This is a genomic window from Gluconobacter sp. Gdi (assembly GCF_014132155.1).
Classification (GTDB): Bacteria; Pseudomonadota; Alphaproteobacteria; order Acetobacterales; family Acetobacteraceae; genus Gluconobacter.
The window spans coordinates 1-57,671 of the sequence record NZ_BLJQ01000005.1 but is presented as its reverse complement, the minus strand read 5'-3'; the positions used below and the strand labels follow the sequence as shown (position 1 = coordinate 57,671).

Genomic DNA, 57,671 nt, shown 5'->3' with positions numbered 1-57,671 from the left:
CCTGGCGAGTAATTCATTGCTCGAAGCCTTCGTAACCGGGAAATGGGTCGCAGAAAGCATCGACAGCAGCATGCTTCCAAAGGTGCCGTTCGGGACGATTGTGCCGCGCGAAGTCAGCAATGCTCCTGCTGTGCATGATTTGGCCTCACTCATGAGCCAGTATGCCGGACTGCTCAGGGACGAGCGTGGATTGCAGGCCCTTTTTGAAACAATTCTTCCTGATATCCACGTTAGTAATGAAGCGCTCATTGCCGCGTTCGTTGCATCGTCTGCCCTGAAACGTAAGGAGAGCCGTGGAAGCCACTGGCGCACGGACTTTCCAAGTCAAACGATGCCTAACCGAACTGTGCTGACCATAACTGATCTTCCTTCGCCATAAGGACACATTGCATGACCTTTCAGACCTTTCTGCCTGATCTTCTCTGGGAACCTGTAGTTCGTGCCGCGCTTGTTGAAGACCTGGGAACGGGCGGAGATCTGACGACACAGGCTCTTCTTGATCCTGAACAGCCCCTTCAGGCAGTTTTTCGTGCAAGACAAAACGGCGTTCTGGCTGGGTTGCAGGGGGCCCACCTTGCATTCAGTCTTCTTGACCGCAAGGCTGAGTTTATTTCTCACAGACAGGATGGCGACAGGATTGGGGCCGGGGATGTCCTGGCCGTCATTGACGGGTCTGCGAGTACGGTTCTGGCAGGCGAACGCACGGCGTTAAATCTACTCTCGCACCTGAGCGGTATCGCTACAGCGACGCGGGCGATCGTGGATGCCGTTCATGGCACGGAGGCTCGGATCTGCTGTACACGCAAAACGCTTCCTGGCCTTAAAGCGGTTCAGAAATATGCGGTACGTGCAGGTGGTGGTGCCAGTCATAGATATCGGCTTGATGACGCCATCCTGATCAAGGACAATCATCTGGCTTTATGCGGGGGCGTCTCAGCAGCTTTGAAGGCGGCGCGTCAGCGGGCGGGGCATCTGATGAAGATTGAGCTGGAGGTCGATACGCTCGATCAGCTCGAAGAAGCCCTCGCGGCTGGCGGAGCAGATGCTTACCTTCTCGATAATATGGGTGTGGAAACACTTCGTAGAGCTGTCAGACTTATCGATGGTCGCGCTATTGCTGAGGCATCCGGTGGAATTACACCGGAGACGGCACGCCCGATTGCAGAGACCGGGGTGGACGTTTTGTCGTTGGGCTGGCTTACACATACGGTCAAAGCGCTGGATATCGGCCTTGATATAAGCGGCTAAGCTGGTTTTTCCGGCAAGAGCATTCCAAAGTATGCTCTTGCCGAGAGTATGACTGTGTCCGTCAGGCCAGGACGTTGCCCATGGCAGGGTCTGTGATGCTCGTTTGTCCGGTTTCTACATGCCCGGCAAATCGAGCTTGATTGCCCGGTTCATCGGAGCAGGAGAGAACAAGATCATACCAGTGATGACTGGCATCGAGATCAACGGAGACGGATGCCGACTGATTTCCTTCAAGGGTAAGAAAACGGTCTTCCGCACCATAAGCGTTATCCTGGATCCTGACCTTCTTTTCTGTGGACGCAGTATTCTTGAGGTTTAGGACCAGATTGCCGGTTCGAGCGTCTCCCCGCGCTTGAACGTGGATATCCATAGGTTTCGCGTTCTGGAAGTAACGCGCAAAACCATTTGGCCCGAGAATGGTAAAGTCGTGCTGTCCTGCGCTCTTTATTTTCCAAATGTCAGTGATGGCTTTTCCCGGCTCCAGAGTATGCCGGCGAGGGGTCTCCTCGGTTCCGTCACGATAAACGTAAAAACACGCCCCGGATGTGCCGTCATTGCGGATTTCGAAAGTCACGCTGTCTGCACTGGTCTCCAGGAGGTCTGCAGAGAGTTTGTATGGCAGTGGTCTTGCCAAGCGTGCCCCTCGTTCCTGGTTGCCGATATCGTCGAGGGTGCTCTGATGAGGAATAACGGGCGAGGGAAGCTTGCAGGATGCGTCAGCAATTTTCCTGTAGGCGGCCGTGTCCGGAAGCGGCGGCTTAACCGTAGTTTTGCGCGAAAAATCGAACGCACTGGTTAAGTCGCCGCAGACTGCGCGGCGCCATGGCGTAATATTGGTTTCTTTGACGCCAAAACGGGCTTCGATGAAGCGTAGCACAGAGGTGTGGTCAAACACTTCGGAGCAGACAAAGCCCCCTGTGCTCCAGGGAGAGATAACGAAAGCGGGTACACGCGGCCCCAGGCCATAAGGAAGATCGTCTGCCTTGTAGCGGTCTGGCCTGAAGCTCTGGAGATGATTGTGAATTTCGTCTCTGGTCGTCACCGTGCTCTGACCTGGGAGAATTGGTGTGGGAGGCTGTGGGGGCGGCATATGGTCAAAATACCCGTCGTTCTCATCATACATCACGAGAAAAACGGTTTTGGCCCAGACATCCGGATTTGCCGTCAGGGCATCGAGCGCGTGAGCAATAAAGGTTGCACCGTAGCCGGGCGTCCACCGGGGGTGTTCAGAATATGCCGCCGGAGGCAGGATCCATGACACCTGTGGCAGCCGATCCGCCAGAACATCCTGTTTCAAGTGATCAAGGGTTCGCGCAGTCATGGCGCGCTCATGCAGGGCTGATCCCGGCTTGGCGTCAGCGAAATTCTTGAAACACATCAAAACGTTTGTGCCGAAATTACCATTCTCAACATCGGCGCCAGACAGGCCCTGCTGGTAAACCTGCCATGACACACCGGCCTCCTGAAGGCGCTCAGGGTAGGTCGTCCAGGTGAAAGGCTCAGGCACTTTGGGATAAAAATCTCTGTCTACCCAATCCACATTGTCGAGGATCGGGCCACCGCCTGTCGCATTGGGATCAACGGTGCCAGACATGAGGTAAAAACGGTTGGGGTGTGTCTGGGTCGGTGTGGAGCAGAAATAGTGATCGCAGACCGTGAACGCGTCAGCCAAAGCGTAATGAAAGGGAATATCTTCCCGTGTGTAATAGCCCATCGTCATATCTTTCTTGTGACGAGGCCATTGGTTGTTCCAGCCTTTGTTGATCGCTGCGTGAGTAGGAGCCCAACTGTGGTCCAGATCAATCACGCATTCTGCACTGGTAGTTTGTGTCGGGAGATGGAACGGCGTGATCCAGCCATTTTCGGCTTTCTGCCGTTGCTGCCACCAGATCGGTTCGCGGTTTGGACCACGCACGACATGCCGGTCTCCATACCCTCGAACGCCTGACAGATGACCAAGATAGTGATCGAAAGATCGGTTTTCCTGCATCAGTACAACAATATGCTGGACGTCTTCGATCGTTCCTGTGTCCCGACGGGCAGGGATGGCACGGGCACGCTGAATGGATGGAAGAAGCGCACTCAGGGAAAAACCTGCTCCCAGACCCAGCACGCCGCGACGGTTCAGTTTTGTTGCCACCGTTGATCTCTTCCATACACTCGATTGTGATAAGACGCTTATCAGCCTCCGGAGATGAAATCATCAAGGAAATTCAGGATGTTTCATGTCACTTTTGTGAACGGGCATGGCGTTGAAGAGCGGACGTCGGCACCCGCAGGTGAATGCGCGGAAACAGGCCGCCGTTTGGTTCAGAGTGTGTTTGAGATTGACTTCGCCTATAGGGGCTTGAATGATTTGTGCTGGTTATTTGAGTAGGACACCATGACACAGGATGATGCACCTCCTTCCTCATCCCAACAGGGATTGGAAGAGGAAAACCACCCTCGCCGACGCGATGTGCTCGCGACAGTTACGCTGGGGATGGGCTGTGCAGGGGCCTGCGCGCTGGCATATCCGTTTCTCAACAGTTTGAATGGTACGCAGAGCAGTCGCATTGGCGAAGATGATACTGTTGAGGTTGATTGCTCGAAGCTGGCGCCGGGGCAGCAGCTTGTGGTGACGTGGCGTGGATGGCCGGTGTTCGTTCAGCGGCGCACACCAGAAATGCTGGCTTCGCTCCGTGTTCCTGAACTAGCGCATCGGCTGCGTGACCCAGAGTCCAAAATGCACCAGCAACCTCAGGATGCGATCAACTGGCATCGCTCTGTTGTGCCTGAGATTGGCGTTCTGATCGGGATCTGTACGCATCTGGGGTGTGTGCCATCTTTTGACGCGCCATCGTCAGGCGATCGATCCGGGAAATATGCCTGTCCCTGCCATGGGTCCCAATTCGATATCGCAGGGCGGGCGTATAAGGATGCGCCAGCGCCCTATAATCTTCCTGTTCCGCCCGTGACGATAATTTCTGATCAGCACCTTCTCATTGGGAAGAGTAAAGGCGATCCAGATTTTGATATCGCGACTATCCAGCAGATCTGATTGTCCTCATGACCGATAAATCTCAAGATCTCTCCCGGTGGGTAGAGAAACGTCTCCCGATTGTTTCTTCTTTTCGGCGTGAATACGTTGATTTCGCAATGCCGAAAAATCTCAATTATCTATGGAATTTCGGTGCTTTTGCCACGGTTTCGCTCGGGATGCTTTTGCTGAGCGGGATCTTTCTTGCTCTCAATTATACTCCGACAGTGTCAGATGCATTTTCCAGCATTGAGACCATAGATCGGCAGGTAGCATCGGGCTGGCTGGTTCGATCCATTCATATGGGCGGCGTTTCCATGCTGTTTGCCGCTCTCTACGTTCATGTCGCAAGAGGGCTCTATTACGGATCTTACAAAGCGCCTCGTGAACTGATCTGGCTCACTGGGCTCGGACTGCTTTTAATGGTCATGATAACGGCTTTTGCGGGATATATTCTCCCGTGGGGGCAGATGTCCTATTGGGGCGCAACAGTTGTCGTGAATGCGCTCAATACTGTGCCATTGATCGGCAAAGCCCTGACGTCCTGGCTAATGGGAGGGGAGGGCCTTGGTAATGTTGCTTTACACAGAATTTACGTTCTTCATTTCCTGACAGCATTTTCTATTATTGGCGTCGTGGCGCTTCATATTGCAACATTGCATGTTGCGGGATCAAATAACCCGACAGGAATAGATCCTGAATACTCTGATGAAACAGTCCCATTTCATCCCTATTATACGTCCAAGGATGGGTTGGGGCTTTGTTTGTTTCTTATCGTCTATGCAGTAGTTGTTTTCTTCGCTCCGGATTTTCTGACTCTTGCAGAGAATTACGTACAGGCAAACCCGCTTGTGACGCCTCAGGACATTACGCCGGAATGGTATTTTGCACCGTTTTATGCGATTTTAAGGGCGGTTCCTTCCAAACTTGGAGGCCTCATCCTCGCGACAGGAAGTATAGGCGTATTATTTGCGGTGCCATGGCTGGATAAGTCCCCTGTCAGATCTGCACGGTATCGACCTCTCCTTCGACCTGCGCTTTTATTGCTTTTCTTCTCGTTTGTTGCTCTAGGTTTTGCGGGAATGCATCCACCAGCAGGGGGATGGCTATGGCTCAGCCGTGTGGCTGTTTGCTACTGGTATTTATATTTTTTGGTACTTCTGCCGTTTCAGTCGCGACGTGAAACATCACCATCCCCGACCGTCCAGCACGAGGGCTCGGAATGAAATATCTTTTCGTGGCTTTGCTTGCTCTTTCGCCTTTACAGGCCATGGCTTCTACGCCTGAACAACGTGGGTTTCAGGTATTCAGGCAGGTCTGTAGTAGCTGCCATAGCCTGAATTATGTCGCTTACTCGGATCTGTCAGAACTCGGCCTGTCTGTCTCGGCTATCAAGGACTATGCGGCACAGCATCAGGTTGCTGATGGTCTGGATGACGATGGAGACCTCAAAACGCGTCCAGCCCACCCATCCGATAAAATTGGGTCACCCTATCCGAGTGAAAATCTGGCCCGTATGGCCAATCATGGCGGCTTGCCACCGGATTTTTCACGGCTTGCCCTCACGCAGAAGGGCGGAACGGCCCGTATTATCCAGATTTTGGAATCTTACGCCTCGGCACCGGAAGGAGCGGTGCTCCCCCAAGGGTCTTATTACAATCTGGCCATGAAGCATCGTCATATTGCAATGCCTCAACCTCTGCATGCTGGTCAGGTCAAGTACTCAGACGGGACGTCGGCAACCATTTCCCAGATGGCACAGGATGTAGGCACATTCCTGGAATGGACAGCTCGTCCACACCTTCAAACCCGGCATAGAATAGGCATTTATACGTTAATTTATCTTATTGTGATGAGTATGTTGGTATTCGTTCTCAAAAATAGAATATGGAAAAAGGTGAAGGAATAGGCTGTGACTTCCAATATAGTTTTTAAAGGGAAGTCACAGGAAAATAAATTTCGTTTTCAGAAAATGAATTCCTCTTACGGCAGCGGATGAAGAGCGTTCAGCGCTGCTCGTTCCGACACAATTTCTTTCGCTTTTTTGGGAGTAGCGCGAGCAGCCTTGATTTCATCATCAGAAAAGACCGGGGCCTTACCAGACGTATTCAGCGACGAGACATACGTAAGAACAGCAGCAATCTGGCTATCTGTAAGCGCTTTGAAAGAAGGCATAAAGCCCATGTATGTCTCGTCGGAAACGTCAATCGCACCATGCAGCCCATTTAGAAGAACATCTGTAAGATAAGCCTTTCCCTCAGGAGAAGAGGCGATTTTACCAACTCTTCCGCTTAAGGGGGGAAACTGCCCCGGCGATCCAATTCCAGCGGCCTGATGGCACACGCTGCACTTGCTGCTGTAGAGTGCCTGGCCATCTTCTGCATGAGCTATGGGCGCGGTTCCGAATAGAAATCCCATAACAAGAACTGTGCGTTTGATCATGGATGGCTCCCGACAGATCATCTGAGTGAAACAAAAACAAATTGATGTAACAGTATCAAAGCCTCGTACCAAGTCATTGGCCCAGCTCCAGGGAAACGCCCGGTCGATTTTACCTTCATCGTGCAAGTTAGCCGCATCATCAGGCCTCGATCACAGTGTGCTCAGGGGGCATTTTTCAGATGGCAAGCCTAGCTTGGCGTCGGAGAGGAAATCCTGATCCGTCATCAGCCTGAGGAATGCGGTGAGATCTGTCAGTTCGGCTTGTGACAGTATTTGGCCTTTTGGGTGGGCCAGAATGGCGTCCTTGAGCGTAGAAGCAGAACCGTCATGCAAATAAGGTGCGGTTACCTCGACATTTCGTAGAGAAGGGGTCCGGATAGGTTCGGAATAAGATATCGACAGTGCATGGAATTTTTGGTCAGTGAATAGAGGTGGTTGGTGGCATGAGCTACACTGTCCCTTACCAAGAAATATCTCTTTTCCGTTTATTCGTGAGCGTGTCGCGTCAGATAATCCCAAGTCCCACGGCGACTTATAGGAAGTTAGCTCTCGCTCGAATGCTGACACCGCCTCGGCAACAGAGCGGGCATCAATCGGAGTGTGTTTTTCAGGAAAAGCTTTCGAAAACAAAAGGCGATAGCAAAGGTTTCGGGAAAGCCGACGAGAGAGTTCTGACATGTTGGTCATACCCATTTCCACAGGGTGATGGCCACTCAGCGGAATAAAAAACTGATCTTCCAGTGTTATGACATGTTGGTTGATCCAAGTGAGCGTATGAAATTGCCCGACATTCGCGAGTGGTGGAACATTCCGGATTCCGTCCTCATCTGTTACGCCGGGATGGGTCGGATTTCCATCTGAGAAGGCATGACGCTGCTCATGGCAGGTTGCACAGGACATACTGCCGTCAAGAGAGAGGTCTGCGTCGTAGAAGAGTCTGTGCCCTAACTCGATTTTTGCATCGAGTGGGGAAATATCCGTGGCAACCGCTGGTAATGCTATCCCGGTTATAAGAAGCCCTAGAGATAGCAGTAGCTGATGGAGCATCAGGGAAGCGCAGAGACCATGACAGGCATGTCTTGCAGGCCGCTTCCCGCAAGTTGAACTGTATATTTTCCCGCCGAAAGCTGAAAGTCCACCATTTTGCGGATGCCAGAGCAGTCGGGACCATGCTGATGATGTGTTGAAGTAGCTGGGCCACCCTGTCCAAGAACATCGATCCACGTTTTATTTGGCAGCATGATACGATAGGTCCCACCCTTGGGAGCCTCGAAAGCAATCATCCCTCCGTAACTGACACTTCCGCCCGGTTCAGCGGGCCTCTGCAGAAAATGAACGTCAGGAGTGTGGTCCAGATGAACGGTGGCCGCGTGATTAAGCGTCAGGTAACCGTTAGAAAGACCGGCTTGATTTGTGGCGGCCGTCAAGGGAGTGGGATGGCTCCAGCCCTCATACCCAGCAGGCAGAGAGGTTGTTCCAGGTTTGCAAGCTGCGGGGTCAGCCAACGCTGTACCGGCACTAAAAAGCATGGCTAAGGAGAGGATACCGGGCAGGGCACGCTTCATGGTTATGTTTTCCAGCAAAGCTTTCAGGTGCGTCTATTGAAGCACCTGAATATGGAAGTTTGCCAGAGGTATGACGGCATCGAAACGTGTCAGATGGCCAGCCCATAAAAGCGCGGGCATGGTTGGGAACGCCATACCCGCAATACCAGAGAAGGTCAGAGAGCAGGGGCGTTGAACGTGTCGCAGCGTTTGATATCGCCGCTTTCCAGCCCGCGCTTGAACCACGCTACTCTCTGCGCAGATGTTCCATGCGTGAAGCTATCCGGGACAACGTATCCCTGGGCTTGCCGTTCCAGGCGATCGTCACCAACCGCTGAGGCTGCGTTCATACCTTCTTCGATATCTCCCGTCTCAAGGAAATGGCGGGTATCATTCGCGCGCTTGGCCCAGACACCAGCGAAACAGTCTGCCTGTAGCTCAACGCGCACGGAAAGGCCGTTAGCCCCTTTCTGGGCGGCGCTCCCTTGCTGATTGACCTGCTGCATAATGCCCAGTTCATTTTGAACGTGATGCCCGACCTCGTGAGCAACTACATAGGCCCTCGCGAAGTCTCCGCTCGCTCCCAGACGACTCTGCAATTCCTGAAAGAACTGCAGGTCGAGATAAACCTTACGGTCGGCGGGGCAATAGAACGGGCCTACAGACGTTTGAGCATAGCCACAGCCAGACTGGGTGCCGCCTGAAAAAAGCACCAGACCGGGATCATGATACGTTCGCCCCATCTGTTGAAAGGTGCTGCTCCAGACATCTTCGGTAGATCCGAGAATACGGGCGATGAATTTTCTTCCCGGGTCGTCTTTTGCTGCCTGCGGCTGGCTGGTCGCCGGTGTATTTGCTGCCGGACCATTCTCGAGAAGGTTCAGAACCACTCGGGGATCAACGCCGAAGTACAGTGCGCCAATGACAAGGATGACACCACCAATCCCTCCGATCCTCAAAGGGCCGCGTCCTCCGCCTCCGGAACCGCGTCGATCATCAATGTTGGTGCTTTCCCGTTGGTCGTCGAGACGCATGTGTGTTTTGCCCTGTTGCCGTTTCCCGGATGGGAAAATTGTTAAATTATCCTTTATCAGATTTCGTGAGCGCAAGGCACCGTTTGGACACCAGGCTTCGAAGAAGTGTGAAGACATCCTCTACGACCTCGTGTCACAGTCACGACAGTTGCAACAGGAGTTATCATGATGCTGTCGAAATCCGGTTTTCTGTTGGCCTTGTCATGTTTGACAGCCACGCCAGCATTGGCTGGCCCAAGTTTGGATCAAGCTCTCAAACTTTCAGAGCGAACGCCGGCTTTCGTCGCCCGTGACAGTGTTCGGCACCCGCTGGAAGAGCTGCAGTTTTTCGGGATATCTCCGACGTCCAATGTCATAGAGATCTGGCCTGCTGGAGGGTATTGGACCCAAATTCTCGCGCCGTATCTTCATGACCAAGGCACTTATACGGTTGCTCTCGGGCCCGCAGATATCAAAAAGCAGAGTATTGCCAAGCTTCAGGCTACGCATCCGGATATCTACGGAGCCGTCAAAACCACTCGTTTTGATGCAGAGAATTTGAATTTCGCACCGGCAGACAGTGCGGATCTCGTCATGACATTCAGGAATATGCACAACTGGATGGAAGCTGGAAATGCCCCGCAGATGCTGGAGGCAATCCACAAAGTGCTGAAGCCAGGCGGTATTCTGGGTATTGAAGACCATCGCGGAAACACCAGCGCTCCGCAGGACCCGCAGGCAAAAGATGGGTATGTGAGACAGGCATACGCCATCCAGATGATTGAGAAAGCGGGTTTCAAGCTTGTTGGGAGCTCCGAAATCAACGCCAATCCCCGGGATACGGCACAGTGGCCCAAAGGGATCTGGACCCTTCCTCCAACATACGCTCTGGGCCAAGTTGATCGCGCCAAATATGCCGCCATCGGGGAAGGGGACAATTTTGTTCTGAAATTCCAGAAGGTTGGAAATTAACTCCTAAATCAATTTTCTTTCTGTGAGGTGTGATTTTTCAGTCATTTAGGTCGTTGATAGCCATTGCAAGAGCCGTGGAGATCGTCTAGACCCACCTCACAGTCTGCGGGCATGGTGGAATTGGTAGACACGCCAGATTTAGGTTCTGGTGGCGCAAGCTGTGGGGGTTCAAGTCCCTCTGCCCGTACCAGTCATTTTCAATATCCTCGTTGTTCCGGCAGACAAGATTGTCTGGCTTTAGGTCTGTGAGGGGCGTTGAAATATCTTCCGCTTGGTTTCGTCGGGTTTCTGGTTATCGCATGTCCCGCACATGCGGCTTCGTGCCCGGCCTTATTTGCCAAAGGTGTTCCCCCCGCACTTTTGTCAGAGACCGCGCGATCAGGCACTGTTCAGCTGTGTAATGACCATTATGCCGTTCTGGCTTCAGAAGCGACAAAGGGTCCGCTCTGGTCTGCTGAAGACCTGACCGAAGAAAATCTTGAAATTGCTGATGACACGAACCGACAAGGAAAATTCTTTCCCGATATGAGGCTACCGGCCTCCATGCGCGCGTCGCTGACGGACTACAGAGCCTCAGGCTACGACCGGGGACATATGACACCAAGCGGCAATGAGCCGGGTCTTGCGTCTCAGCAGCAGTCTTTCCTGCTGTCCAATATTGTTCCCCAAACGGGTGAGTTGAACCGTGGCCCGTGGGAAGGTGTTGAAAGCGCTGTCAGAGGGTGGGCACGTCAGGAAGGCGAAATTTTCGTTGTTACTGGACCCGGATACGATCCAGATCACAGCGTGAGAATTGGAAGAGGGCGTATCCCGGTTCCGGCTGTGACATGGAAGGCCATTTACGATCCGGCCGCCAATGGTACTGGTGCCTATGTGTGCCTGAATACACGCAAGCCAACCTGCAAGATCATAGCCGTTGCGCTTCTGATGCAGCTCGTGAACGTGGATCCGTTTCCCGCACTTCCGCAGTCCATGAAGGAACAGGTTGTAGGCATGCCGCCGATCAGGGAAAGCCCTTATGCACTCTCCAAGCGTCCGCGTAGCAACAGGCTCCTCAAGGAGTGGGGGTCCAAAGCGGCACAGAAGGCGATCAAGGCTCTCGTCAAGGCGCTTGTTCAATAAGCGCCTTGGTCGGCCGCCTTCTCGCTCAGGGCGTGAAAACAATCGTCTTGTTTCCATTTAGAATGGCCCGTCGTTCAATGTGATACCGTACGGCGCGAGCAAGTACGCGACGCTCGATATCACGTCCCTTACGGATCAGGTCTTCCGGGTCGTCAGCGTGAGAGATCCGCTCTACGTCCTGCTCTATGATCGGTCCTTCATCCAGATCGCTGGTGACATAATGGGCCGTCGCACCAATAAGCTTTACGCCACGGCTGAACGCCTGATGATAGGGGCGAGCGCCTTTAAAGCCTGGTAGAAAGGAATGGTGAATGTTGATGCAACGTCCAGAAAGGCGAGTGGCCATTTCGTTGGAAAGGACCTGCATATATCGCGCCAGAACAGCCAGTTCAGCCCCGCTCTCCTGAAAAACAGTCCAGATGCGTTGTTCCTGTTCCGCCTTGGTATCTTTGGTAATGGGAAGATGGTGAAATGGAACGCCATGGAAATCCAGATCAGCATAGGTTTCCCGCGCATGATTGGAGATGATTCCCACCGGATCTATCTGTAGTTCACCGATACGCCAGCGATAGAGAAGGTCCACAAGGCAATGATCGAAGCGGGACACAAAAAGGAGAACTTTCTGGCGCTTTGAGATGTCACTGATTTGCCAGTCCATCGAGAAATTTTCAGCCAGACGGGAAAATTCTGTTTTCAACTGGGTTTCGGACAATGCCTCCTTTGCCACATCGAAAACAATTCGCATGAAAAACTGGGTACTGTCAGTATCGTCGAACTGCTGTGCTTCCGTGATATTCGCACCAAGCTCATAAAGACGCTGGCTGATGGCAGCTACAATGCCAGGGCGGTTAGGGCAGCTTAAGGTGACTACGAAAGTTGTAAGCGTAGATGACTGACGAATCATGAAAGGCGGGGTCCAGCGTTGAATTGCCACTTGGCATGGTGACGGATCGGTCCCTACCTATACGCCCAGATGGTAGACAGGCAAAACACCGGGCAGAGGACTTTATGACGATACGGGATTATCTGTTTGCAGGATCTTGCCTGCTAATCGTTGTTCTGTTCGGGCATGCAGATGCATCAGCACGGCAAGAAAGTATTCCGTCACCGGCAGAGCAAAAACTCATTTCGCGTCAGATCGCGTCTATTCGTGACCCACGGGAGAGGAACGCTGTGGCGACGCAAGGAACAGCCTGGCTTATGACAACCTATCTCTGCCAGCCTGCCGCGCGGCACGAACTCGTTAAGCGAGGAAGTTCAAACAATCGTTTTTTTCTTCAGGATGACAGGCCAGAAAGCCAGGTGGTCGTAAACGCGTCTCTGATACGAGGGCGGGGACAGTATCAAAGGAAAGCATCCCCTATCGAGTGGGTCTCATTTACATGGGAGTGTCATCTTGATCCAAGCACAGGAAAAGTACTTGGATTTGACGTGAGGACGAATACGCACGAGAAGTGAAACCATGACTTACACGCCAGAAAATCCTCAGAAGGGCTTCTAATGGATTTCACCGTTTTCTACGGCTGAGCAAAACATCTTCCAGTCTTTATGGGTTTGATCTGCATACGTCTCAGAGAAGTCTGATATGGCTGAGGCGAAAGAAGCGCCTTTACCCAGATAGCCAGAAATCATGCTCACATTGCCAGAACGTGCATGTGCCCGCGCCAAAGTCCGTCCGCACAATTTTGCATAATCAGCCAAACCATCCTGAGCCACATCTGAGCCGACAGCGGCCAATCGGCTATCCTTGACGCGCCGCACATAAAACTGGCGCCCGCTTCCCGAGAGATCAGGTGTATCGCTAGAGATTGAGGCATTACTGTGCGTCCACCCCAAAAATGTGTCAGACACAGCCTGCATGATCCGCTGCCCCGTTACGACGCGCTCTCCTTGATTGGCGAAGGGTGAAGTCAGCGTATCAGTCTGCAGAACGGACATCTGGGCTTCCTTGATCTGCAGAAGCATGGTCTCTCCATCGGCAGTTGAGAACAGTCCAATTGCACAGAACGTTCCGACACTCCCAATCCCGACAACCTTAAAAATAACGTCTTTAAGAGTGTACCGGCGCAACAGAATGGCCCGCTCTAACGGCTGTGTTTCAACATATCGACTAAAAGCAAGCCGGATGGTCTCTTCCTGTTCGGGTAACCGCATGACCAGCGGAGGCTTTTCCTTGAACGCTGGATTTTTTCCATCACTTGCAATCAGGCCGAAATGCCCTTTTGCTGCTTCTATCCGCTCAGAAAGAAGCTTTTCTGCGCGAGTACGGACTTTTGGGTCCTCAAAACCGGCAATTGCAGCTGTGAGGTCAATGCGCTCTGACCAGATCTGAAGAGGGGTCATCGCGGCCAGCCGCGTCATTTGCTCGCAATAAGAAAGAGACATGCTTGTCGCAAGGTCTTTGGTAGCCTTGCTGGATAGCCCGCTTTCCTGACCGGCAAGCACCAGCGAAGTCCCCAAGCGCTTAACATCCCATTCAAAGGGTGCCTTCAGGGTCTCATCAAAGTCATTGATATCAAAAACCGGAACGCCTTCCGGAGACGAATAGCTTCCGAAGTTGGCAAGATGGCAATCTCCACAAGACTGAACATTGATGCCCGATGCCGGGGTGGAAGCAAGATCTTTGGCCATGACAAGCGCAGACCCACGAAGGAACGTGAAAGGTGAGACTTTCATTCGCTGATAGCGCACCGGAAGAAGAGACGAAATGCGACCTTTTCCCTGTTCGAATAAAAGATTTACAGGGTTTTGACGTACGTCTGAGGCGCTCCATTCAGCATGGGCTCCACGGGGCGTCTGCTTTCTAAGCTTGGCTCCCTGACAATGACTTTCTTTTCTTGTCAAAAGAACAGATTTGTGGGTAGCAATTTCTCTGGGATCGTTCTTCATGACCAGTATTCTCCTCTATAAATTCATCCTTAATGACAATATTTGGTAATTATATTTGCTATTTTCTGTTATTTCGAAGAAATTTTTGAAAACCCCGGTTTCCCAAGAAAGTCAGTAAAGGCATGCTGAGGCGCAGGAGAGACGGCATTAGTAAGCATAAACCACCAAAAATTCCGTCGATTTTAGGAAAAAATCTCTCAAGTTTTGGCTTTTGAATAAGCTTCAGGATTTCAGAGGCAATAACTTCTGGTGTTGCGGGGGTGCCAACAAAATTTAGAACCGAACCACCAGTCTCCATCTCCTGACGTAGCATCTCCGTTTCCACAGCTCCCGGAAAAATGGATGAAACGGCAATGCCTTTAGGGCTTATTTCCTGAGCCAACGATAGGGCAAAGTTTCGCAGTCCTGCTTTGGTCGCACCATAAACACTACTCCCAGCTAAAGGAATCGTCGCGGCCATGGAGTTTACTATTATGATACGGCCTCCAGCCGGAATTTTTGGTAATAATAAAGACGTAAGTGCAATCGGTGCTGTCAGATTAATCGAAATTTGCCGTATTACATCTGCCGGTTGAGTATCTTCGACCATGCCCGGGCTTATAATTGCCGCACAATGAATCAAGATATCGACACCAGGAATTTGTTTTAAAAGGACTTCATTTACTCGGCTGATGTCGTGCAGGTTAGAGGCATCGTAATAGATATGCGTCAGTGCTTCATGGGCAATATCTGGAGCAGTGCGAGACAACGCAACTACTCTATGGCCTTGATCTAAAAGCTTTCGGGTGACAATCGTTCCGATGCCTCCAGAAGCCCCCGTAAGAACGACGGTTTGAAAAGCGGAAACTGGCCTAAGGGGCGACTTAAGAGGCATCTAGAAAACAATCACTGTGAGCATGATGAGAGCGTTATGAAAGAAAAAATTTTGAAGCGACGATGCTCATCTTCCTATTTCCACTGAATTAAATCTAGAGGCTTTAGGCACGCTTTGAAATAAATTATTTTATCCTCCTTGGACTTCCAACACTCGTTAATTGATAAATAATTATTTTAAATTACTTTTGGAGATCTGAGTTTGATGATTTAATTGATAATTTTTTCACTTATAATTGCTTCCGTACCCAATTTCTTGCAATTAAAAAAGGATCAATAAGCGCGTCCATCATAAGTTTACAAATATATCAATTATATATAATAAATCAAGAAAATAGAAATAATGTAAGTATATATTTATATTATAATATTAAAAATTATTTTCATGCGAGTTTAATCCTGAAACCGACCATCTATTCTGCATCCATTAACATGATTTCCTGCGACCTAACTTATAACCTACTTTTGAAGAAATAGATTGCTCAGGCGGTTCAACCAGCTGTCGAGCACCACCGCCTTTCTGTTCTCCCAGAATGTTTCATGGAGTATCCGAACAAAATTTAGGTCAATAAAACCAGTAATGTTTGTATTAAAATAGCATATTATTTATATAATTATCCTTAGATATACGAATAAATTAAACTCCTCGCACTGTTCTACCCTTGAACTCAGTTCAATCACAAGACAGGCATAAGACTAACAAATCGATCAGAAATGATATTTTACGATTTTAAAATAGTATATTATTTCAGATATAATAGACTTTTTGAAACAAATTATTGTATAATATCCAATCCTTTTGTTCCGGCACCCCGCTGGAACCTTTCCGTGTGTAGGAAACGTTACTTCATGTCGTCCAGTCAGGCACCTGCGCCTCTCAGTTCTTCCCAACTTCGTATTCTAGCTTTGGCTTCACTGGGAGGAGCGCTGGAGTTCTATGATTTTGTTATTTTTGCATTTCTCGCAAAACTGATTGCCGCTCATTTCTTCCCGGACAGCCAAGCTGAATGGCTGCGACAGGCCGAGGCTTTTGGTCTGTTTGGTGCTGGCTATCTGGCTCGCCCAGTAGGTGGCCTCATCATGGCCCATTTTGGAGATATTGCGGGCAGAAAGAAGGTCTTTACGCTTAGTGTACTGCTTATGGCACTCCCAACGCTGTTAATGGGGCTTCTGCCCGGCTATCAGACACTTGGAGTTATCGCTCCACTCATTTTGCTTGTTCTGCGCATCATGCAAGGCGCTGCTATCGGTGGTGAAGCACCTGGAGGATGGGTTTTTGTCTCTGAGCATGCTTCCCGCCACCGTGTTGGCCTTGCAACAGGCCTTCTCACTGGTGGACTTACGGGCGGTATTCTCCTTGGATCCGTTGTTATTCTCTTGCTACACGCCGTATTTCCACCTGATGTGGTGTCCACTTGGGGCTGGCGCATTCCCTTCGTTCTAGGTGGTATTTTCGGTTTTGGGGCAATGTTTCTTCGACGATGGCTGGAAGAAACCCCGGTATTCCGGGAAATGCATGCGACCGCTAAAACGGCTGAAGCCATGCCGGTAAAACTTCTGCTACGTGACCATCGCCGCGCTATTTTATGCTCAATGATGACAACGTGGACGCTGACAGCAGCCATCGTGGTGCTTGTTCTCATGATGCCGCCTCTGATGCAGACCCTTCATCATGTGTCACCTTCTCAAACCATGCTGGCAAGCCTTGCTGCCACACTCTGCCTGACAATTTCTGTAGTTCTGGTCAGTGCGCTGACAGACATCGTGCCCCTCAAACTACTTAGTCTCATTTGCGGTCTGATGCTGGCTTTGGGAGGCTTCGGGCTCTACGCGTTCTTTCCGCTGCTCTCCGGAGCCCTTGCTCCCTGGGCGGCATTTAGCGGCCTGTGCTGTGGATTTGTAGGCCTCGTTCCGGTCGGAATGCTTCGCGCATTCCCCGCTCAGGTCCGCTTTTCTGGGCTCTCACTGTCCTATAATATTTCATACGCGATCTTTGGAGGCCTTACCCCCGCTATTATTTCTGCCTTGACACCACATACACCGCTCGCCCCGGCCATCTATGTTGCATTTACTGCACTGATCGGCGGTATTGGTCTCTGGTATTCACCCCAAAAGGGATAATAAGGAAAAATGTCTGTTATCGTTTCAACTCCTGGTATCGGGCCAGTATTGCCCAAACCAGAGCAACGATAACAGATGCCATTGAAAAGGCTGCCACCCAAAGGAAGATAGCGGTGATCGGTTCAAGCCAAAAGGCGATAACAAGGCCCAGAAGCGGAAACACGACCCGTCCGATCCTTACTGGTCTAGGTAAGATATCCTCAGGCAAGCGCGCAAATCGTAGCATTTTAGGTTCGCATGCTGCCTGTAAGCCAAGCCCCAGCAGCCAGAACACCATGCAAAGAGCAAGACTCACAAACGACGCACCATCTCAAGAGTGACCAACCCCAAAAAGAGGGCGCACAGATCCGTAGCCGCAAAAACTGTTGGCGCATGAAAAATGGACGCGCCCGGACGTGTAAAAAAGTCCAACGGTGTCAGGCAAATACTGAGGAAGGCCAGTGCACTTAATTGCATCCTCCACCCTCGTCGTGAGTGATGGAGTAGGGACCAGATCAGACCAGTCACAGTGCATAGGGCCCAAATGGTAAAGAAACAGTGGACCTCTGCCAGATGACGTTCAGGCAAAGATACCGGCAAAAGCCTGTTGGCCCAGAAAAAGGCAAGTGTTGCCAGAATAAATCCGGGAATAAAGCCAATCGTAAGCCCTTCGGCGACCCGGAAAATGACACGAAGGCCGGACATCTTCCGGCGCTTCATTAGAAAAATAATTGACCCACTTGCGAACATCACGGCGCCCATGATGCCGGATAGGAAATACAGCCACCGTAATCCCGGCCCCGTCCAACGGGCATAGTGAATGCCTTCCATGAGTTGCTGCGTTTTGGTGACTGGCGTTGAAAGCAGAACATGACGTAAAAAATGTCCATCAAACGGGCTAAAATCTACATGTTCTCCCTTCAGTCGGGGGACAGACATGTCCAATCGACTGAAGAGAAGGCTTTGGGGCAGGAATAGAATAAAACTCGTTTGGTCTTTACCGAGTGTCTTTTCAGCTTCCTGGAGAAGAGGAGGGAGAGAAGGACTGCCCGGAAACTCTCGTTTTTTCTTCGGTGGCACCAACACGGTTGAATGCGGTGAAACAATATTATGAATAGAATTGATGTACGATACAGGCGGAAAGAGCGTTCGTGCGCGAATGAACGTGCCCGTATAGGCCATCATGATAACGAACGGGATGAAAGGGACGCTAGCGAGGACATGTGCGTCCAACCATGCACGCAGTCTTGATGCGAAAGGCCTTACCAGAAGCAGATCCGAAACCAGTCCTCGCAAATGAATGATAATTCCTGACCCAACTGTTACAAGAAGGGCCAGACCCGCCGCAGCAATAAGTGTTGCTCCGTAGATGCCAGTCCTCAGCGTATAATGCAGATCATAGAAAAATTTCCCGCCAGCAGTATCGCGGGCCTGAAGCCGCTCTCCAGTCTGCGGATTATAGGGGACCGTCAGGAATTCATATCCATCATGGTGCTGCACTCGCAAGAAGGGATCCCGCTGTGACGGGAGCGTGATGAACGGCTTTTCTCCTTGCAGAAGCAACTCATGGACAACTGGAAGGGTGTGATCCAGTGATTGAGGGGAAAAAGCTGGTGCTTCTGGAGGTATTTCGGGCTGGAGCCAGCGCGTCAGCTCAGTATCAAAGACTGCAAGACTTCCCGTGACGAATACGCAAAAAAGAAGCAACCCGGCGATGAAGCCAACCCAGGCATGAAGCCAGCCCATGCGCGTACGAAGATTATCCTGCATCAAGAGTAAAACAGCAACGCAAGTGCGGCACAGATGCAGGCCGCGCCTGCGATAATCCCTCCAGACAAGGGTTTTTGTGTGCCAAAAGAGATGAGAAGAAGCACAGGAAACAGAGCGACTGCAATCATCTGGCCAAACACGAGTGAGTCATGTGGGGTACTCAGGCCCCATTGTGGAGATCCGACAGTTACGAGGTGTGCGAAAGTCCATGCAAGAACAAGGGCTAACAGGCCTCTCCACATCCACCATGATACAGGAGAGGATTTTCGTAAGCGTGAATGAGGTTTCTGCACTGTCATCGGGTGTAGTGTGTTCGCGACACTATGAGGTCTCTTGGTCTGTTAGTCGAGCAAATGCTCTCGGTATTCGGGAACTCTCTATAGCCGATTAGGAGACATTTGTTGACGTAACAAAGTATAAATCTTGTTTCTCCGACCTGAGTGCGAAATTCCTGTCTTTCTGAATGATGCATTCACGATTAATGAATGAGAGAGGCGTAGGAATCACGTCGACCTAGCAAAATTTCATGGCGGACTTATTCTTCTGTTCTAATGCGTATCGAGCCCATGACAATGAGCTCGAGGAGACTGTCAGCGAATATACCCGACTGCTTATAACGAATTTTCCTGTTGATGCAGATGGTGAGCACAGGCCAAGTCAGCTTTAGTAAAAAACATCTGATGCAAACCAATCATGTGTTTGCTATGAACATGCCATGAAACGGCGCTCTATCCGCAAAAAAACTCCTGCCAGAAAAGCCTCTGCGTCTCCGCGGCAGGATAGAAAAGCGCTCGTCCTGATTGTTAGTATTACATTTGCGCTGCTGATCGGCGCTGCCGGGTTTCGGACCTTCCTGACGTCACATCATCATGCAGCCATTGGCGGCCCTTATGCATTAACCGACGGGCAGGGGCACCCTGTCAGCCAGTCCGACTTTCAGGGACGCTATACGCTGATTTATTTTGGCTACACTCACTGCGTAGACGTCTGCCCCCTAACGCTTGAAACAGTTTCGTCAGCTCTAGATGAGCTCAAGACCAAAGGTAACTCTGTCACACCTATTTTCATCTCCGTTGATCCGATACGCGATACCCCTCAGGTTGTGAAGGAATATGTGGAGAATTTTTCGCCCAAAATCATCGGGCTAACAGGCACGTCTGAGCAGCTTCAGCCCGTTATGGAAGCCTTCCATGTTAAGATGCAGCATCATTCTGGTATGGGGTCCGACGATCTGATTGATCACAGTTCTCTGCTGTACCTGATGGACGGTGAGAACCAATTAGTCGGAATGATACCCGTTGATTCCAGTGCGCATCAGATAGCGACAGATTTAAAGCGTTTATTGCTGACCCATTCCTGACTCCCGATAACGCCAGAGCCTCCCCGCTACAGCCAAACAGATCATGGATATTCCCAGTTCTGGCAACAGAATAGCCAGAACACAAAGGACGCCTACCATAGCAAAGCCCATTCGTGATGATGGTAAGGAGGGCGGTACTCCGAATTCTCCCTCCGGCCTGCGTTTGAGCCAGAGAACTGTTGCTGCACAACTCATCAGCAGAAGCCCGAGGGCAACCAGAAGATTGAGCAGCTGATTTGCCCATCCAAACAGGTGTCCCTCATGCGCTGCAACACCATATCCTATGATCCGGTCAATTGCTGCCTTTTGGGAAAAATGCTCTCTCGCGATGATATGCCCATCTCCCGTGACCTTCACACTCTCCCTGAGAGGCCGGTTCTGGGCATCGGATCTGATGGTCCAAACACCATCAGGCCCATTTGGGGGCGTGATAAGAACAGGAGCAGCAAGTGATAGCGTTTCTGCTGTCCGGGCCACATTGTTCAGGCCGTTCAAGTTCACCTGCGACGGCATATCCTCGGACATATCCATGCCAGGCATGTCTTCATGGTGTGACACCATCGGGTGGCCAGCTATTGTCTCCTGAACGGGTACCGCACCAATTTCCCAGTCTTTCACTGATGTGATGCGGCCTACAGTCTTCTCGGCAGAAAGAAGGGCGTGCCCCCAGACATATGACCAAGGGAGGCCAGACACGAGAAACAGTGTCAGAACGATAGAAACCCAAACACCCGTAACGGCATGGAGATCTCTCCATCGTGCCCGTCCAGTCTGGTTAAGGCGCGGGTACAGCACACCAGCCAGCCCCCGTTGGTTTCGCGGCCACCATAGACAGAGACCCGAGAGGATAAGGACGATTGTCCATGACGCGACCATCTCCATGATGATCGAGCCCAGATTGCCCAGTAGAAGCTGGCCATGCAGCTTAAAAACCAGTCGTTCAAAGCGATGCTCTTCAATCACGGTCTTCAGAACGATATGGCGGTTTCGATCCACATAAACTCGTACTGCCTCACCATCCTCGCGATTAACGAGAATACGTGCAGCGCTGCGTGGGGAGGTCGGAACTTCGTACGCAAGAAAGCTGCCATCAGGCACTGCTTTCAGAGCAGCATTGACGTCCTCCTGCGGCAACGAGACGATTACCGCGGGAAGGTGATCGTATTTCCAATCGATCCACCCATCGATCTGTGGCTTGAACAGGTAAACGCTGCCCGTGAGAGACAAGAGGGCAACAAAGGGGAGGCAAAAGAGCCCCGAAAAGAAATGCCATCGCCAAACTGTAAGGCGATCGGGGGCCCAGGACGCCAAATCATCTTTCATACTCATGCGCATCACAATTTTATCCGTACGCCGCCGAAATATGCCCGGGGAGAGCCGGCATAAATCGATCCAGTGCTATTCATCAGCGTTGCTGCCGTTGCTTCTTGCCCGTTTGCTTGCAACTGATCGCTGATATTTGTCGCGCCAGAGACATAAGTCTGGTTGGTGACGTTTTGCACCTCGAAATACCAGTGCAGACGGTGAGCCCAACCCATCCGAGCTGGGGGATCGTAGTGCATTTCCAGATTCAGAAGGGTATATCCGGGCGCTTTCAGGCGGTTCGCATTATCCAGCCAGTAGGCATCTCGCCAGGTCACTTCTGCATATCCACCAACTCCCTCTAAGAAGCCAGAAGGCTGATCGTAAAGAAAACGGGCATTCAGGAAGTTGGGAATAACGCCGGGGATGTATTTCCCATTCCGGCTGAAACGCTTTGATGCGGTACTATTGGAAAGAACTTCCGTGTAGTTTGTGTAGAGTTGATTATCGTAGGTGTAGCTGAGCGAAATCCGTCCACCGGGAAGGGCATGGGCAAGCGGCTTCCAGTCAGCTCCCAAGACAATGCCACGATGCTGTGAGGCAGGGGCGTTGAATGTATAGGCCCCCACGGCGTTCACACCGGCGGACTGGTTAACGAGTTCATTGCTGTAAAACTCGTAAAATCCTGTGAGCTGAATATGTGTGGTCTCTGTTGGATGCCAGTCTGCTCCGAGGTCAACTCCAAGGCTCGTTTGGCTCTTTAGCTGTGTATTGTTCCCGTATTGCCCTTGGGGCGTGATGAAGAAATTCGAAGACGACGGCGTGCCATAAGCTGTTCCAACCCGTGTGTGGAACGTCCAGTGTTCGCTCGGATCATAAATCAGAGCACCTTCAGGCGCGAGATTGAAGTAGAAGCGGTTTGCCGTGACGTACTGGCTATGCACCCCGGAGGCTGAATATCCATATAGCGTCTCAGTGGCGCCAATATCGGAATACGTACCTCCTAGTCCGACAACAACATGCCAATCGGGTGCAAAGTGCCAGTCTTCCTGAAAGCGCGCGCCAAGGTTCCACTGATGTCCGTAGGAAGCAGAACTCATGGCGCCTCGGGTGGCACCGCCTGCCGGCATGATGTTGTACGTCTGATACCCATAGTCGAGGTAATCAAAACTCAGCCCGCCGAATGTATCGAGAGACGTTGTTCCGATCCGAGCATGGTTTGTCACGTCGCTGCTGACGTTATAGGAGTTGTAGGGGCCTACGAAAGACGTTGGTGAGGTGGGTTGGTCTACGTGGCGTTGATCGTATGTGAACTGGTTACGCCAGGTCGTCTGCTCGTTAAAATCATGCTCCCACCGTAGTCCTGTAACGGTACGACGATCAAAACGACCTAGACCAGCAGCCTCGGGACTCATGGCGACTTTGGTGCCGTACCGGCCATTAGCCAGCAGATTGACGGAAGCGCACCCAGCACGGGAAGTGGACGTGTTATAACATCCATTCTGATAAGGATTTGCGTGATACTGGTTCAAAGACAGGCGAACAGGTAAGGACGCGTCCGTCACATTGTTGACGAACTTCAGGATGAGACGGTCTGAAGACGTCAGATTGACGCGAAGCCGGACGTTTTCTGTTGAAGTATTATAACGACTATTGGCGATAAACCCATTTCCACGGACGTCGCTCGCGAACACCATAAGATCGTAACGCTGGTTACCAAGTCCGAGCGTTGCGTAGTTGTTGAACATACCGAAGCTGCCGAAATCCGATCCTAATTCCAGCCCGTGAATATCAGCCCCCTTGCGGGTTCGGAAATTGATTGCGCCATTGATCGCATAATTGCCGTAAACGGTAGATGCTGGTCCTTCGAAGACATCCACCCCCTGGTAAGCATGAGGGTCGATCAGATCGGCTCTTGCCGTTCCGTCGGGCTGCGTCATGGGGAAACCGTCTTCCAACACCTGCAAGTTCTTAAGCCCGTAAGACTGCCGATCCCCCGATCCGCGGACAGACACGACGGTATCGCGCGGACCATTGCCCTGAGTGAAACTGACCCCGGGGAGAGTGACAATCATGTCGGCGACGCTTTGGCCAATCTGATTCCCAAAACTACTTCGGTCTGAGCTGTAAGTCGTTTGCCCGGCCGGGCGGATAGGCGCGGGAGCATGCTTGGCGGCCGTGACGGTAATGACTTCCCTTTTAGGCTGCTTGGGGACAGCCGGAGCTTTACGTCGGCTAGCCTTGAGAGGCGTGCCTATCTCCTGGCGAGATGTTGCCAATGAGGCGGAAGAGAAGAAAAGGACGGCACAGGTCGTCACGCCCGCAAGCAGACGGGAAGATCGATACATAGAATGAAGCATTGGTCTGAACCTGGATAGACAGCACGAAAACCCGCGTGCGCTTGCAGGCGGGTGGCTTTTGCAGTTCAGATCAGGCGGGAGGGCCTTGGGGGCACTGAGAGGGGCGTTCGGGAGTGGGTGGCCCGCGGATTGGGGCAAACATCCAGACGCGATGAACAAACGCAATACTCAGCGCTATCAGTGCGCAGAAAGCGATTGTTAGCTGGAAAAGATCCAAAGCATCAGAGAGCAGGAAGGCATCATCCTGCTGATCGTTCTGATGGTGGTGTTTGTCTGGAGCAGAATAAGCCTCCTGTGGATCACAGAAGACGCTTAGTTTCGTCAATTCTTTCAGTGAATCGTCAAACACAGACGAAGCCGTCACGACGCCACCAAAAGTCAGGCGTGCCAGCAGGGCAAGCAGCACTAGGGGCCAAAAGCCCAATAGATATGCTGAGTTCCTGATCCGGCGATCCATACCGGATGTGCTACTCCACCTTTGGGGTTCTGACCAGATGGCGCCGTGATATTTGGTGAGCGAGGCAGAGGGCGAGGTGGTGACATTGCGTTCAAATGCTGTCTGGAAGCGCAGTAGACTGTCGCGGCGCCTTTGCCAGGGCTTTTCTGGTCGTCAGAACAGAGAGCACAAGCCCCAGAATAGATGACGCCACCATGCCTGAAGCAGCGCCCATAGTGCCAAAGTAGGGCAGCAGCACCGCAAGTGTCACAAATAGGACGCTCGTCCTGGCGATGCGAACCTGAAGGGCTCGGCCTGCATGACCCGTTGCAATAAGAGCGGGTTCGAAGCTGACCCCAATAAGGTCCAGAGAGGCGGCAATACCGAGGGTCACTAGCAAAGGAAATGCTGCTAAATAAGCATGTCCCGCCACTAACTGAAGGACAGGGCGACCTCCAGCCACAAGAGCTACGGCAATGACTAGTGTAACGATGATTGCAAGGCCAGTCGACCGGCGAAGCAATACCCTGATGTTGCGGGATTCCTGACTGGCATGAGCTCGAGCGAGCTCTGGCAATACAGCTCGAGAAAACATTTCTGATATACGGACGAGCGCCTGACTAAGCTGATAGGCCAAGCGATAATGGCCTGCGTCAGTTGCACCTGTAAAAATACCGACAAGCAGTAATACGATGTTATTGCAGCCCGTCCCGATAATTGAATTCAGATTTGTAAGCCATGTGAAACGCCATATTCCCGGGTTCTCGTGCGGAGCCCGCCATCCTTGCCTTAGCTCACTAACGCGAAGAGAGCGAGGCATGGTACGCAGGACGCACACCCAGTAGGCCAAGGCCGTAATAATGTCGGCAATGGCCCAGGCGACAAGAAAACCTGTAACTGTTGGGTGCCACAGGGTCGCGGCAATTGCCCCAATAAATCGCACGATTGGCGTTACAGCATCAGCCATTGCGCCTATACCGAAACGATCATGCAGCCGAAGTAACCCCACAGCCGTAGACCGGACAGACAATAGGATTACAAAACAGAAGGCCAACGCAGCGTGGGAAAGAGCGTGCGACCATCCGAGCAATGGACCAAGAAGAGTGACTCCGCCCCACGAAATCAGACACCCGGCTATGCCTCCAGACACGTCAAGAGCGATACAGAACCCCGTAAGACGTGACAGTGCGGCTTCGTCCCGTGCTGTCACGTGACGTACGCCATACCGAATAATGATTTGCCACGTCTGAAAACTGACGAACGCAGCAATAGCCTGAGCGGTACTGAAAACGAGCGTGAACTGGCCAAACCCTTCGCTTTTCAGCGTGCGAACGGCCAATCCCAGATAAATCAGACTCAGGACAGCCCCCACACCTTTGCCTGCCAGAAGCCATGCAAGATTTGATAACGTACGTTTCAGTAATCCGTTTTCTCGAGACATGGTATTCAATGACGCTTGCTTACCAAATGAGAGAAAACTATATATTCAGGCATGAAGAACGTTGCATTTCTGTACATTGCTGAATCTTATCAGTGTTATCACGCTGCGGCAATTGCGCTGGAATTAGCTCAGTCTGACAAAATCAATATTACAAACTTTTACAACGACCCGGAAACGCCTTACCACCTGGAGAGAGTTCGTTACGCTGCGGGGGCTCCTGAAATGAAGTATCAGCCACTCCGTCGATCGTTCCCTACCGCTGCCATGCAGTCCATCCGTATCCTGGGAATGTTCAAGGATATGGTCCTTCGCGATAATGCTGCAGAACTAGATCGATACGATGCGATTGTAACAGTTGAGGATACGGTTGCGTCCGCAAGGCGTTTCGGCATTTCGTCACCCCGCCTGATTTATATCCCACATGGATGCGGTGATCGAGCACGAGGCTTCACTAGTGAAGTCAAAGCGTTCGACCATGTTCTATTGTCGGGTCAAAAATCGGCTCAGAGAATGTTGGATAACGCTCTGATCAAGCCTGAAAATCATTCAGTGATTGGGTCAGTCAAGCTCGAAACCTGCAAACTTTTTCCAGACGCAACACAGTTCTTTTCTACTCAACGCCCCACAGTGCTTTACAATGCTCATAAGGCGAGGGGCCTCTCATCCTGGAAGCAGTTTATCGAGCCTATGCTCGAGCAGTTTTCCGCGCAGTCCGATTTTAACTTAATAGTAGCGCCACATACAAAAATGTTTAGACGGCGACGACAATCAATTCGGGACAGTTGGAACGGTAGGAGCAGTTCTCAAATTCTGATCGATACTGGATCTGAGCGTTGTGTTGATATGACTTATACCTCTTCGGCTGATATTTACGTTGGAGATGTCAGTAGTCAGGTCTATGAATTCCTGGAAACGCCTAGGCCCTGCGTCTTTCTGAACGCTCATCAGATTGATTGGCGAAATAACCCTGATTTTGCGCACTGGCACTTCGGAGACGTCGTCGAGAACCCCCGCGATCTACTTGATACTATCCGTAAGGCCCCGGCACGCCACGCGCTATATCGCGACCGGCAGAAAGAAATGGCGGACAGGTCGTTGGGTGATCGCTCTCCCGGAGCGGCACGTCGCGGAGCAAACGTTATTCAGAGTCTTTTGAACACCTAATAACGATTTGGGGCTAGGCGGTGTTTAATCCAGCCTCACCGAAGGGCGTACAAAACCTTCCACCCAATCAGAGTAACAAGAAATCAAACCGCGATAGAGGCCAAAGATTTCCATCTGGTGCTTTCTGTAAAGCATCAGATGCCCGAGTCTGGCGGACAAGCCATGCGACAGACCTCCTCCCCAAACGGTGCCGCCGGGAAGGGCTGCCCAGCCATTGTATTTTCCCAACGCGACGATCGCGCCCTTATTATGGAAAATACACGCTGGTACCTTCTGACCTTTTTCGATCCAGGCGGGAAGGTAACGCGCAAGATGCCGAGCCTGCTGCCTGGCGACCTGCGCAGTTGCGGGGAGGGGATCATTCTCAATGAAAGAACAGTCTCCCATGGCGAAGATCCTGTCATCTGCGATCGAAGACAGATTTGGATTGACCAAAATCTGTCCGGTTTTGTTCAAAGCAAGACCACCATAGGTTGTTGTGACTTCGGGTGCCTTGACACCGGCAGCCCAGACCCGAAGCTTTGCCGATACCTGTGTCCCATCCTTCAGAATAAACCCTGTTGAATTTGCTCCCGCAACGCGAGCTGACGTCCGCACCGTTACCCCAATTCGTTCCAACTCCTGCTGGGCCGCCGCGGAGACTGATTCAGGAAAGGCTGGGAGAATACGTGGCCCAGACTGAAGAAGGGTGACCCTGAGCTTCGGTGGGGGCTTACCAAAGGCGTGAAGGTTATATGGCCCGACGATCTCCAATGCCTTGTGTAATTCTGCAGCTAATTGGGTGCCTGTTGCTCCGCCGCCAACAATTGCAATGTCAAGCTCTGAATTATTCGCGAATGATCGTAGAAGCTCCATCCGAAATTTTTCATTGAAAGCGTTTGCTTCGACCAGATTATCAATGGAGAGACAGTGTTCTTTAACGCCTGGCGTCCCGAAATCATTGGCGCAACTGCCAATAGCGATGACTATGGTGTCATATTTAATGGTTCGGCTTTCCAGAACCACCGTACCATCTGAAGCATGAAGAGGACTGAGGACAACCTCATGTTTCTCTCGATCAAGTGACACAACTTCTCCCGGCCAAAACTCGAAATGATGACCGCTTGCCTGAGTGATAAAATTGATGCGGTCGTTTTCATTTCCCACCGTGCCTGACGCAAAACAGTGGAGCATTGGCTTCCAGACATGTGAGAAGCTTTTGTCGATCAGAGTGATGCGGGCTTTCCCAGGCTTGCCCATCGTTTTTCCAAGTCGCGTCGCGAGTGCAAGACCTGCAACGCCACCACCAACAATAAGAATTTCAGATTTAGACGCCATCGAATTTCTCGCCCCTTCATTAGGAGTCAGGCACTAGGAAGTGATACAGATCGTTTCCGACGGAGTTGGTAACCGAATGATCTGGTCACGAATGTTGTGGTGGACATTAAGGTTTTTTGAAATGTGAGAAAGTAATATTCTAGTGATTTCATAAGATTTTCACGAATAATATTACATATATGTTATAGTTTATTTGAATATATTGAAAATAAAACCTTATATTAATTGTAAAATGTCCGTTACAATCATGTATATTGTATAATTATGAGCGAAAATATCTATATTTATTTTAGATATTTTGAGGAAAGGGCACTGTAATAACGACAGAAGACGCAAGGTTTGTCGATTTTTGACTGTGTAAACTAGAGCATTTTTAATCTCGAAAGGGAGATATGACACGTGCATGATTTTTCAATTCAAAATCATGCATCTTCGTTTTAGCGCAGACCTGGATCTCCTTAGGATCGCCTCTCGGACAGCCCCCACGCTTTGCAAATGCCAGGTGGGAAGTGACCAGAGACGATCGTGATTCTGCTTCTAGAGCATTCAGTGACGCAAACGGTTTGAGGTGTCTGACAAGAGAGACGACCTTCCGCCATGAAAAGTGGCCGCTTTAGAGCTCCATTTTCCGTGATCAATTAAGTTTTTCAACTAAACAATCCAGCGAGGGTTAATACCGCCTGAAAATCTATTGACAGCAATTTAATTCCCACTCCGTAATAAGAGACCAGAAAGTCCCTTAGGCAGGAGCAAAGAAACATGACGTCAGATGCGTGACTTTGCGCCGGATTAGGATCAAGCGGTCGCGTTCCTAGAGCTATGGGTCGACCGGCCGCGGGAACGCAGTTTCTACCTCTCCTAGCCATCGCGTCGTGGCCTTTCGTCATCAATCGCTTTGCCAATCCACCAAAAATTTTCTCTCCACTTTGCAGGAAGACAGTTTGTGAAAAAAGGCCTTCACCGCGTTTTGGCGCTCTCTGGGATTTTACTCAGTAGTGTCTGTGCCTTCCCCTTTTCTCAAGCGCACGCGCAATCTCAGGACGTATTGTCTTCCGGACCGGTTCTGCTGCCAGCTCCCACTCATATTTCCTTGAGTGGTCAATCCATCCGCCTTGAGGGAATCAAGATCGTTTGGGACGGAAAGGCTACACCTCTCGAGAAAAAAGCGGCGACACGTTTTCTGGGTCGCCTGGAACAATTGCATGGTGCCGCAACGGATACGGGCCCCAAGACGGTTTTGCATATCCGAACAGGGCAAGACCCTTCATATCTGACGGTAAATGAACGAGAGGGATATCGTCTGTCCGTAAAGGGTCAGAATATTCAACTTGAGGCTGATGGGCCGGCAGGCGTGATCCACGGCTTTGCAACCATTCTGCAGCTTGTACATACCGGGCCATCAGGTCGACAGATTACGGAAGCCGACATACAGGACGCCCCAAGGTTCTCGTGGCGTGGTCTCATGATTGATGTGTCGCGACATTTCATGTCGGTTGAAACCATGGAGCGCCAACTCGATGCGATGGAGCTTACCAAGCTGAATGTCCTGCACTGGCATCTAAGTGATGGAACAGGTTTTCGCATTGAAAGTCTGCGCTATCCGAAACTTCAGCAAGCGGGAGCGCATCATCAATATTATACGCAGTCCCAAGTCCGAAGCATTGTTCAATATGCTGCCGATCGCGGGATCCGGGTTGTTCCGGAAATAGACATCCCGGGGCACACACTGTCCCTCCTGCAGGCCTACCCCGAACTGGCAGCACAACAGCCCGTATTGGTGACGGACGCTGCAGGTAGAGCCTGTACGACGAGTTCAGCGGATGGTCAGACGACTACACATTGTAACCGCAGACCCAATCTGAACAACGCCGCGCTGAATCCGGTCAGCCCTCAGGTCATTGATTTTGCAGCAAATCTTTATGCCGAAATTGGAAAGCTTTTCCCGGATCGCTATATTCATTCAGGTGGGGATGAAGTTCAGGATCAGCAGTGGCTGGATAACCCAGCAATCGTCTCTTACATGAAAGCTAACGGATACAAGGACGTCCCGGCACTTCAGGCAGCATTTACAGCCAAAATTGAAAAGGCTCTGGCGGCTCAGGGCAAGATCATGATGGGCTGGGATGAGGTTAGCGAAGCTCCAATTCCTAAAGATGTTGTGGTCGAAGTCTGGCGAAACGCAAAGTGGACCGGATCGGCCACAAAGGCTGGTCATCCGGTCGTCGTATCTGCGGGATACTATCTGGATCTATTGTACTCCTCCGCCAACCATTATGCTGTGGATCCTGATGCAACCCGTCCTGCCACTCTAAGCGCCGCAGACACTGATCGTTTACGCCATCAAACACTGGGGCGCCTTGAAAGCGCTTTTGCTCCAGACCCAGATATGGCGCCTTTGGATGAGGCCCAACGCAAACTGGTCCTTGGCGGAGAGGCCCCCTTATGGGCAGAAATTGTCTCTGACGAAATGTTGGATGCGAGGCTTTGGCCGCGTTCGGCAGCAATTGCCGAGCGCTTTTGGTCTCCGGCTACGGTTCAGGATGTTGATGGTCTGTATCGCAGACTACCTGTCATCATGAATGAACTGGAAGAAACGGGCTTACTTGCCCGGGAGCACACGGACCGCATGATCGCTGAGCTCACGCCCAGCAATATCACACCGTTGACCATACTAACGTCTGTCACTGTCCCGGTGCAGAATTATGCCATGAACCATCTTGCTGCTCCTGCAGGAGACGCGATGCTAAAGAGCCCAGCCGCCATCGCATCTCCCGATAGCTTCAGCGCCATCGAATTCAATGCACTCGCGAAGCGCTATGCGGCAGGGGATCGCAGCGTCGTTGAGCAGCTTCGCAAATCATTGAACATCTGGGCAGCCAATGATGCAGCTTATGTTCAGGTTGCGACGTCGCCTCAACTCCAACTGGCAGAGCCTGTTTCCCAACAGTTATCTCAATTGGCGGTTCTTGGTCTGGAAGCGCTCGAACCCGGCGGTCATAATCGCGCCTGGCGCAAAAAGGCACATCAGCTTTTGGCTGCACAGGATCTTACCTTGATTGATCCCACCAGTTTCGCCGGTAAGGACCGCGTGATCCCACCGAGTGGGCTGCTAATTGCTATTGTTCCAGGCATTCACACACTGGTTCAAAGCACCCGATAACAGCCCTTCTACCCAGCGCAGCAGGAACATGTCCTGCAAAGCGCCGGGTAGAACCATATGTATTATGGCTCTTGTCGATTACCCAGAAAACCAGCCGGCTTCATAACTTAGCAGTCTACGACTGGACTGTGCGGGTGCTACAGGCGGGCCCGAAGCTGCGTTGCTCCAAATGTAATGCCCTAAACCTATTTTCTTACCATCTTTCGGCATGACGAGAGACCGGCTCGAAACTTCGAAGGAAGACAACGTGCAAGGGTAGGCCCTTAAAAGCCTACCCGGTTCGTCATTATCATCAGTCCATCAGAGCAATCAGCTCAGGATCGTGCTTTAACTGCCAATCTATTGCCGTGCGACCCATAAGAGCGGATGCCGCTTCTTCATCCAAAACCACCAGACAGGACGGATGATATTGCAACGCGGATCCCGGCACAGCGGCGGTAACAGGCCCTTCAATTGTTTGTGCAGCAATGTGTGCTTTCGCTTGGCCGGTTACCACCAGCAAGGCCATGCTCGATTCAAGGATAGTTGCCGTTCCCATGGTAATGGCGCGGGAAGGGACGTTGTCTGGATTGCCATCGAACATCTCTGCATTCTGCTCAAGAGTGGTCTGAGCAAGGGTGACGGCGCGTGTTCGGCAATTCAACGAAGAAAGAGGCTCATTAAAACCAATATGTCCATTTTGGCCTAGGCCAAGGAGTTGAAGATCAATGCCTCCAGCCTCAACAATAGTGGCTTCGTAATTTATGGATTCTAAATTGACATCGTCGGCTGCACCATTTGGAACGTGAGTACGTTCCGGAGAAATATTAACCTTCGAGAACAAATGTTCCTGCATATAATATCGATAGGATTGCTCGTCAGCGCCATCAAGGCCGATATATTCATCCAAATTGAACGTTGTTACAGAAGAAAAATCCAAACCATGTTTGCAATGTTCTGCCACAAGAAGTTTATAGATTGCTTCCATCGTCCGGCCGGTTGCGAGCCCAAGGACGGATGACGGTTTCCTAAGTATCTGGCGCTTCAGGATATTGGCAGCAACGGTTCGAGCGGATGCCGCATCTGGGCAGATCAAAATTTTCATGCCTCGGAGGCTCCTGCAGGCGTTTTCGTGAGGTGAAGGTGAGTCGTTTTCATAAAAATAGCAGTCATCCAAAGCCCTATGAAGAGGTAGGACGGGATTACAAGCCCCATGAAAGCGAATGTTGTGCCAAGCCATGGGGTCAGATGAACAAAAATCTGGGGTAACACCGCGCCGCCAGAAAAAGCCATCACCAGAAAAGCCGTTGCCTTGGCCCCATCAGTCCCGGCCTCCGCCAAGACAATGGGGAAGAGAGCCGGTAAGATCATGGCGTTAGTAAACCCAAGCAACGCGACACACAGGACTGGGACCACTCCTTGTGCGGTCAATGACAGCAGACAGACGAAAACACCCAGAATGCAAGACAGGATCATATAGCGTTCCTGGCTGATAAACCGAGGAACCACAACCATTCCGACAAGGTATCCCGCCATCATAGAGGCGAGTGTCATGGCTGTCAGATACTTGGTTACGTCCAGCGACAGACCGTAAGAGCGACCGAAGAGTCCAATAGCATCGCCCGCCAGAACTTCAATTCCCACGTACAGGAACATTGCCAGCACACCCGAGGCCAATTTTAAAGGATTTCCCTGGCGTACCGGATCTTGCGTCGTCACTCCTTGTTCTATCGTGATTTCCGGGAGAGAAGATCGCGCAACAAGTATGGCCAACAATACAAGTAAACCGGCCATAACTCGGTATGGGGTATGTACGGCAGTAGTAAATTTTATAAGAATAGCATCACGTTCTGGTCCGATAGGTGCATTATGGATGCTCGCTGCCACTTCGCCGACATGTGGCATGACAATAATGGCGAACAACGCAGGAGCCACAATACCAGCAAACTTGTTCGCAACCCCCATGATGGCAATGCGCTGAGCTGCACGATCATGATCACCAAGGAAGCTCACGTAAGGATTAATTGTGATCTGAAGCAACGAAAGACCTGCCCCAATCACCGTCAGTCCACTAAGCGCGCCCGCATACCATCTTGCGTTGACACACTCCCCGAACAGGCCCGTGCCGACGGCCATAATGGCCAGCGATACAACGAGGCCATGTCTCAAGCCAATCCGCTTGGATAGCAAGGTCGCGGGAAGGGGAAAGACAAAATATGCAAGATAAAAACACACGGGAACAAGAAAGGACGCCACGTCACTAAGGTTGAAAGCAACCTGCACAAAAGTGATAAGGGGCCCATTCAGCCAGGTGACAAACCCTATGCTGAAAAAAAGGGCGGCCATGATAAGAACAGGCCGCCATCCATAAGCCCCCGCGGGGCTCGATATGGGAAACTTGAACAAAAGATTGCCCTCTCAATAGGCTGCTGACCAATATTGATGTGATCAGCAGCCTGTCGTGGGAATTAGAAGCCTGTGGAAAGCGAGACCATCGCCGCGAACACGCCACCGACATAATAAACTGGTGCGCTGGCATTTGCGGTCGCACCCGTGGAGGTCAGGTGGGCCTTGGCGTTGGAGGTGTAGCTCGAACCGGATAGATAATGGTTGTCGCCAAGATTAGTGAGGTTCAACTGAATCTGTGGGTGCTTGATACGTCCATACGAGTTCATACGGTAACCAAGTGCGATGTTTGACGTAATGTACGACGGCATCTTCTGGTCGTTCATGAACGTCGTGTACTGGGAGTCCACATATCGCAGATCAAAGTTGCCGAAGAAGTGTCCGTCATCATAGTTCAGGCCGACTGCAGCGGTGAACTTCGGGGCACCAACTGCAATCTTGCCGGCCGTCGGCAGGAGACCGCTGCCTGTGTTGAAGTCATTATCAAACGTGGAGTGCAGGAACTGACCAGACACATAGGGGCTGAAATGGTGCCAGCGCGCCAGTCCAAATTCGGCCTGAACACCACGAGACGTCTGGCCACCAATATTGATCGGAGACGCAACCATCATGTTCGTACCGGGGATGTAGCCCGTTGATGTAACCTGATGGTTCGTGATGTTGATGTTAAACAATGACATCGCAAAGTTGTAGAGTTTGTCCTGGTGACGATAGCCAATTTCTTCGCTGATCGAGTATTCAGGTTTCAGGCTCTGCGGCTGCATCACAGCATGAGCGGAATTCGGATCGAAAATCTGGGAATAGGCTTCAACAGACTCTGGTGCGCGGAAAGACGTGGTGCCGTTGATATAGATCTGATCCTGCTTGGTAATCTGATAGCTGGCAGAGAACTGCGGCAGCGGCTCGAAATAATTGCCCTGCATCTTGTAGGGATCAGCACCTGGAATCAGGTTGGTACCCTGACGTGACACCATGGCAACCCGGAATCCTGCGCTAAGCGTGAGCTTATCGTTCAGGAGCTTCTGGGTGTCAGCAATAAACAGCGTGTTGACCTGCTGCATGAAATTCAGGTCGTAACCGGACAAGATCTTGCCGTTCAGTCGGATTACGCCACCTGAGAGTCCCACACCGTTTGCGTTGACAGGCGTGAAATCTGAAAGCTCTTCATGTGTTGTATACGCGTACCACCAACCAAACGAGAACGTGTTGCTTCTGCTGATGTTCCAGTCTGCAGAAGTATTGAGGCCGCCAGTTTTCTGGTTCCAGGGATCACGGCTGGACGTCAGGATGTTACCATTAACAACCGTTCCACGGTCAAGATTGCCGTATTGTTGTGTTCCGTAATATCCGCCACTCGCAGGAATGTTCTCGCCACCAAGAGAGGGACCGAACTGGTGCACATAGTATGGTGTTACCTGGAGATGCAGGTGATCTGAGAGTGTGAAGTGCATCGGCACGACGACGAGCTGCTGATTCAGGTTCTGCTGGTTCAGCTTGTAATAAGAGGCATTGCCCGGAGAGAACGTCGGGGAGTAGGCAAAGCCAACGCCGTATTGCTTCCACTGCGCCATCGTTGGCGAGCGCCATGATGTTGCCTGCTGACGGTTATAGGAGAACATTGCAGAGATACTGTTCCCGTCGCCCCATTCTTTTACGAATTTTGAATCGACGTGATAACGGAACAGGCCACCTGGTCCACGAGCACCATTGTTATAGCTGGTGTGAGAGAAAGACACGAACCCACGAATACCTGAGTTGCCAATATTGCCCGTTTCGAGGCGGAGAAATTCTTTGTTAAAGCTGTAAGACCCGCCAGCAACATCGATAAAGCCACCAGCTTTTTTCGATGGATTGAGAGCAGACGCTGTGATCTGCCCACCGACAGCATTGTAGAATGGTGCATTCAGATCAGGCGATCCCTGAGAAACCGTAACAGCCCCAAGGTTCTCTGTATCAACCAGCGTGCTGGTATAAGGCGCATAGTTGATCGGATCGGCGAGGGGAGCGCCTTCGAACAGGTAGCCGATCTGCGTCTGGTTCAGGCCCCGCATCTGAATATGATCGCCAGTAATACCGTAAGGGTCTTGGCTCGAAACGGTAACGCCAGGAAGGTCCGCAACCAGTGACGTAATATTGGAAGAGGGTGACTGCTTGGCGATAAAGTCACGAGTGATTCCACTCTGGGATCGTGGAGCCGTCTGATGCGGCATGAGACCGCCGCCAGGGGTGCGGTTCGTAACGCCCGTTGCTGACAGAGAATGGGTTGTAACCGAAATCTCTTCCACCGACGGGGTAAATTGCCCCAGAACGGAGGGGCCTGGGCTTGAAGAGTTGGAATGTCGCGACGTGGCAGAAGCCTTGGTGGTTGAGGAGCCCTTGGATGAGGCGGGGGCAGCTTTGTTATCCTGTGCATTTGCACTTACGCTCACGAGGCTGGCCATCGTGACACAGGAAACCAAAAGCTGACGGAATGTTATGCGCATTGTGACAACTCCACTCTACGGCCCGTCTCAGCGCCGCTCTTTCGTTTCTTTGTGGCAATCATCATGCAGAGCCGTGTTTTAGTACGCAATAGGTCTCAAAGAAGCGAAACTTAATTCACAATGCGAACAAAACAATTTTCGATCTGAATTCGAAACTGTTGCTAAAAAAGCACGAATTTTGATGGTTTCTTTTGTCCAGGGTCGTTTCAGACATCATCCTGACCAAAAATGAAATATCGCGCGGCAAGACTGGCCGCGCCCCTTGCAAAACTATCCGGCTCAAAATCACGGAAATGAATCATGGTCCGTGCGCCGACGCGATTCAGAATGTGGGATTCGGCTTCGTGAAGAAGTGCATGGCCGTAAACCCCGTTTCTCAGTGCTGCGTCGAGCATGACGACAACGTGGCTTGGATCCAGCATTTGGATGAGTTGCGCCGTTGCGATACCCATAGCCGATCCTGCGCGATGCAGAATTGTCAATGCTTCAGGGTTTCCGCTAGTTGCCAAGGTTGTTAGCTCCTGAGCGCCGGTTGGAAGTCCTAGTCTTCGCGCTGAGTTGGAAATAGCCAGCAGTGAAGCAACGGTCTCCAAGCACCCCTTGTTACCGCAGCGGCAGGGAAGGGCATCGGAATTTTCCAGCGTCACAGGGGCGTGCGAGATTTCTCCGGCCCCTCCAGAGTTCCCCCATAACAGCTTCCCGTTGACGATATGCGCGCATCCGATGCCATGGCTGACAAAAACCATGCTGAAATCGGGGCTGCCTCTGAGCGGACCAAAGAGTTCTTCGCCCAAGATCAGGGCCTTGGCATCATTTTCCACCCAGGTCGGAAGACCCGTCTTCTCTGCCATGGCGGTGCCGATGTTTATATCCCTCCAGCCTAAAGCAGTGCAGGCAACACACGTATGTCTGTCCCTTGAGACAAAGCCAGGGAGCGCAATCCCAATTCCGGAGAGCTTGTCGCCTATTTCTCCCATAGTCTGGCGTAGGTGTTCTGTGGCTTCGGCGAGGGTGCTAATGCACTCTTCTGGGTTTGCAAGGCGAGGCAATTCCACGCGCGCATGAACCGTACCGTGCAGGTCCGTCAAAACGAGAACCATCGGATCGTCCTGCATGGAGATGCCGATAAACCATGCTGCATCAGCTCTAACAGCCAATGAAACCGATGGTCGCCCCACACCAAAAACAAGCTCTCGCTCGGACAGGATGTCCTTGTCGAGAAGGTCACGGACCAGACCCGAAATCGTGGCTTTGCTCAATCCGAGAAACTGAGCCAACTCAGTTCGGCTTTTCGACCCTTCACGACTGAGGGTACTGAGGATCTGGTAGTGGCCAGTTGAGAGCATTGGTTTTCCTGTTCGTCCCATCAGGAACGCGTGGGGTAGGATAGTTTTTTGTCTAAATTATAAACCAAGGAATTACACCAATATATTTACAAAGACCTTTCCAATCTCTAACCCGATAACGGGCGTAGTGAATCTGCGTCATTAAACCGACCTGTCTGTGAGACTTTGGCTGCATGTTTTCAGGTTTGGTCGCCTTAATTTCAAACGGACGCATATATGATTCTCTGTGCAGATATAGGTGGCTCATTCATTGATTTCGCCGTCGTGAAGCCAGGGGGGAAGCTGGAACACCGGGTAGCTGTACCAACCCCCGTTGATGATCTGGAAACATTTGTCGCGGCTCTTGTCACGCTTTGCCTTCCGTGGCCGGGAATTCCACTCCACATAGCGATTGCAGGGGTCGAAAACCCTGAAACCGGTATTGTGCATGCTGCCAACATTCCGTGCCTTAGACAGGCTCCACTAAGAGAACTCGTAAAGAAAAAAGCCAATCGGACCGTTTTGATCGCCAATGATGCAGATTGCTTTGCGTTAGCTGAAGCCCGATTTGGTGTTGCTCAGGGCCACAACAATGTATTTGGCATCATTCTAGGGACAGGCATTGGCGGTGGCCATGTCCTGAATGGTGAGATCGTGAACGGCCTCGGTGGAATTACAGGAGAATGGGGCCACTCTCCTGTTGTTTTAGCTCCACCATTCATGAAGTGTGAACCCGATCATTCAGATGTTGTTCCGCTGTTTAAATGCGGTTGCGGCCAGTCAGGCTGTCTGGACACGATAGCGGGTGCAAGAGCACTTGAACGGCTGCATCTTTGGGCCGGAGGAGAATCCATTGATAGCCGCAGCATCCTGGCCGCGTGGGAAAGAGGAGAAAAACAGGCAGAACGGACGCTCTCAGTCTACCTCTCTTACGTTTCTGCTTCTCTGGCACATGTTATCAACATCACGGGCGGCAGGATCCTTCCAGTCGGAGGTGGGTTAGGGAATTCCCGTAGTCTCATCATTGCGCTTGATCGTGCCGTGAGGGACAAAATCCTTTACCCCACCACCAAGCCACTTTTGGTACAGGCCACATTGGGAACCGAGGCAGGCCTGCTGGGTGCAGCGTGTCTCATTAGCAAGTAGGCAAAATTGCCAACCCGAATGAGATTAGCGCTGTGAAAAGTGATAACACTCTGCGAGAGGCGTCCTGACGCTTGATAAAGCGGCGCATAGTCCAAAATGTTACCATTCGTGAAAATTGCCCGACTCAACATGCGAGCCAAGAGTTTCTGGCATCTCTATAGGACACAGTAAGCCTCCTACCGTGCAGCAGAACGGGCTTGCGCCTCTTTTGGCAAACGATTGCACGCCATCCGTTTCTTCTTCATAATAAAATGAATCTCATGTGCAAATACCTCGCTTTCCGGCCGGAGAGAGAGATGACGGAAGGAGCCTGCATGAAAACGGGAACTGATCTGATTACGTTCTATAATCCCGAATTCTGGGGGGTATCTTCCGAAGAACAAATTCAACTTCTTGCAGAGAAAGACCCTCGCTTTTTCTGGACAAAAATTCTGGATACGCTCTCCGGCACTGGCGTCAGCGGAATAGAACTAACATTCCCTCCCTTTAATTGGGAGAGTGCACTGCACGCTTTTGGCTCCAGAGAAAATCTGCTCCGCGAACTCAAAACCAGAAATCTGGAGATTTGGTCGAGTTTCTTTGCGGATCTGGACCGCATCCCGTTGTCAGAGCACCGTTCAGCAGAACCAAAAATTTTGAAGGCGGTGGCTGCAGCGGCAGAGTTTCTCGCTTCCGTAGGGGGGAAGATACTGGTCATTGGCCTTCCGTGCCGAACAACGTGGCTTTCGGAGCCAGTCCAATTCGTCGATATGGCACTCGCTCAACCCATGGCGGATTTGTTAAATCAAATGGGTGCAGTAACTGCACGTGCAGGTGTAACTCTGGCTTTGCATACAGAGGCAAACTCCGTCTTCTGCGCCCCTCGGGATGTAGATCTGTTCATGCTCCTGACTGACCCACGCTATGTTTCTCTTTGTCTGGACCCAGCGCATGTCACCATTGAAGGCGGCGAGCCGGTCAAATTACTGGATCGTCATCTTGAGCGCGTCGTGGCGATGCACTGGAAGGACGCTTCGGGTATAATGCCGCTTACAATTACAATCGATGAGACCATTTACGTTCAGCATCGCCCGTATTTCCGCCCTATAGGGCAGGGCAGTGTCAATTTTCCAGAGCTGGCAAATCTCCTGGAAAAGACGCCTTTGAAATGTGGCCCCATCCTAGAAATGGATTCTTGCGCCCATCCTGCAGAAGTCCTGGAAAGTGGTGCCAGGTTCATTGAGAGCATATATGGCCATGCAGAGAGGCCCTGTGTATGAAAGAGGCCACATATGATGTGATTGTTGTGGGGTCCGGGGCCGCAGGAAGCTTTGCAGCGAAAGAACTTGCAGAGCAGGGGTTATCAGTGCTGGTCCTTGAGGCGGGACAACGGCTTAAGCAGTCTGATGTCGAGCCGCGTGCCGGTCGAAACTGGGCTCATACAGCCCTTTTCCCTCGCGTGAAGGCAACGCTTTTGGGGCAGCCGATTCAGGCCCGCGTCGCCTTTTTCAAAGAGCAACTCAGGCACCTTTTCGTCAATGATTGGGCACACGGCTATACGACCCCCAAGGGACGACCATTCCTCTGGATCCGCGGGAAGCAGACAGGTGGCCGGCTGCATGTCTTTGGGCGTGTCCTTTTCCGTTGGTCTGACGCAGACTTCAAAGGGCGAAGCTCCGGAACGGGAACCGACGACTGGCCACTGTCATACGCCGACTTGATGCCATTCTATGAAAAAGTAGAGCGATTTCTTGGAATTTGCGGGAATAATGATGGGGTAAACACTGCTCCTGACGGCATTATGGCTGAGCCTGCAATCCTGACACCAGAGGAAAGAGGGTTTCGAGCCACAGTAAAAGCACGCTGGACAGATCGCCATACAGTGGCATGGCGCTTCAACCGTTATAACAGTTCGCCATTGCCGGCCGCTTTGGACGCCGCCCTCGCAACCGGACGAACAACGCTTCAATCTGAAGCGATCGTTGAACGGATTGAAACCGATCCCGTCAGTGGAAAGGCGACGGGTGTAACCTTTATCCATCGCCGAACACGCAAACGCCGCACCGTTGCTTCGAAAGCTGTTGTAGTTTGTGCATCCCCCATTGAAAGCGTCAGGTTGCTTTTGAACTCGCGTAGTCCACGACATCCTTCAGGGCTTGGAAACAGTTCAGATGTGCTCGGCCGATATTTTATGGATCAATGTGCAAATCTGATGTTTGGACGCTGGCCCGCTACAGTGCGTGAAGGCTTACCGGAAACACTGCCCCAGCATCCTCTGTTTGGCCCCACCGGCGGCATATATGTTCCGCGATATGCGAACATTGGAAATCACCGGGACGCGTCTTTCTCCGGTGGCTACACTTATCAGGGGTCGATTGGTCGTTATGCCGGTCCGGATGCTCAGGGATATCTGCCCGTTACCCTCATGGGTTTCGGCGAAATGCTTCCGTATGAAGACAATCGGATTACGCTGAATTCCTCCCGTAAAGACCGTTGGGGCATTCCTCTCCCACATATCAGTTGCGGTCTTCACACCAATGAGCGCGCGATGCTGGAACGCCAGATTCAGGATAGTGCGGACATGATAGAAAGTGGTGGCGGGCTGGTGGATTTCTGGGCCTCCCCACTGGGCTTGGGGCAGAAAGGCGCGGGCATGTATCCAGACCAGCCCTGGCCGATCCGGTGGTTTATGCGAAAAATGTTTCCAAAAAGTCTGATAATGGGTGCTGCCATTCATGAAAGTGGCGGGGCAAGAATGGGGACTGACCCTGCAACGTCGTACCTGAATTCATACGGACAATGCTGGGAAGTCCCCAATGTGTATGTCACGGATGCATCCAGTTTTCCGACAGGAGGATCGCTCGGAACGACGTTGACAGTCATGGCACTAAGTATTCGTGCCTGTGAGCATCTAGCCAAAGAGTTAAAGGCGGGACGCCTCTAAAGAGTAGCTCGATACGACGTTCAAATTCATTCCGCTATTGGAGAGTAGTAATGACAGGCCAGCCAAACGAACTCTCTCGTCGCGAGAAACTGGCCTATGGTTGCGGAGACCTGTCTTCCAATCTGATGTGGGGTCTGACGTCAGCGTACCTGATGTTCTACTACACTGATATCTACGGTATTCCGGCTGCGTCTGTCGCCTGGATTCTGCTTTTTGCGCGCGTGTTCGATGCGTTCTGCGACCCGGCAATTGGCTGGGTTGTGGATCGAAAAGGCGGCCTCTTTATTCGGCCTCTGATTCGCAATCTGGCAATTCCACTTGGTATTGCTGATTTCTTCTGCTTCCTTCCATTTCCGCTTTCCCCCACAGGAAAAATACTGTGGGCCGGGGGAACCTATATTATATTTGGGGCTGTTTATTCCTGCATTAACACCCCGTACGGCGCACTAGCCCCTATGATGACCAAATCTGCAAGAGAGCGAGTGGATCTGAATTCTTTCAGAATGATGGGTTGTCAGGTTGGGCAGTTTTGTATCGCTGCATTGACCATTCCAGCCGTCACCTGGCTTGGAGGGGGAAGCAGCATGGCTCACCGGCAACGAGGAATTACAATATTCGTCCTGTTGCTGTCTTTTTTGGGAATTATTCTGTGGCGAGTGGTCGCCAAAAATTGTGTCGCACGTTATCCAACCGTACCTGCACGACATGACATACGTAAGACACTGAAATTATTATTCAAAAACAAGCTTTGGCTGATTTGCAACGCAATCGTTTTCCAGCAATTCATCGTCATCGCTGCCCTGTATGGATTTGCCATTTACTATGTGAAATGCGTTCTCGGCGGAACAGATGGCTTGGGCGGAGCGGTTCTGACGCTTGCAAGTGTCTGCAGTTTTATAGGGGCATCATGCTGCCCGATTAGCGCGCGTCGCTTCGGGATTATGAAGACAGCCACCATGGCGACTGCGCTCCAAGCCGTCGCTTATGCAACCATGCTTCTTTCCGGAGCATGGTTGCCAGGATTTTTCATTGCTTTCGTTGCGCTGGCCTTAGGACAGGGACTAATGTCTCCTATCTCATACGTTTTTCTTGCCACCGCCATTGATAACGGCCGTGCTGGTGATGGTACAGGAGCCGCTGGTCTGGCTTATTCTATCAACACACTGATTTCAAAAGTCTCCATGGGCGTCACAGGGTTTGTTCTGGCGTTCTGTTTGTCCTACGGACGTTATGATGCATCTGCCCTTGTGATAAACCACACTACAGCGATATGGGTCACCACAGGTTTTGTTGTTCTGCCACTGGTATCGGTCATAATACAGTACGGTCTTTTAATACTCTGGAGATCGGTCCAAGGGTCTTGGAAAGATTTTTTAGTCTCTTCCCCATAACATTACTGGGCCAGATTCAATTGCAGAGACAAAAAAGCCTTTTAATCTTGGGCACCTCAGGAAGTAGACAGACGTTTTCTTGAACCTGAATGCCGACTGAAAAAGAAGGCGTAAAGAGAGGGGAGAACCAAGAGCGTGAGCAAAGTTGAAGAGATCAACCCTCCGATAACAACAGTCGCAAGTGGCCGTTCCACTTCAGCCCCAGCGCTTCCGGAGAACGCCATAGGAAAAAATCCAAGGCTCGCTACAGACGCTGTCGCAATAACAGGACGGAGCCGGACCCGCGCTGCTTCGAACGCCGCTTGAGCGGCCTCCATGCCTTCTTCACGATAGGTCCGGATCTGCGAAACCAGAACCACTCCATTAAGAATGGCGACGCCAAACAAAGCGATGAAACCAATGCCAGCCGCGATACTGAAGGGCATTCCCCGCATGGCAAGCGCCAAAATTCCTCCTGTAGCGGCCATAGGCAAGTTCGCAAACACCAGAGCTGCGGTACCAAGGGAGGAAAGAGCGGCCACAAGTAATATGAAAATGAGCGCTAGAGCGATGGGCACGACAATACTCAACCGTCGGCTCGCCGATTGCAGATTGCGAAACTGACCTGACCAAGCCATCCGATATCCTGGCGGCAAAACGACCTGTTTTTTAACAGCAGTCTGTGCCTCCTTCACAAAACTTGCGACGTCGCGACCGCGAACATTCGCCTGAACGATGATGCGCCTGCGCAGACTGTCCCGATCAATACGAGAGGTGCCATTAATCAGCGAGATATGAGCAACTTCGTTGAGTAGAACCCACCCCCTGCCATCCGCACGCCGTATCTGAAGGCGGCCAATCCGATCCATGGATTTGACAGCATCACCTGCAAACTGGACCTGAGCAGGAATGATGGCATTTTCCAGCGTAATGAACGTCCCGGTATGGCCACCAATCGCCTCTACAGTCTGAAGAATATCTGAAACATTCACCCCCAGGCGAGCGGCTGAATCCCGATCTACATCAACATGCATGTAGGATATTGTGCCTTCACTAGCGGAGTTCACATCTGCCGCACCCGGGATGCTGTTGATTGCCCTGATCGTCGTATTGGCGAGCCGTGAAAGCATCTCCAGATTATCTCCGTAGATTGAAATTGCGAGCTGTGTCCTGACGCCGGACAGGAGATCGTCCATTCGCATCTGGATAGGCTGTGTCCACGAGTACTCTGCGTCCGGCAGGCGTTCAGCAAGGGCAGCACTCATCTCTTTGACCAGCCCTGCTTCCGTCTTTGCTGTCGTCCACTCAGATCGAGGCTTCAGAAACACGAACGTATCTGTTTCAGCTGTTCCCATGGGGTCAGTCGGGATCGCTGACGTGCCGGTATTGCTGACGACAGTAGCAACATCGGGGAAATTTTTGAGGATCCGTTCCTCCTCTGTCACGCTTCGAAGAACGGTATCCAGAGACGCGCTCGGAAGCCTCAGAGAATTGACAAGGAGCGCTCCCTCATCAAGTTGAGGAACAAATTCTCCCCCCATTCGGGAGGCCAGCAGCAATGCCACGGCAAACGTCGCGAGTGTAATACCGATCAGCAGTTTTGCATGACGCTCGCTCCAGGTAAGAACTGGCTCGTAATAACGACGTACAAATCGCACGAACCGCGTTTCCCGATCAACGAGACCAAACCGCATGACTAGAGCGGCGAGGGTAGGGATGCAGACAATGCAATAAAGCAGGGAGGCTATCAGCGCCATGATGACTGTCTGCGCCATGGGCCGGAACATTTTCCCTTCAATCCCCTGCAGGGTCAGGATCGGGAGATAGACGATAATAATGATGAAAATCGCGAAACTGACAGGACGGATAACGCTCAGCAGGGCTTTGTAGGCAAGGGCTCTGAAGTCGTTTTTGGTGTTGGCTTGATTCCGCGTTGCCAGAAGATGCTCCACAACAACGAGTGAACTGTCCACGATCATGCCAAAGTCTATGGCTCCGAGGCTCAACAGATTGGCAGACACGCCAAACCACCGCATACCCGCCATGGCAAAGATCAGAGCCGCCGGAATGACGGACGCGATAACGAATGCGGCCCTCCAGTCTCCCAACACGACAATCAGAACACCAATGACGAGAATGGCGCCTATCAGAAGGTTTTCCTTGACGGTCCCGATTGTTTCAGACGTCAGGGTCGCACGCGTATAAAATGGATCGAGTTTAACACCGGAAGGCAGAGACTGCCGGATCGCTGGAAGAGCTGCATTGATCGCAGCCAGAGTTGCATTTGAACTGGCACCATTCTGCATCAGAATGACACCATTGACGATCTCACCCTGACCATCACGCGTTACGGCGCCTAATCGGGTGCGGGAACCAATCTCGACTTTACCCATGTCGCGGATCCGAATGACGTGCCCACGGGGGCCCATCTTGACGGGGATCAGACCAAACGCTTCAAGACCTGTGACGCGCGCACGAGCGACAATGACCTGTTGTTCATCATGATGCGCAATCCATCCTCCGCCCGAGGACGCGTTGTTGGTCTCAATGGCCTGATCAATGTCACTGATGGAAACGCCATACGCCACCATTCTGGACGGATCGAGCGTGAGTTCAAAAGTCTCTTCCGCGCCACCATTAACATTGACATCAACCACACCCGGCACGAGTTTCAGCTGAGGCACGACGGTCCAGGTCATGATCCGATTGAGATCCGTTAGGGAATAACCAGCCCCAAGGATCTGAATCTGCATGATTTCGCCCATACCGGTGGCGAGTGGCCCCATCGTGATGGATGTTCCGGGAACCGAGATCGTATCCCGTGCCTGTTGCAGGCGCTGACTGACCCGCGTTCGGTCCAGGTCAATATCTGTCGCATCCGAGAATTGCAGGTAAACAGCAGATACACCCGTACGGGAGACAGACCGAAGGTCCGTCACGCCTGGGATGCCTGTCAGGCTGGTTTCAAGTGGGAAGGTAATGAGTTTTTCGACTTCTTCCGTCGCGAGCCCCGGGGCTGTGACAGAGACCATGACCTGCTTGGGGGAGATGTCTGGTACTGGCTCAACGGGAAGGCCGGGAATAGTCAGAAGGCCGCCGGCCAAAAGAGCACCAACAAGACAGAATAAAAGAAAGGTATTTTTCTGGATAAACGCCAGCATGTCTCAGTCGCCGCTCGAATCTGAAAAGACTGCTGCACTTTTAAGTGCAAAGCTGCCGCTGCTAACGACCTTACTGTCAGGAGACAGGTCACTCAGAACAACGGCCTCATCATCCGTTGACAGGACTATGCGCACTTCATGAGGCTGGAATACCGTGCCCGCTGACAATGTGTAGACGAGATCGTGTCCGTCGAGCTGCTGTATGGCGGCAGTGGGAACAATAAGCCCTTTGGCACCGTGCATTGTTTCAAGTGTGGCGTCGAGCATTGTCCCAGGCCTGAGATTGGCAGCCGGTTTGTCAAATGTACCGATAACCCGAAGGAGGCCTGTATCAGCGTCGGCAGCATCATTGATTGTGCTGATGCGCGCGGAAAGCGGAGGCTGGTTCGCATGACCTGAAGGACGTACGGAAAACTGTCCACCAATAACAAGATCCTGCGCATCTTCCGGCCGGATACTTGCAACAATCCAGACAGAGGAAAGATCTGTTACGGTCGCCACGACGTCACCGCTCGTGATATCATCAGCCACGCCAATACTGACGTTCTGAACGACACCATCAATGGGAGAAATCAGCCGGGAATCTTCACCGTGCCCAATATTCTCAGTCGCTGATGTGAATTCTTCTTCCAAACGGTGCTTTATGGTTTCACTGTCGGTTCGCTTTGCTGCCAGAGTGGCCTGTGCCTGCTGAAGCATCGCAAGACGGCGTTGGACTTCTCCGGAGGAGACGGTTGTCCCGCTCAGGGAGCGACCGCGCTGATAGGCCTTCTCGGCTTCCGAAACAGCAGCCAGCGCGGAACTGAGCGCCGCATTTGTCTGGCCTTGCTCAAGATAGAGTTCATGCAAGGAGTGATCGGTATATGTGAGCAGAATCTGTCCTTTGTGGACGCGCTCTCCCGGCGTGACCAACACCTCCGTTACCTTACCACTTCCCGCTGGCCTGATCATGACCGAATGGGTCGAATTGGCCATGACACTGGCCATTGCAGGAAGACGCGCGTGCAGTTCTCCGTACCTGACCGGGACTACTGACACATTCTCGCTTTGCTGCGCTGCCGCGCTCATAGTGACGGGCTTGAGCCAGGAAGGAACTGCCGCATGGCACGTTGCTGACACCATGCCGAACAGACAGACCGTCAAAAACCATTTAGTGTTCAAGGGAGTTTCCCTGTGGAAATACAGATGCGCACAATGGCACTGTGCCAGGCGACTTCAGCCTGATTGAGGGTAAGAAGGGCACGCCAAGCGTCCGTTCTGGCACGAAGTGCTTCAATCAACGAAGTTTCGCCGAGACGCCAGGATCGCTCCATTGCGTCTGCACGCTTCATGGTCTGAGATGCGCTCGTCTGGGATTGTGTCAGCATTTCTCGGGCTGCCGTCACACGTGCCATGACCTGAACCAATTCGGTGTGGACCGCGCGTCGTGCTTCTATCTCAGCACGGGTAGCAGCGGCGAGCCGGTTTTGAGCCGCAGAAAGAAGAGGCGTATGCGTCACGTCACTCGGAAGCGGGACACGAACATTCACCCCCACCTGCGTGGCCCAAGGGCTGCCATACTGCCCCTGATCAATCGCATCTATGCCAACTTCGGGATTAGGCATGAAGCTGGAACGGGCCAGATGCATGTCTGCTTCCGCAGCCATTACAGCACGGTGGGCAGACTGTATGCGAGGATCAAGATTTTCCAGCGCCTGAAGGTTACCCACAGGAATTCGAGCAAGCCATGGAGCCTGTGCGGAAAGAATGTCAGGAAGGCCAGGAATCCCCAAGAGAGACAGAAGTTCTGCACGGGTTCGCGTCTGATTTTCTTCGGCCTGCGCCAATTCTGATCGGGTATCTGCAAGTTGTGCGTTGACCGCTTGCATTTCAACGCCCGTTGTCTCGCCTTGAGCTTTCGACTGGGACGTTAGAGACGCAATATGCTCCATGGATCGCAAAAGCATATGCGCGGCAATGACGCGCCGATCGGCCAGAATAGCTGCACCACTTTGTTCCAGAACCCGCACCGCAATCGCCATGCGTTCCACTTCAACCTTGGCCAAGGCAGCTTTGGCATCCGCCTGCGCCAGATGCTCAGTTGCACTCCCCTGGCCGGGCAACCAAAGAGGAACAGACACACCGCCTTGCCATGTGATGTACCCCAGATTGGTCCCCGAGGCCCGATCGTCACTATAGCTTGCAGTCAGGATTGGACCTCCCGCAAACCAGGACTTGGCTGCGGCTGCCCGTGCATCGGCAGACTGAGCGTTGGTTGCCAGTTCGCGTCGGACCGGGTCGTTGTCCCAAGCTGCACCTAACGCAGTGTGAAGCGGGATAATAACATCATCTGCCGCCGATACATGTGAAGCCCAGCTGACAGACAACAGACAGGCCAAAGCAATTTCCCGAGGTTTCAGGAAACGCAGCTGTGCTGAGACGCGCACTCGTCCTGTTCCTCAAAAATATTTCACAAGGAAGGAAAATTCCTGAATAGCGTCCTCACGGCTCATCTTGCCCTCGGCCACGGCATCAACAATGCAATGTTCAAGATGGTCCTGCACAAGCAGGCGCTTCGCGCCGCGAATGGTACTCTCAATGGCTGCAAGTTGCTGAGCAAGGTCGGAACAGGATCTTCCTGCTTCCATCATCTCAATAACTTTGACGATATGCCCATGCGCCTGCTTCAGACGGGGCTTAAGGAGAGGGTGCGTTTCGTGTGCCATGCCCATTCCCTACCCTGAGGGGGAGGGGGTAGTAAAGACACACTTTGAACAATTAGAGTAAAATTTCCCGGAGCATGTGGGATGATTCCCGATCTCAAGGAAACCAGGCGATTTCATTTCATTATTTTCTAGCTGAATATGAAGAAAATAGAGTCATCCTTGGAAAGGCTTATGACCGGACGTTTAACATCCGATGAAGGTCGTGAATGGTTTGAGAAAAAAGAGTCATGAAGGAGCCGACAACGGCCAACACATACATGAATGACATCCGCGCCCTAATCGACGTGAGTGAAGGATCATCTGGCCGCGTGCGAGCATCGTCATTTCGCTTTTGTCTCAGCCCCTTTTGGTAAGGCAGGCTACCTGAAATAGCTAACCGATATAAAATCTCCATTTCGAAAACCGATGCGCGATTATTCCAAAGTAATGAAATAAATATGGAAATTTTCTTGCTTCAACGATGTTCATGCTGCGCGTTGAACGCCAGCACTCGACAGGATGGAACCCCGAATGATGGCTCAACTCGACTACAGATCGCCCCATCATGACTTTTCCACTTTCATGTAGAAACTTCAAAACCGTTATTTTAGACCGACACGGAATGTATTCCGATACCGATATGAGAATCGGTTTACAATCGAAATTAATAGGTATTACAAAGGTATTACTGATGGTTTGATCATCTCAACCAGAAATGGGCAGGGGAGCGGTGATGCGGTATCGTAGGGTTCTTATGCTAGGGGTGGGGTGCGCTGTTTGGGCTACAGTTTCTGTAGAGGCAAAATCTACATCGCCAACGGCACCAGAAAGCAAAAAAGAAAAATCAATTTCAGCTTCAGGTGAAGCTGAAGAAGTGAAGGTTACAGCCAATAACGCTCCTGATGGAGCAAGCGGGCATTCTGCGGGAGCGGGCATGATGCCGCCGCAGACTGTGCCAAAGGCCCGGAGTGCCTTCACTCGAGACTTCATTGCGCATCAGCCGCCCACGCAGAATACGGCCTCCATGATTGCTAGCATGCCGGGCGTGGCCGTAGGGCGGAATGATCCGTTGGGGTTGGATGATCAACGCATCAACCTTACGGTCCGAGGGATGGCACAGACTGAAATTGGCTATCTGATGGATGGCATTCCGGCTGCGGATCCTTCGAATTATAAGCTTTACACAACACAGAACGTAGATAACGAAAACCTGGCTCGCGTAGACCTGACGCAAGGTTCAGCTTCACCTACATCTCCGCTTTATAACGCTGTAGGAGGCGAATTAACTCAGACTTTACGAACACCTTCAGACCATGCGGGCGGGTATGCGGACTTCAGCGGCGGGTCTTACAGCTTGGACCGCGAATTTCTTCGGATAGATACCGGAGAAATTGGGCACACCGGCATCCGGTCCTATGCCTCTTTTTCCCATACACATGCAGAAGACTGGCGCGGTCCAGGCTACACGACCCGCTATCATATGGACAACAAGACCGTAAAAGAGTGGGGACATAGCGGAGCGGAGCTATTGGTCTCATACAACACCACAACCAGTTTCTACCCGCGCTTCCCGACACTGACCCAGTGGAAGCAGTATGGTACCAATTTTAACTGGGAAAAGGACTATATCCCAGGCAGCGCCAATTATTATCGCTTTCAGCAAAATGTCCGGAATGCCATTACAATCGGCGCTCCGATGCATTTCGACCTAGGGCATCAGCTTACTGCGCACCTTACCCCTTATTACATGCATTCCGATGGGTATGGAGATGTCGGTAGCACTCTGAGCAATACCGGCAGCTATTACGGAAACATTCCAGCCGGAAACCTGAACGTATCGCCATCTTACAACGGCTCTTTCCCCGTTTCGATTACGGACACGTTCAAAGAAAATAATGCTGGGCTCAATGCTTCGTTGTCATGGAAACATGGTCACAATACCCTAACGGTAGGATACTGGTACGCATATTTTGCGCAGCCCGAAGCCGCAACATATGCTGCTGCAGATGCGAATGGTAGTATCGGCAGCATGTCTGGAAAATACCCGGTTGTTTCTGCATCGGGCGATGTCCTGCACAGCTACAATATTAACTTCATGCAGCAGACCAATACGGCCTATATTGTCGATGAATATAGTGCGCTGAATGACCGCCTAAAACTCTCTGCCGCATTCAAAGAGAGTATGATTACGAGACAACTCACTCAAATCATGCCCGGACTACCATCATACAGAAATGGCAATAGCGACGCAGTCCCGCTTCCTCAAGTGATGGCAAGTTATCAGATCACACCTAATGACCAGATTTTCGTTAACGGAACAACCGGCTTTGCTGAACCCGCAGGATGGCCAAGTTACGCTGATTTTATCATCGTCTCCACTGGCAAACAAACGCGTGGTCACGCTCAGAATCTAAAGCCAGAATACGCAATTTCTGAAGAGCTTGGATATCGCCATCATGGCTTTGTAAACGTCAACGTGGCTTTATTTAATTACAACTTTACGAACCGTCAGGTCTCCACCACGGAAATGGTCGGTGGAACGCGCGTCAGTTCCTCCATCAATGGGGGCGGGCAAACTTCTCGTGGCGCCACGATTGAATTAGGCCTCAAACCTTGGCATCACTTCAGTCCCTACATCTCAGGGCAGTATATTCACGCGACGATCGATAACAACCTGAGAGCATCTAGCGGTGATTATCTGAGAACAAAAGGAAAAATGGCTGTCAATACGCCAGAATTTACAGCCTCAGTGGGTATCCTGTACGATAATGGTAATGCATTTGGTGGTCTTCTGTTCAATTATGTTGGAAGTCAATATTCAACCTTCATGAACGATGAGAAGATGCCAGCATACGAAACCCTGAATATGAATTTCGGCTACAGATTTAATTCTGTTGGTTTCCTTCATCGCCCACAAATTCAGCTGAATTTGGTCAATCTTGGGCTTGGCAACAAGGGCTACCTCTCTTCGACGTATTCTGTTGCAACAAACGCTCATGCCACAACAGGCGTGTATGGCACAGCGATCGCCGCCAGTGCACCAACGTACAACGTCGCGGGCGGATTTGCAGGAATAGTCTCGGTCTCCTCTGGATTTTGAAACACGCGAGAAAATGAGCGCTCTGGAAATAGTGCAGGACTGTCCCAAGCGCTCATCCATCGCATGTGCAATTTCAAACAGAGATTTAAAGTAGAGTCTGAATGCGTGTTTCCATATCTGAGGCGAAGGGAAGGAGCGAATTATCAGGTATCTTTTTGGTATTATTAAGATTCGATGGCAGTTGAGGCCTATGAGGGAACATTCATGCATTTTGCCGATATTGCTGTAATCTGTGCTTATTTCATTGCGCTGCCTGTTCTGGCTATCACGCTTTCACGCCGAAAGAAGTCTCCCGGAGATTTCCTCTCAGCCGCTCATGATCTTCCATGGTGGGCGATCTGCCTGTCCTTGGTCGCCACCGAGACCTCAACCCTGACATTCATCAGTATTCCGGGAGTAAGTTATGGAAGCGGTATGGTGTTTCTGGGGCTCGCGGCAGGATATTTTATTGGCCGCTTGATTGTCACCATATGGTTTTTGCCACTGTATACTCAGGGCCGCATGACAAGTGCCTACCAGTATCTAGGGCATCGCTTTGGATCTGGACTGCAGCGGGCAGCCTCAGCGGCCTTTTTGATAACACGGTTGCTTGCAGAAGGTGTACGTTTATCAGCAGGCCTCATTCCAATCATGTGGATGCTTAATCACGACGGGATTACCATGAACCGCATCTGGGTCCTGGGCCTCATCATGGTATTTACGATGACCTATACGATGCTGGGTGGCCTCCGAGCGGTCGTATGGTCGGATACTATTCAGCTCTGCATTTATTTTTTTGGCGCAGTCATTTGTGTCTTACTGCTGAATAATGAGATCTCTCCTGAAGGTTGGTCGACAGCTTGGAGATCAGGTCACCTGGCACCTTTTCATCATATAAATATGGACAACATGCTGTCTGATCCCTTTACGCTATTAGCGGCGTTAGTAGGAGGGGCTATTCTCTCCGTTGCGTCTCACGGAACTGACCAACTCATGGTTCAGCGCCTTCTTGCCGCACGAAGCTTGAGAGATGCGCGCTTTGCATTGATGGGAAGTGCCTTTGTTATCGCGTTCCTGTTCGGAGCCTTGTCACTGATCGGAGTGCAGCTATGGATACGCAACGGGGGCACTTCGCTGATGTCTCTGGGGCTACACTCTCCAGACGACCTCTTTCCGACTTTTATTGTCTCGGGATTGCCGGCCGGATTGGGAGGCTTGCTCCTTGCAGGCGTACTCAGTGCGACGATGGGATCACTATCTTCAACCCTAAACGCAATGGCGAGCGCTATTTTAACTGATTTCGGCCCATTACCGGGACAGGTGCTTCAGCCGTGCCAAACACGCTTGAAGCTAGGGCAGGGGCCGCTATTTGCACCAAGAGTACTAACACTGCTTTGCAGTAGTGCTCTTGTGATAGCCGCACTGTGGTTCACAGGGAGTCAACAATCGGCTGTAATTTTGGGCTTAACAATCGCAGGGTGGTCTTATGGACCGACGCTAGGCGCCTTTCTGTTTGGAATGTTATACCCATCAGCACGCTTGAAGGATGCTTTAACGGGGTTTTCCATTTCCTTGACAGGCATGGCAGTCATGATGGGTGCACTACAGTATTATAACTGGCACGTGGCTTTCCCCTGGTTAGTTCCGTTAGGCATTATCCTGACGTTTATTCCAGGAGCTATTTCAGTGGTACTTACAGAGGGAATATTTCGACCCTCATCGTATGCTCCCGACGCTTCAAAGGACTGATAATTATGGCCCTTAAGGACCAAAATGCTTTTGTGTCACAGGCTTCCTCGGGCACAGAATCTCAGGATCCCCGTTATGTGGACGTTGACCTTTGGCCAGCCAGTTCCATTTTGGATGCGCTTGCTGAAGCTCAGATGTCTGCAACGGCAGTTGTTAAAACGTCCGTCCCGCAAATTGCGAAGATTGTAGCGGCGGCGCTTCCTCGGCTACAGGCAGGGGGGCGTCTTTTTTATGTGGGCGCCGGTACGTCTGGGCGTGTCGGCCTTCAGGACGGTGTAGAACTCACACCCACGTTTGGGTGGGATCCTGAGCGTCTGGTTCTGATGTTGGCTGGAGGCACCAAAGCGCTTTTCGAAGCTGTCGAAGGAGCGGAAGACCGTGAAGATATGGCTCGCGCCGAAATATTGTCTCGTACCCCCGAGACCAACGATGTTGTTCTAGGGATCGCGGCCAGCGGCATGACACCGTATACCTGTGCTGCTATTGCCGCAGCGCGAGAAGCAGGTTCACTGACTGTCGGGATAAGCTCTAATCCGGAAGGCCGGCTTCTCAGGGAGGCAGAGATGGGTCTCAGTATCGTCACCGGCCCTGAAGTTATTGCCGGATCAACGCGCCTGAAGGCTGGGACGGCACAAAAAGCAGCTCTAAATCTTCTGTCCACCACGCTCATGATTCAGATGGGTCATTGCTATAGGGGGCAGATGGTAGACATGCGGGTCGTCAATGCAAAACTGGAAAGACGAGCAGCACAGATGGTGCAATTGTTAGCCGGTGGAACTTCAGCAGAAATCGCTGAAGCACTTGCAATGAGCGGTCAAAACGTCAAGCGAGCAGTGCTTGTTCGGTCCGGCATGACAATTGACGAAGCCGAAAGTGCTCTTGCTGCCCATGAGGGCAATTTGCGCGCTGCTCTTACGTCCCGCCAGGAACACGAGTAATTTTCATGCATATGATGAGTTCGCAAAAGCTGTTCGCTGCACTGACGCCTAATCCCGCAGACCGCAAACCCCTCTACCTGCAACTGGCAGAACAATTACGAGAATTGATTGATAGCGGAGCCCTGAGGGGGGGAGATGCCGTTCCGCCGGAGCGGGAAATTGCAGAGTTCACCGGCGTTTCACGAGTGACCGTCCGCAAATCCTTGGCGCAACTGGTGAATGCGGGACTTCTAACCCAACGTCCCGGCGCCGGAACCTTTGTCACCCGCCGCATCCAGCAACCCCTGTCTGCCTTGATGGGCTTTTCCGAAGATATGCGGGCAAGGGGCTATGAACCCGGTTCAATCTGGCTAGGTAAGCGTATGGCTGGGGCTAGCCCCGACGAAGCAATGGCAATGGGTATGGCCCCAGGCGCACCCGTGCTTCGCCTCAAGCGGATCAGAACCGCAGATGGGGAACCACTAGCCATCGAGACTGCCGTTATTTCTCGAAGGGATCTGGCATCTCCCGAATTGGTCAAAGATTCATTTTATGCGGCTTTGAAAGAGCAAGGCCTGTTACCAGTCCGCGCGCTTCAGCGCATTCGCGCCAGAATGGCCTCGGTGCAGGAAGCAGACCTGCTACATCTTGCGCAACCGAGCGCCATTCTCGAAATCGAACGACGGTCCTTCCTCGCTGATGGGCGCATACTCGAGGTAACATTCTCATGCTATCGCGCAGATCTTTATGACTTTGTAGTCGAACTCCGAACATCTGGAGAACGTGATTAATGAAAAAGATCATGCTGACTTTTGCAAACGAGCATGCTTTCTAGTGTAGAGCATTATCCTAGCTATTTAGACCCGGGGTTTATGGGTTGGATTGATGATGATTTTTTCTGATTTTGAAGTCCAGACTTTGCAGAGATATTCGTAAGGCGTGAGACCACTCAGCGTCCTGAGCCTACAAGCCACCATGAAGTCGTTGAGATGAATCTTCAACTGCTCCTGGCTGTCGTAATGGAAGCGCTTGACGGTTGCCTCTTTGAGAGTCCGATTCAACCGTTCAACCTGACCATTGATCCATGGACGATTGGGTTTTGTCGAACGATGTTCGAGGAATTCCCGAGCCGTCTTCCGATCAGCTTTCTCGATCAGTTGTGTGACGGCAAACTTGCTCGTCCGATCATGACCCCAAGGGATAAGCTTGCCTTTGGCGGTCTGGACTTCTGATGTGGAAAAAGCCGATGGGAGTGCGTTTGAAACGCTGTCGTTTGGGCTTGTCTCATTACATGTTCGGCAGGCGTGACCGTGGCGCTGCTATGACACATCTGTCCCCTAAGGCTTCATTTCACTCACGTGAAGATACCACACCATCAAACTCCAAGACTAAACACTTAGGCCTTGGTGACAAAAGTTTATAGGATCAGCGTGAGATCTGATTCATTTTGTGTATGTGGGATATAGGGACAGAGAGAACAGGCATGGCATGAGGCGGTCTGACGGATCAGGAATGGGCGGTTATTGGTCCGCTCCTGCCTCCTGAACGCGAACGTTGAGCCCGTCTAGGGGGGAGATAACCGCCGGTTTTGCAATGGTATGCTGCAGGTTCTACGCGTCGGTTGTCCGTGGTGGGACATGTATGAGCGCTATGGCAAATGGAACTCGCTTTATGTCCTGTTTCGCCGTTGGGCTGAACAGGGCGTGTGGAATGCTCTGCTGCAAACCCTGGTAGAGCTTGGGCTGACCGATGCTGGCAGCATATGGTCGATGGTACCGTGGTTCATGCCTATTCACAGGCTACGGGCGCAAAAAGGGGGTCATGCGGAGATTATGGCGGGTCACCGGCGGCTTTACGAGCAAAATCCATACCCGATGCGACAATCAGGGACACCTTCTTGGCTTGTCCTTACCGAAGGCCAAGTCTCGGGCTACACAGCCACAGATGCCCTGATAGTCCTTCCGGCTCCAAACCCCCGGGCCATGCTGACCGGTAGAGGTTATGACAGCGACAGCTTCCGCCAGGCCCTGCTGATCCATAGGATCCTGCCGGTTATCCCTTCATGAAAAGGCCGCCGCGTTCCACGGACAACAGACTGGCGGCGTTACAGCCGCAACCGCCTCGAGGAGATGTTCAACATGCTCAAGCAAATGCGCCGCATCGCAACCCGCTACGACAAAACCGCCCTGTCTTTCATAAGTTTCCTAAACCTCGCCACTAAAAGGCTCGGGGCAGAGCATTTTGTCAACGCGACCCGGTGTCTGAAAATCAGGGAAAACTTGCTCTATTTAGCTTGACTTCGAATTACGATAATATTTTTTTATTTAATTATATCATTGTAGTTCTGATTTCGAGGGCTCTCGGCCATCTTTGGCGACCTGTAATCCCAAAAAATGTTAATCGGCAAAAGCCTCGCGACGGACTTTTCTCAGTCAAACCTTAAGCAACTAGATTATTCGTACTTTATGTCGTTCCTGCCCAACCAGCCTCGGCTTCACAAGCCATAAAAATATTACCGAGTACGAACAGTTCATCCTTAGTTAAATTATGCATCAAACGACTCCTTTTTTATCCTTACGCCTATCCGCTCCGGTTCTCAGAGAAAAATTCTACGCCATAATTAACGCAGAAAGAATTGACACACGGCCAACAGCGCAAAGCCAGATTGTTTTTTCGAAGCCTTCAACGGATCTGACGTGGGTGTCGCATTGCCCGTGTGTCAGACAATTTGCTTGCCATGACGGCCATTACCTGGGTCTGTGACGACGCAAAGCTGTTCGGGCACAATCATATGAGTCTGTCGAATGCTGCCAGAATGGCTCTGGCGCTGTCTGTCCAGGGAACGGGTGTGAAGTGGGAGCGGACCTGTTCGGTCCATTCGCCGAGGGCGGTCTGGTTTGTGATGGTGTCATAGATG

At 51.6% G+C, this 57,671-nt stretch carries 43 protein-coding genes, 1 tRNA gene and 2 pseudogenes (1 of these 46 running past the window's edge); 22 read left to right on the top strand and 24 right to left on the bottom strand.

Going from position 1 to position 57,671, the window contains the following annotated elements; genetic code table 11:
- Both JN414_RS10675 and nadC read left to right on the top strand, forming a co-directional pair.
- Window positions 1–379: the 3' end of an L-aspartate oxidase gene (locus JN414_RS10675; protein ID WP_202207855.1), read on the top strand. 1,091 nt of this gene lie to the left of the window's left edge; the window shows 379 of its 1,470 coding nt (coding positions 1,092–1,470); its start codon lies off the left edge, out of view; its stop codon occupies window positions 377–379.
- A gap of 11 nt (window positions 380–390) precedes the next feature.
- Complete coding sequence (gene nadC, locus JN414_RS10670) at window positions 391–1,248, top strand: carboxylating nicotinate-nucleotide diphosphorylase (RefSeq protein ID WP_202207854.1); 858 nt, start codon at window positions 391–393, stop codon at window positions 1,246–1,248.
- A 61-nt stretch (window positions 1,249–1,309) separates the two neighbouring features.
- Here nadC and JN414_RS10665 read toward each other — a convergent pair whose 3' ends face one another.
- Complete coding sequence (locus JN414_RS10665; protein WP_202207853.1) at window positions 1,310–3,388, bottom strand: phosphocholine-specific phospholipase C; 2,079 nt, start codon at window positions 3,386–3,388, stop codon at window positions 1,310–1,312.
- Between the two features lie 243 nt (window positions 3,389–3,631).
- Here JN414_RS10665 and petA point away from each other — a divergent pair, with 243 nt between their 5' ends.
- Genes petA through JN414_RS10650 form a run of 3 tightly spaced genes read left to right on the top strand, consistent with a single transcriptional unit; the run spans window position 3,632 to window position 6,176 of the window.
- The gene (gene petA, locus JN414_RS10660; protein ID WP_202207852.1) at window positions 3,632–4,288 is read left to right on the top strand and encodes a ubiquinol-cytochrome c reductase iron-sulfur subunit; all 657 of its coding nucleotides are present in this window, start codon (window positions 3,632–3,634) and stop codon (window positions 4,286–4,288) included.
- 8 nt (window positions 4,289–4,296) lie between these two features.
- Window positions 4,297–5,493 carry a cytochrome b N-terminal domain-containing protein gene (locus tag JN414_RS10655; protein WP_202207851.1) on the top strand — a complete coding sequence of 399 codons (1,197 nt, stop codon included), beginning with the start codon at window positions 4,297–4,299 and terminating at the stop codon, window positions 5,491–5,493.
- The gene (locus JN414_RS10650) at window positions 5,490–6,176 is read left to right on the top strand and encodes a cytochrome c1 (RefSeq protein ID WP_202207850.1); all 687 of its coding nucleotides are present in this window, start codon (window positions 5,490–5,492) and stop codon (window positions 6,174–6,176) included. Before JN414_RS10655 ends, JN414_RS10650 begins: the two co-directional genes overlap by 4 nt.
- A 74-nt stretch (window positions 6,177–6,250) precedes the next feature.
- On the opposite strand, the gene JN414_RS10645 is transcribed toward JN414_RS10650, so the two are convergent.
- The 4 genes from JN414_RS10645 to JN414_RS10630 all read right to left on the bottom strand — a co-directional run bounded on the left by JN414_RS10645 (window position 6,251) and on the right by JN414_RS10630 (window position 9,287).
- Complete coding sequence (locus JN414_RS10645) at window positions 6,251–6,709, bottom strand: cytochrome c (protein ID WP_202208011.1); 459 nt, start codon at window positions 6,707–6,709, stop codon at window positions 6,251–6,253.
- A 150-nt stretch (window positions 6,710–6,859) separates the two neighbouring features.
- Entirely contained in the window at window positions 6,860–7,756 is an 897-nt protein-coding gene (locus JN414_RS10640) for a cytochrome-c peroxidase (RefSeq protein ID WP_202207849.1), read from the bottom strand.
- A complete protein-coding gene (locus JN414_RS10635; protein WP_202207848.1) occupies window positions 7,756–8,274 on the bottom strand; it encodes a hypothetical protein in 519 nt (172 codons plus the stop codon). The genes JN414_RS10640 and JN414_RS10635 overlap by 1 nt, the downstream gene beginning before the upstream one ends.
- A 155-nt stretch (window positions 8,275–8,429) precedes the next feature.
- The gene (locus tag JN414_RS10630) at window positions 8,430–9,287 is read right to left on the bottom strand and encodes a neutral zinc metallopeptidase (protein WP_202207847.1); all 858 of its coding nucleotides are present in this window, start codon (window positions 9,285–9,287) and stop codon (window positions 8,430–8,432) included.
- 165 nt (window positions 9,288–9,452) lie between these two features.
- Between JN414_RS10630 and JN414_RS10625 the strand changes: the two genes are divergently transcribed.
- The 3 genes from JN414_RS10625 (at window position 9,453) to JN414_RS10615 (ending at window position 11,360) form a co-directional block, all read left to right on the top strand.
- Complete coding sequence (locus JN414_RS10625; RefSeq protein WP_237389990.1) at window positions 9,453–10,238, top strand: class I SAM-dependent methyltransferase; 786 nt, start codon at window positions 9,453–9,455, stop codon at window positions 10,236–10,238.
- A gap of 105 nt (window positions 10,239–10,343) precedes the next feature.
- Window positions 10,344–10,428, top strand: a tRNA-Leu gene (locus JN414_RS10620).
- Between the two features lie 65 nt (window positions 10,429–10,493).
- On the top strand, window positions 10,494–11,360 hold the full coding sequence (locus tag JN414_RS10615) for a DNA/RNA non-specific endonuclease (RefSeq protein WP_202207846.1): 867 nt from the start codon (window positions 10,494–10,496) through the stop codon (window positions 11,358–11,360).
- 25 nt (window positions 11,361–11,385) lie between these two features.
- On the opposite strand, the gene purU is transcribed toward JN414_RS10615, so the two are convergent.
- The 3 genes from purU to JN414_RS10600 form a co-directional block, all read right to left on the bottom strand.
- On the bottom strand, window positions 11,386–12,264 hold the full coding sequence (purU, locus tag JN414_RS10610) for a formyltetrahydrofolate deformylase (RefSeq protein ID WP_202207845.1): 879 nt from the start codon (window positions 12,262–12,264) through the stop codon (window positions 11,386–11,388).
- Between the two features lie 593 nt (window positions 12,265–12,857).
- Window positions 12,858–14,249, bottom strand: a complete 1,392-nt coding sequence (locus JN414_RS10605; protein ID WP_202207844.1) for a DUF2252 domain-containing protein — start codon at window positions 14,247–14,249, stop codon at window positions 12,858–12,860.
- A gap of 58 nt (window positions 14,250–14,307) precedes the next feature.
- A complete protein-coding gene (locus JN414_RS10600) occupies window positions 14,308–15,123 on the bottom strand; it encodes an SDR family oxidoreductase (protein ID WP_202207843.1) in 816 nt (271 codons plus the stop codon).
- Between the two features lie 848 nt (window positions 15,124–15,971).
- Here JN414_RS10600 and JN414_RS10595 point away from each other — a divergent pair.
- Window positions 15,972–17,243 carry an MFS transporter gene (locus JN414_RS10595; RefSeq protein WP_202207842.1) on the top strand — a complete coding sequence of 424 codons (1,272 nt, stop codon included), beginning with the start codon at window positions 15,972–15,974 and terminating at the stop codon, window positions 17,241–17,243.
- Window positions 17,244–17,534: 291 nt separating this feature from the next.
- Here JN414_RS10595 and JN414_RS10590 read toward each other — a convergent pair whose 3' ends face one another.
- Window positions 17,535–18,992, bottom strand: a complete 1,458-nt coding sequence (locus JN414_RS10590; RefSeq protein ID WP_202207841.1) for a PepSY domain-containing protein — start codon at window positions 18,990–18,992, stop codon at window positions 17,535–17,537.
- Between the two features lie 715 nt (window positions 18,993–19,707).
- On the opposite strand from JN414_RS10590, the gene JN414_RS10585 reads away from it, so the two are divergent.
- Entirely contained in the window at window positions 19,708–20,352 is a 645-nt protein-coding gene (locus JN414_RS10585; protein ID WP_202207840.1) for an SCO family protein, read from the top strand.
- Here the strand turns inward: JN414_RS10585 and JN414_RS10580 are convergent.
- From JN414_RS10580 to JN414_RS10565, 4 genes are all read right to left on the bottom strand, one after another.
- Complete coding sequence (locus JN414_RS10580; protein WP_215769335.1) at window positions 20,332–21,681, bottom strand: PepSY domain-containing protein; 1,350 nt, start codon at window positions 21,679–21,681, stop codon at window positions 20,332–20,334. The genes JN414_RS10585 and JN414_RS10580 overlap by 21 nt on opposite strands.
- Window positions 21,682–21,686: 5 nt before the next feature.
- Window positions 21,687–24,014, bottom strand: a complete 2,328-nt coding sequence (locus tag JN414_RS10575; protein ID WP_202207838.1) for a TonB-dependent receptor domain-containing protein — start codon at window positions 24,012–24,014, stop codon at window positions 21,687–21,689.
- 70 nt (window positions 24,015–24,084) lie between these two features.
- Window positions 24,085–24,438 (bottom strand): hypothetical protein, encoded by a 354-nt coding sequence (locus tag JN414_RS10570; protein ID WP_237389988.1) that lies wholly within the window; start codon window positions 24,436–24,438, stop codon window positions 24,085–24,087.
- 124 nt (window positions 24,439–24,562) lie between these two features.
- Window positions 24,563–25,891, bottom strand: a complete 1,329-nt coding sequence (locus tag JN414_RS10565) for a lipopolysaccharide biosynthesis protein (RefSeq protein WP_202207836.1) — start codon at window positions 25,889–25,891, stop codon at window positions 24,563–24,565.
- 51 nt (window positions 25,892–25,942) lie between these two features.
- Here JN414_RS10565 and JN414_RS10560 point away from each other — a divergent pair, with 51 nt between their 5' ends.
- A complete protein-coding gene (locus JN414_RS10560; RefSeq protein ID WP_202207835.1) occupies window positions 25,943–27,055 on the top strand; it encodes a CDP-glycerol glycerophosphotransferase family protein in 1,113 nt (370 codons plus the stop codon).
- 24 nt (window positions 27,056–27,079) lie between these two features.
- Here the strand turns inward: JN414_RS10560 and JN414_RS10555 are convergent, their stop codons facing one another.
- Window positions 27,080–28,372 carry an NAD(P)/FAD-dependent oxidoreductase gene (locus JN414_RS10555; RefSeq protein ID WP_202207834.1) on the bottom strand — a complete coding sequence of 431 codons (1,293 nt, stop codon included), beginning with the start codon at window positions 28,370–28,372 and terminating at the stop codon, window positions 27,080–27,082.
- A 1,045-nt stretch (window positions 28,373–29,417) separates the two neighbouring features.
- Between JN414_RS10555 and JN414_RS10550 the strand changes: the two genes are divergently transcribed.
- Window positions 29,418–31,532 (top strand): beta-N-acetylhexosaminidase, encoded by a 2,115-nt coding sequence (locus tag JN414_RS10550; RefSeq protein WP_237389987.1) that lies wholly within the window; start codon window positions 29,418–29,420, stop codon window positions 31,530–31,532.
- Window positions 31,533–31,824: 292 nt separating this feature from the next.
- Here the strand turns inward: JN414_RS10550 and nagB are convergent, their stop codons facing one another.
- From nagB to JN414_RS10530, 4 genes are all read right to left on the bottom strand, one after another.
- Window positions 31,825–32,616, bottom strand: a complete 792-nt coding sequence (gene nagB, locus JN414_RS10545) for a glucosamine-6-phosphate deaminase (protein ID WP_202207832.1) — start codon at window positions 32,614–32,616, stop codon at window positions 31,825–31,827.
- Complete coding sequence (gluP, locus tag JN414_RS10540) at window positions 32,613–33,857, bottom strand: glucose/galactose MFS transporter (protein ID WP_202207831.1); 1,245 nt, start codon at window positions 33,855–33,857, stop codon at window positions 32,613–32,615. The genes nagB and gluP overlap by 4 nt, the downstream gene beginning before the upstream one ends.
- A gap of 122 nt (window positions 33,858–33,979) precedes the next feature.
- A complete protein-coding gene (locus tag JN414_RS10535) occupies window positions 33,980–36,400 on the bottom strand; it encodes a TonB-dependent receptor (RefSeq protein ID WP_202207830.1) in 2,421 nt (806 codons plus the stop codon).
- A gap of 206 nt (window positions 36,401–36,606) precedes the next feature.
- Window positions 36,607–37,746: an ROK family transcriptional regulator gene (locus JN414_RS10530; protein WP_202207829.1), complete on the bottom strand. Its 1,140-nt coding sequence runs from the start codon at window positions 37,744–37,746 to the stop codon at window positions 36,607–36,609.
- A 216-nt stretch (window positions 37,747–37,962) separates the two neighbouring features.
- Between JN414_RS10530 and JN414_RS10525 the strand changes: the two genes are divergently transcribed.
- The 4 genes from JN414_RS10525 to JN414_RS10510 all read left to right on the top strand — a co-directional run bounded on the left by JN414_RS10525 (window position 37,963) and on the right by JN414_RS10510 (window position 43,185).
- Window positions 37,963–38,871 carry an ROK family protein gene (locus JN414_RS10525; RefSeq protein WP_202207828.1) on the top strand — a complete coding sequence of 303 codons (909 nt, stop codon included), beginning with the start codon at window positions 37,963–37,965 and terminating at the stop codon, window positions 38,869–38,871.
- Between the two features lie 314 nt (window positions 38,872–39,185).
- The gene (locus JN414_RS10520; RefSeq protein WP_202207827.1) at window positions 39,186–40,130 is read left to right on the top strand and encodes a sugar phosphate isomerase/epimerase; all 945 of its coding nucleotides are present in this window, start codon (window positions 39,186–39,188) and stop codon (window positions 40,128–40,130) included.
- On the top strand, window positions 40,127–41,794 hold the full coding sequence (locus tag JN414_RS17195; protein ID WP_202207826.1) for an FAD-dependent oxidoreductase: 1,668 nt from the start codon (window positions 40,127–40,129) through the stop codon (window positions 41,792–41,794). Before JN414_RS10520 ends, JN414_RS17195 begins: the two co-directional genes overlap by 4 nt.
- A gap of 50 nt (window positions 41,795–41,844) precedes the next feature.
- Window positions 41,845–43,185: an MFS transporter gene (locus JN414_RS10510; protein ID WP_202207825.1), complete on the top strand. Its 1,341-nt coding sequence runs from the start codon at window positions 41,845–41,847 to the stop codon at window positions 43,183–43,185.
- A 56-nt stretch (window positions 43,186–43,241) separates the two neighbouring features.
- Here the strand turns inward: JN414_RS10510 and JN414_RS10505 are convergent, their stop codons facing one another.
- The 5 genes from JN414_RS10505 to JN414_RS16890 form a co-directional block, all read right to left on the bottom strand.
- Window positions 43,242–46,325 (bottom strand): efflux RND transporter permease subunit, encoded by a 3,084-nt coding sequence (locus JN414_RS10505; RefSeq protein ID WP_202207824.1) that lies wholly within the window; start codon window positions 46,323–46,325, stop codon window positions 43,242–43,244.
- A gap of 3 nt (window positions 46,326–46,328) precedes the next feature.
- Window positions 46,329–47,486 carry an efflux RND transporter periplasmic adaptor subunit gene (locus JN414_RS10500; protein WP_237389986.1) on the bottom strand — a complete coding sequence of 386 codons (1,158 nt, stop codon included), beginning with the start codon at window positions 47,484–47,486 and terminating at the stop codon, window positions 46,329–46,331.
- Window positions 47,483–48,751, bottom strand: coding sequence for a TolC family protein (locus tag JN414_RS10495; protein ID WP_237389985.1), 1,269 nt, complete (start codon window positions 48,749–48,751; stop codon window positions 47,483–47,485). Before JN414_RS10495 ends, JN414_RS10500 begins: the two co-directional genes overlap by 4 nt.
- Before the next feature lie 12 nt (window positions 48,752–48,763).
- Entirely contained in the window at window positions 48,764–49,030 is a 267-nt protein-coding gene (locus tag JN414_RS10490; RefSeq protein WP_202207823.1) for a metal-sensing transcriptional repressor, read from the bottom strand.
- Window positions 49,031–49,714: 684 nt separating this feature from the next.
- Window positions 49,715–49,900, bottom strand: coding sequence for a hypothetical protein (locus JN414_RS16890; RefSeq protein ID WP_237390022.1), 186 nt, complete (start codon window positions 49,898–49,900; stop codon window positions 49,715–49,717).
- 43 nt (window positions 49,901–49,943) lie between these two features.
- Here JN414_RS16890 and JN414_RS10485 point away from each other — a divergent pair, with 43 nt between their 5' ends.
- The 4 genes from JN414_RS10485 (at window position 49,944) to JN414_RS10470 (ending at window position 55,545) form a co-directional block, all read left to right on the top strand.
- A complete protein-coding gene (locus JN414_RS10485; RefSeq protein WP_308469048.1) occupies window positions 49,944–52,109 on the top strand; it encodes a TonB-dependent receptor plug domain-containing protein in 2,166 nt (721 codons plus the stop codon).
- A 204-nt stretch (window positions 52,110–52,313) separates the two neighbouring features.
- Window positions 52,314–53,837: a sodium:solute symporter gene (locus tag JN414_RS10480; protein WP_202207821.1), complete on the top strand. Its 1,524-nt coding sequence runs from the start codon at window positions 52,314–52,316 to the stop codon at window positions 53,835–53,837.
- A 5-nt stretch (window positions 53,838–53,842) separates the two neighbouring features.
- Window positions 53,843–54,775: an N-acetylmuramic acid 6-phosphate etherase gene (locus tag JN414_RS10475; RefSeq protein ID WP_202207820.1), complete on the top strand. Its 933-nt coding sequence runs from the start codon at window positions 53,843–53,845 to the stop codon at window positions 54,773–54,775.
- A 5-nt stretch (window positions 54,776–54,780) separates the two neighbouring features.
- On the top strand, window positions 54,781–55,545 hold the full coding sequence (locus tag JN414_RS10470) for a GntR family transcriptional regulator (protein WP_237389984.1): 765 nt from the start codon (window positions 54,781–54,783) through the stop codon (window positions 55,543–55,545).
- A gap of 58 nt (window positions 55,546–55,603) precedes the next feature.
- Here the strand turns inward: JN414_RS10470 and JN414_RS16885 are convergent.
- A pseudogene (locus JN414_RS16885) lies at window positions 55,604–56,038 on the bottom strand (IS481 family transposase); the annotation flags it as partial.
- A 302-nt stretch (window positions 56,039–56,340) separates the two neighbouring features.
- Between JN414_RS16885 and JN414_RS10460 the strand changes: the two are divergent.
- A pseudogene (locus tag JN414_RS10460) lies at window positions 56,341–56,820 on the top strand (transposase); the annotation flags it as partial.
- 72 nt (window positions 56,821–56,892) lie between these two features.
- On the top strand, window positions 56,893–57,051 hold the full coding sequence (locus JN414_RS10455; RefSeq protein ID WP_202207817.1) for a hypothetical protein: 159 nt from the start codon (window positions 56,893–56,895) through the stop codon (window positions 57,049–57,051).
- The last annotated feature ends 620 nt before the right edge of the window (window positions 57,052–57,671 follow it).

What these genes read in the sequence shown, in the direction of transcription:
- JN414_RS10605 (WP_202207844.1), bottom strand. Translation starts at nt 14,249, where the DNA reads ATGAAGAACGATCCCAGAGAAATTGCTACCCACAAATCTGTTCTTTTG.
- JN414_RS10600 (WP_202207843.1), bottom strand. Translation starts at nt 15,123, where the DNA reads ATGCCTCTTAAGTCGCCCCTTAGGCCAGTTTCCGCTTTTCAAACCGTC.
- JN414_RS10640 (WP_202207849.1), bottom strand. Translation starts at nt 7,756, where the DNA reads ATGCTCCATCAGCTACTGCTATCTCTAGGGCTTCTTATAACCGGGATA.
- nadC (WP_202207854.1), top strand. Translation starts at nt 391, where the DNA reads ATGACCTTTCAGACCTTTCTGCCTGATCTTCTCTGGGAACCTGTAGTT.
- JN414_RS10485 (WP_308469048.1), top strand. Translation starts at nt 49,944, where the DNA reads ATGATGCCGCCGCAGACTGTGCCAAAGGCCCGGAGTGCCTTCACTCGA.
- JN414_RS10470 (WP_237389984.1), top strand. Translation starts at nt 54,781, where the DNA reads ATGCATATGATGAGTTCGCAAAAGCTGTTCGCTGCACTGACGCCTAAT.
- JN414_RS10535 (WP_202207830.1), bottom strand. Translation starts at nt 36,400, where the DNA reads ATGCGCATAACATTCCGTCAGCTTTTGGTTTCCTGTGTCACGATGGCC.
- JN414_RS10585 (WP_202207840.1), top strand. Translation starts at nt 19,708, where the DNA reads ATGAAACGGCGCTCTATCCGCAAAAAAACTCCTGCCAGAAAAGCCTCT.
- JN414_RS10490 (WP_202207823.1), bottom strand. Translation starts at nt 49,030, where the DNA reads ATGGCACACGAAACGCACCCTCTCCTTAAGCCCCGTCTGAAGCAGGCG.
- JN414_RS10480 (WP_202207821.1), top strand. Translation starts at nt 52,314, where the DNA reads ATGCATTTTGCCGATATTGCTGTAATCTGTGCTTATTTCATTGCGCTG.
- JN414_RS10595 (WP_202207842.1), top strand. Translation starts at nt 15,972, where the DNA reads ATGTCGTCCAGTCAGGCACCTGCGCCTCTCAGTTCTTCCCAACTTCGT.
- JN414_RS10580 (WP_215769335.1), bottom strand. Translation starts at nt 21,681, where the DNA reads ATGAGTATGAAAGATGATTTGGCGTCCTGGGCCCCCGATCGCCTTACA.
- JN414_RS10505 (WP_202207824.1), bottom strand. Translation starts at nt 46,325, where the DNA reads ATGCTGGCGTTTATCCAGAAAAATACCTTTCTTTTATTCTGTCTTGTT.
- JN414_RS10650 (WP_202207850.1), top strand. Translation starts at nt 5,490, where the DNA reads ATGAAATATCTTTTCGTGGCTTTGCTTGCTCTTTCGCCTTTACAGGCC.
- JN414_RS10645 (WP_202208011.1), bottom strand. Translation starts at nt 6,709, where the DNA reads ATGATCAAACGCACAGTTCTTGTTATGGGATTTCTATTCGGAACCGCG.
- nagB (WP_202207832.1), bottom strand. Translation starts at nt 32,616, where the DNA reads ATGAAAATTTTGATCTGCCCAGATGCGGCATCCGCTCGAACCGTTGCT.
- JN414_RS10510 (WP_202207825.1), top strand. Translation starts at nt 41,845, where the DNA reads ATGACAGGCCAGCCAAACGAACTCTCTCGTCGCGAGAAACTGGCCTAT.
- JN414_RS10590 (WP_202207841.1), bottom strand. Translation starts at nt 18,992, where the DNA reads ATGCAGGATAATCTTCGTACGCGCATGGGCTGGCTTCATGCCTGGGTT.
- JN414_RS10655 (WP_202207851.1), top strand. Translation starts at nt 4,297, where the DNA reads ATGACCGATAAATCTCAAGATCTCTCCCGGTGGGTAGAGAAACGTCTC.
- JN414_RS10560 (WP_202207835.1), top strand. Translation starts at nt 25,943, where the DNA reads ATGAAGAACGTTGCATTTCTGTACATTGCTGAATCTTATCAGTGTTAT.
- JN414_RS10565 (WP_202207836.1), bottom strand. Translation starts at nt 25,891, where the DNA reads ATGTCTCGAGAAAACGGATTACTGAAACGTACGTTATCAAATCTTGCA.
- gluP (WP_202207831.1), bottom strand. Translation starts at nt 33,857, where the DNA reads ATGGCCGCCCTTTTTTTCAGCATAGGGTTTGTCACCTGGCTGAATGGG.
- JN414_RS10635 (WP_202207848.1), bottom strand. Translation starts at nt 8,274, where the DNA reads ATGAAGCGTGCCCTGCCCGGTATCCTCTCCTTAGCCATGCTTTTTAGT.
- purU (WP_202207845.1), bottom strand. Translation starts at nt 12,264, where the DNA reads ATGATTCGTCAGTCATCTACGCTTACAACTTTCGTAGTCACCTTAAGC.
- JN414_RS10455 (WP_202207817.1), top strand. Translation starts at nt 56,893, where the DNA reads ATGCTCAAGCAAATGCGCCGCATCGCAACCCGCTACGACAAAACCGCC.
- JN414_RS10525 (WP_202207828.1), top strand. Translation starts at nt 37,963, where the DNA reads ATGATTCTCTGTGCAGATATAGGTGGCTCATTCATTGATTTCGCCGTC.
- JN414_RS10555 (WP_202207834.1), bottom strand. Translation starts at nt 28,372, where the DNA reads ATGGCGTCTAAATCTGAAATTCTTATTGTTGGTGGTGGCGTTGCAGGT.
- JN414_RS10530 (WP_202207829.1), bottom strand. Translation starts at nt 37,746, where the DNA reads ATGCTCTCAACTGGCCACTACCAGATCCTCAGTACCCTCAGTCGTGAA.
- JN414_RS17195 (WP_202207826.1), top strand. Translation starts at nt 40,127, where the DNA reads ATGAAAGAGGCCACATATGATGTGATTGTTGTGGGGTCCGGGGCCGCA.
- JN414_RS10575 (WP_202207838.1), bottom strand. Translation starts at nt 24,014, where the DNA reads ATGCTTCATTCTATGTATCGATCTTCCCGTCTGCTTGCGGGCGTGACG.
- JN414_RS10475 (WP_202207820.1), top strand. Translation starts at nt 53,843, where the DNA reads ATGGCCCTTAAGGACCAAAATGCTTTTGTGTCACAGGCTTCCTCGGGC.
- JN414_RS10630 (WP_202207847.1), bottom strand. Translation starts at nt 9,287, where the DNA reads ATGCGTCTCGACGACCAACGGGAAAGCACCAACATTGATGATCGACGC.
- JN414_RS10520 (WP_202207827.1), top strand. Translation starts at nt 39,186, where the DNA reads ATGAAAACGGGAACTGATCTGATTACGTTCTATAATCCCGAATTCTGG.
- JN414_RS10625 (WP_237389990.1), top strand. Translation starts at nt 9,453, where the DNA reads ATGATGCTGTCGAAATCCGGTTTTCTGTTGGCCTTGTCATGTTTGACA.
- petA (WP_202207852.1), top strand. Translation starts at nt 3,632, where the DNA reads ATGACACAGGATGATGCACCTCCTTCCTCATCCCAACAGGGATTGGAA.